Annotated in this window: 49 protein-coding genes (1 of these 49 running past the window's edge); 18 read left to right on the top strand and 31 right to left on the bottom strand. The window is 67.0% G+C overall.

Going from position 1 to position 57,671, the window contains the following annotated elements:
* The 4 genes from AWB94_RS18895 to AWB94_RS18885 form a co-directional block, all read right to left on the bottom strand.
* Nucleotides 1-525, bottom strand: partial view of an ATPase gene (locus AWB94_RS18895; RefSeq protein ID WP_201029542.1) — the 5' portion only. 120 nt of this gene lie to the left of the window's left edge; the window shows 525 of its 645 coding nt (coding positions 1-525); its start codon is at nucleotides 523-525; the stop codon falls past the left edge of the window.
* Between the two features lie 9 nt (nucleotides 526-534).
* Nucleotides 535-855, bottom strand: a complete 321-nt coding sequence (locus AWB94_RS18890) for a hypothetical protein (RefSeq protein ID WP_062656743.1) — start codon at nucleotides 853-855, stop codon at nucleotides 535-537.
* Between the two features lie 8 nt (nucleotides 856-863).
* Nucleotides 864-1,001 carry a hypothetical protein gene (locus tag AWB94_RS35175; RefSeq protein ID WP_165605317.1) on the bottom strand — a complete coding sequence of 46 codons (138 nt, stop codon included), beginning with the start codon at nucleotides 999-1,001 and terminating at the stop codon, nucleotides 864-866.
* 151 nt (nucleotides 1,002-1,152) lie between these two features.
* On the bottom strand, nucleotides 1,153-1,527 hold the full coding sequence (locus AWB94_RS18885; protein ID WP_062656742.1) for a DUF1622 domain-containing protein: 375 nt from the start codon (nucleotides 1,525-1,527) through the stop codon (nucleotides 1,153-1,155).
* A 177-nt stretch (nucleotides 1,528-1,704) separates the two neighbouring features.
* On the opposite strand from AWB94_RS18885, the gene AWB94_RS18880 reads away from it, so the two are divergent.
* Complete coding sequence (locus AWB94_RS18880; RefSeq protein ID WP_062656741.1) at nucleotides 1,705-2,103, top strand: ester cyclase; 399 nt, start codon at nucleotides 1,705-1,707, stop codon at nucleotides 2,101-2,103.
* 74 nt (nucleotides 2,104-2,177) lie between these two features.
* Complete coding sequence (locus AWB94_RS18875) at nucleotides 2,178-2,666, top strand: GNAT family N-acetyltransferase (protein WP_062656740.1); 489 nt, start codon at nucleotides 2,178-2,180, stop codon at nucleotides 2,664-2,666.
* A gap of 58 nt (nucleotides 2,667-2,724) precedes the next feature.
* Here AWB94_RS18875 and AWB94_RS18870 read toward each other — a convergent pair whose 3' ends face one another.
* The 6 genes from AWB94_RS18870 to AWB94_RS18845 all read right to left on the bottom strand — a co-directional run bounded on the left by AWB94_RS18870 (nucleotide 2,725) and on the right by AWB94_RS18845 (nucleotide 8,604).
* The gene (locus AWB94_RS18870; RefSeq protein WP_062656739.1) at nucleotides 2,725-3,282 is read right to left on the bottom strand and encodes a P-loop NTPase family protein; all 558 of its coding nucleotides are present in this window, start codon (nucleotides 3,280-3,282) and stop codon (nucleotides 2,725-2,727) included.
* Between the two features lie 78 nt (nucleotides 3,283-3,360).
* Nucleotides 3,361-4,425, bottom strand: coding sequence for an ABC transporter ATP-binding protein (locus tag AWB94_RS18865; RefSeq protein WP_062656738.1), 1,065 nt, complete (start codon nucleotides 4,423-4,425; stop codon nucleotides 3,361-3,363).
* 45 nt (nucleotides 4,426-4,470) lie between these two features.
* Entirely contained in the window at nucleotides 4,471-5,295 is an 825-nt protein-coding gene (locus AWB94_RS18860) for a carbohydrate ABC transporter permease (RefSeq protein WP_062656737.1), read from the bottom strand.
* Nucleotides 5,292-6,260: a carbohydrate ABC transporter permease gene (locus tag AWB94_RS18855; protein WP_234811792.1), complete on the bottom strand. Its 969-nt coding sequence runs from the start codon at nucleotides 6,258-6,260 to the stop codon at nucleotides 5,292-5,294. Before AWB94_RS18855 ends, AWB94_RS18860 begins: the two co-directional genes overlap by 4 nt.
* On the bottom strand, nucleotides 6,257-7,618 hold the full coding sequence (locus AWB94_RS18850) for an extracellular solute-binding protein (RefSeq protein WP_062656736.1): 1,362 nt from the start codon (nucleotides 7,616-7,618) through the stop codon (nucleotides 6,257-6,259). Before AWB94_RS18850 ends, AWB94_RS18855 begins: the two co-directional genes overlap by 4 nt.
* The gene (locus AWB94_RS18845) at nucleotides 7,615-8,604 is read right to left on the bottom strand and encodes a carbohydrate kinase family protein (RefSeq protein ID WP_062656735.1); all 990 of its coding nucleotides are present in this window, start codon (nucleotides 8,602-8,604) and stop codon (nucleotides 7,615-7,617) included. The genes AWB94_RS18850 and AWB94_RS18845 overlap by 4 nt, the downstream gene beginning before the upstream one ends.
* Before the next feature lie 67 nt (nucleotides 8,605-8,671).
* Here AWB94_RS18845 and AWB94_RS18840 point away from each other — a divergent pair, with 67 nt between their 5' ends.
* From AWB94_RS18840 to AWB94_RS18830, 3 genes are read left to right on the top strand one after another with little or no spacing between them, the layout of a single operon-like run.
* Nucleotides 8,672-9,556 carry a DeoR/GlpR family DNA-binding transcription regulator gene (locus tag AWB94_RS18840; RefSeq protein ID WP_234811791.1) on the top strand — a complete coding sequence of 295 codons (885 nt, stop codon included), beginning with the start codon at nucleotides 8,672-8,674 and terminating at the stop codon, nucleotides 9,554-9,556.
* On the top strand, nucleotides 9,553-10,929 hold the full coding sequence (locus AWB94_RS18835; protein ID WP_062656733.1) for a 6-phospho-beta-glucosidase: 1,377 nt from the start codon (nucleotides 9,553-9,555) through the stop codon (nucleotides 10,927-10,929). Before AWB94_RS18840 ends, AWB94_RS18835 begins: the two co-directional genes overlap by 4 nt.
* The gene (locus AWB94_RS18830; RefSeq protein ID WP_062656732.1) at nucleotides 10,926-11,678 is read left to right on the top strand and encodes a glucosamine-6-phosphate deaminase; all 753 of its coding nucleotides are present in this window, start codon (nucleotides 10,926-10,928) and stop codon (nucleotides 11,676-11,678) included. Before AWB94_RS18835 ends, AWB94_RS18830 begins: the two co-directional genes overlap by 4 nt.
* 54 nt (nucleotides 11,679-11,732) lie before the next feature.
* Here the strand turns inward: AWB94_RS18830 and AWB94_RS18825 are convergent, their stop codons facing one another.
* Nucleotides 11,733-12,482, bottom strand: a complete 750-nt coding sequence (locus AWB94_RS18825) for an SDR family oxidoreductase (RefSeq protein ID WP_062656731.1) — start codon at nucleotides 12,480-12,482, stop codon at nucleotides 11,733-11,735.
* 73 nt (nucleotides 12,483-12,555) lie between these two features.
* On the opposite strand from AWB94_RS18825, the gene AWB94_RS18820 reads away from it, so the two are divergent.
* Nucleotides 12,556-13,440 (top strand): LysR family transcriptional regulator, encoded by an 885-nt coding sequence (locus AWB94_RS18820; protein ID WP_062656730.1) that lies wholly within the window; start codon nucleotides 12,556-12,558, stop codon nucleotides 13,438-13,440.
* 153 nt (nucleotides 13,441-13,593) lie between these two features.
* Entirely contained in the window at nucleotides 13,594-14,586 is a 993-nt protein-coding gene (locus tag AWB94_RS18815) for an esterase family protein (RefSeq protein ID WP_062656729.1), read from the top strand.
* On the opposite strand, the gene car is transcribed toward AWB94_RS18815, so the two are convergent.
* From car to AWB94_RS18790, 5 genes are all read right to left on the bottom strand, one after another.
* A complete protein-coding gene (car, locus tag AWB94_RS18810) occupies nucleotides 14,587-18,087 on the bottom strand; it encodes a carboxylic acid reductase (protein ID WP_062656728.1) in 3,501 nt (1,166 codons plus the stop codon).
* A gap of 70 nt (nucleotides 18,088-18,157) precedes the next feature.
* Nucleotides 18,158-20,977, bottom strand: coding sequence for an MMPL/RND family transporter (locus AWB94_RS18805; RefSeq protein ID WP_084395143.1), 2,820 nt, complete (start codon nucleotides 20,975-20,977; stop codon nucleotides 18,158-18,160).
* 61 nt (nucleotides 20,978-21,038) lie between these two features.
* The gene (locus tag AWB94_RS18800; protein WP_084395135.1) at nucleotides 21,039-21,437 is read right to left on the bottom strand and encodes an MmpS family transport accessory protein; all 399 of its coding nucleotides are present in this window, start codon (nucleotides 21,435-21,437) and stop codon (nucleotides 21,039-21,041) included.
* Between the two features lie 175 nt (nucleotides 21,438-21,612).
* Nucleotides 21,613-22,047, bottom strand: a complete 435-nt coding sequence (locus tag AWB94_RS18795; protein ID WP_234811790.1) for a hypothetical protein — start codon at nucleotides 22,045-22,047, stop codon at nucleotides 21,613-21,615.
* A 180-nt stretch (nucleotides 22,048-22,227) separates the two neighbouring features.
* Entirely contained in the window at nucleotides 22,228-22,881 is a 654-nt protein-coding gene (locus AWB94_RS18790) for a TetR/AcrR family transcriptional regulator (RefSeq protein WP_062656725.1), read from the bottom strand.
* A gap of 280 nt (nucleotides 22,882-23,161) precedes the next feature.
* On the opposite strand from AWB94_RS18790, the gene AWB94_RS18785 reads away from it, so the two are divergent.
* A complete protein-coding gene (locus tag AWB94_RS18785) occupies nucleotides 23,162-24,379 on the top strand; it encodes a CaiB/BaiF CoA transferase family protein (protein WP_062656724.1) in 1,218 nt (405 codons plus the stop codon).
* Between the two features lie 60 nt (nucleotides 24,380-24,439).
* Nucleotides 24,440-25,585 carry a thiolase family protein gene (locus AWB94_RS18780; protein ID WP_062656723.1) on the top strand — a complete coding sequence of 382 codons (1,146 nt, stop codon included), beginning with the start codon at nucleotides 24,440-24,442 and terminating at the stop codon, nucleotides 25,583-25,585.
* 185 nt (nucleotides 25,586-25,770) lie between these two features.
* Here the strand turns inward: AWB94_RS18780 and AWB94_RS18775 are convergent, their stop codons facing one another.
* From AWB94_RS18775 to AWB94_RS18755, 5 genes are all read right to left on the bottom strand, one after another.
* Nucleotides 25,771-27,015 (bottom strand): NAD(P)/FAD-dependent oxidoreductase, encoded by a 1,245-nt coding sequence (locus AWB94_RS18775; RefSeq protein ID WP_062656722.1) that lies wholly within the window; start codon nucleotides 27,013-27,015, stop codon nucleotides 25,771-25,773.
* Nucleotides 27,012-28,433: an NAD(P)/FAD-dependent oxidoreductase gene (locus AWB94_RS18770; protein WP_062656721.1), complete on the bottom strand. Its 1,422-nt coding sequence runs from the start codon at nucleotides 28,431-28,433 to the stop codon at nucleotides 27,012-27,014. The genes AWB94_RS18775 and AWB94_RS18770 overlap by 4 nt, the downstream gene beginning before the upstream one ends.
* Nucleotides 28,430-29,857, bottom strand: coding sequence for an FGGY family carbohydrate kinase (locus tag AWB94_RS18765; RefSeq protein ID WP_062656720.1), 1,428 nt, complete (start codon nucleotides 29,855-29,857; stop codon nucleotides 28,430-28,432). The genes AWB94_RS18770 and AWB94_RS18765 overlap by 4 nt, the downstream gene beginning before the upstream one ends.
* Nucleotides 29,854-31,356: an amino acid permease gene (locus AWB94_RS18760; RefSeq protein WP_062656719.1), complete on the bottom strand. Its 1,503-nt coding sequence runs from the start codon at nucleotides 31,354-31,356 to the stop codon at nucleotides 29,854-29,856. Before AWB94_RS18760 ends, AWB94_RS18765 begins: the two co-directional genes overlap by 4 nt.
* Before the next feature lie 77 nt (nucleotides 31,357-31,433).
* A complete protein-coding gene (locus tag AWB94_RS18755) occupies nucleotides 31,434-32,195 on the bottom strand; it encodes a DeoR/GlpR family DNA-binding transcription regulator (protein WP_062656718.1) in 762 nt (253 codons plus the stop codon).
* Nucleotides 32,196-32,363: 168 nt separating this feature from the next.
* On the opposite strand from AWB94_RS18755, the gene AWB94_RS18750 reads away from it, so the two are divergent.
* The gene (locus tag AWB94_RS18750; RefSeq protein WP_062656717.1) at nucleotides 32,364-33,350 is read left to right on the top strand and encodes a GGDEF domain-containing protein; all 987 of its coding nucleotides are present in this window, start codon (nucleotides 32,364-32,366) and stop codon (nucleotides 33,348-33,350) included.
* Nucleotides 33,351-33,442: 92 nt separating this feature from the next.
* On the opposite strand, the gene AWB94_RS18745 is transcribed toward AWB94_RS18750, so the two are convergent.
* Nucleotides 33,443-33,781: a hemophore-related protein gene (locus AWB94_RS18745; protein WP_062656716.1), complete on the bottom strand. Its 339-nt coding sequence runs from the start codon at nucleotides 33,779-33,781 to the stop codon at nucleotides 33,443-33,445.
* 257 nt (nucleotides 33,782-34,038) lie between these two features.
* The gene (locus tag AWB94_RS18740) at nucleotides 34,039-34,638 is read right to left on the bottom strand and encodes a TetR/AcrR family transcriptional regulator (RefSeq protein ID WP_165605316.1); all 600 of its coding nucleotides are present in this window, start codon (nucleotides 34,636-34,638) and stop codon (nucleotides 34,039-34,041) included.
* Nucleotides 34,639-34,727: 89 nt separating this feature from the next.
* Here AWB94_RS18740 and AWB94_RS18735 point away from each other — a divergent pair, with 89 nt between their 5' ends.
* Together AWB94_RS18735 and AWB94_RS18730 are read left to right on the top strand one after the other, a co-directional pair.
* Nucleotides 34,728-35,747, top strand: coding sequence for a patatin-like phospholipase family protein (locus AWB94_RS18735; RefSeq protein WP_062656714.1), 1,020 nt, complete (start codon nucleotides 34,728-34,730; stop codon nucleotides 35,745-35,747).
* A 90-nt stretch (nucleotides 35,748-35,837) separates the two neighbouring features.
* Nucleotides 35,838-37,046 (top strand): low temperature requirement protein A, encoded by a 1,209-nt coding sequence (locus AWB94_RS18730; RefSeq protein WP_062656713.1) that lies wholly within the window; start codon nucleotides 35,838-35,840, stop codon nucleotides 37,044-37,046.
* Here AWB94_RS18730 and AWB94_RS18725 read toward each other — a convergent pair.
* On the bottom strand, nucleotides 37,043-38,314 hold the full coding sequence (locus AWB94_RS18725) for an MFS transporter (protein WP_062656712.1): 1,272 nt from the start codon (nucleotides 38,312-38,314) through the stop codon (nucleotides 37,043-37,045). The two genes, AWB94_RS18730 and AWB94_RS18725, sit on opposite strands and share 4 nt — an antisense overlap.
* A gap of 345 nt (nucleotides 38,315-38,659) precedes the next feature.
* On the opposite strand from AWB94_RS18725, the gene AWB94_RS18720 reads away from it, so the two are divergent.
* Nucleotides 38,660-39,214, top strand: coding sequence for a MerR family transcriptional regulator (locus tag AWB94_RS18720; protein WP_234811789.1), 555 nt, complete (start codon nucleotides 38,660-38,662; stop codon nucleotides 39,212-39,214).
* Nucleotides 39,215-39,229: 15 nt separating this feature from the next.
* On the opposite strand, the gene AWB94_RS18715 is transcribed toward AWB94_RS18720, so the two are convergent.
* From AWB94_RS18715 to AWB94_RS18700, 4 genes are all read right to left on the bottom strand, one after another.
* Nucleotides 39,230-40,030, bottom strand: a complete 801-nt coding sequence (locus AWB94_RS18715) for an ABC transporter permease (RefSeq protein ID WP_062656711.1) — start codon at nucleotides 40,028-40,030, stop codon at nucleotides 39,230-39,232.
* Nucleotides 40,030-40,809, bottom strand: a complete 780-nt coding sequence (locus AWB94_RS18710; RefSeq protein WP_084395133.1) for an ABC transporter permease — start codon at nucleotides 40,807-40,809, stop codon at nucleotides 40,030-40,032. Before AWB94_RS18710 ends, AWB94_RS18715 begins: the two co-directional genes overlap by 1 nt.
* Nucleotides 40,810-40,913: 104 nt before the next feature.
* Nucleotides 40,914-42,104: an ABC transporter substrate-binding protein gene (locus AWB94_RS18705; protein ID WP_062656710.1), complete on the bottom strand. Its 1,191-nt coding sequence runs from the start codon at nucleotides 42,102-42,104 to the stop codon at nucleotides 40,914-40,916.
* Nucleotides 42,105-42,115: 11 nt separating this feature from the next.
* The gene (locus AWB94_RS18700; RefSeq protein WP_062656709.1) at nucleotides 42,116-43,201 is read right to left on the bottom strand and encodes an ABC transporter ATP-binding protein; all 1,086 of its coding nucleotides are present in this window, start codon (nucleotides 43,199-43,201) and stop codon (nucleotides 42,116-42,118) included.
* Nucleotides 43,202-43,363: 162 nt separating this feature from the next.
* On the opposite strand from AWB94_RS18700, the gene AWB94_RS18695 reads away from it, so the two are divergent.
* From AWB94_RS18695 to AWB94_RS18680, 4 genes are all read left to right on the top strand, one after another.
* A complete protein-coding gene (locus tag AWB94_RS18695) occupies nucleotides 43,364-44,083 on the top strand; it encodes a DUF1906 domain-containing protein (RefSeq protein WP_234811788.1) in 720 nt (239 codons plus the stop codon).
* 561 nt (nucleotides 44,084-44,644) lie between these two features.
* Nucleotides 44,645-53,878 carry a type I polyketide synthase gene (locus AWB94_RS18690; RefSeq protein ID WP_062656708.1) on the top strand — a complete coding sequence of 3,078 codons (9,234 nt, stop codon included), beginning with the start codon at nucleotides 44,645-44,647 and terminating at the stop codon, nucleotides 53,876-53,878.
* A gap of 29 nt (nucleotides 53,879-53,907) precedes the next feature.
* Nucleotides 53,908-54,297, top strand: coding sequence for a holo-ACP synthase AcpS (acpS, locus tag AWB94_RS18685; RefSeq protein ID WP_024451064.1), 390 nt, complete (start codon nucleotides 53,908-53,910; stop codon nucleotides 54,295-54,297).
* 99 nt (nucleotides 54,298-54,396) lie between these two features.
* The gene (locus tag AWB94_RS18680) at nucleotides 54,397-55,728 is read left to right on the top strand and encodes a dipeptidase (RefSeq protein ID WP_062656707.1); all 1,332 of its coding nucleotides are present in this window, start codon (nucleotides 54,397-54,399) and stop codon (nucleotides 55,726-55,728) included.
* A 52-nt stretch (nucleotides 55,729-55,780) separates the two neighbouring features.
* On the opposite strand, the gene bcp is transcribed toward AWB94_RS18680, so the two are convergent.
* Nucleotides 55,781-56,254 carry a thioredoxin-dependent thiol peroxidase gene (gene bcp / locus AWB94_RS18675; protein WP_062656706.1) on the bottom strand — a complete coding sequence of 158 codons (474 nt, stop codon included), beginning with the start codon at nucleotides 56,252-56,254 and terminating at the stop codon, nucleotides 55,781-55,783.
* Between the two features lie 106 nt (nucleotides 56,255-56,360).
* Here bcp and AWB94_RS18670 point away from each other — a divergent pair, with 106 nt between their 5' ends.
* On the top strand, nucleotides 56,361-56,582 hold the full coding sequence (locus AWB94_RS18670) for a DUF3618 domain-containing protein (RefSeq protein ID WP_062656705.1): 222 nt from the start codon (nucleotides 56,361-56,363) through the stop codon (nucleotides 56,580-56,582).
* 131 nt (nucleotides 56,583-56,713) lie between these two features.
* Here the strand turns inward: AWB94_RS18670 and AWB94_RS35170 are convergent, their stop codons facing one another.
* Both AWB94_RS35170 and AWB94_RS18665 read right to left on the bottom strand, forming a co-directional pair.
* Nucleotides 56,714-56,878: a hypothetical protein gene (locus tag AWB94_RS35170; protein ID WP_165605315.1), complete on the bottom strand. Its 165-nt coding sequence runs from the start codon at nucleotides 56,876-56,878 to the stop codon at nucleotides 56,714-56,716.
* A gap of 384 nt (nucleotides 56,879-57,262) precedes the next feature.
* Entirely contained in the window at nucleotides 57,263-57,544 is a 282-nt protein-coding gene (locus tag AWB94_RS18665) for a hypothetical protein (protein WP_165605314.1), read from the bottom strand.
* Nucleotides 57,545-57,671 lie beyond the last annotated feature (127 nt).

The raw sequence follows: 57,671 nt of genomic DNA, 5'->3' as shown, positions 1-57,671 counted from the left end.
GGTCGCCATCTGCTGGCTCGACCCCCGGTGTCGGTTGAACCCCGTGCCGGTCTCGCGCTGGCGCAGCCGGTGGGTGGCGGTGGCGTCGGTACAGGTCAACAGAACCGGGACAACGCGCGGTCGATCACCCATCGCAGCAATGATTTTGGTCGATTCATCCGGGAGAACGCAGGCGGTTCCCACGAAGATGAGCCGGCGGAATCCGAGTGACCGGTAGTTGGCCCAGATCGCCGAGAGGTTGCGTTCGGCCAGACCATGCTCCCATGGGACGGGGTATGCGAGGTCCAGCATGTCGCCATCGATCACGGCATGGCTGATGTCCTCTGCGAGGAGGACCTCGTGGCATTCGAACGCGACGCTGCTCTTGCCCACCCCCGAACGCCCTCCGATCAACAGAACCTCGGCGCGGTCGTTCACACCAGAGTTGGCCGCCGCGTAACCTTCCACCGGCTGGAACCTAGAGGCTTGAACTGACGGTGGCCAACCATTTTCGGGCTCGAAGCCGAGCGTCTTGCTGCGCGGCACGGCGCTTTGTCAGATCACTCCCGAATTATGGAGTGTCGCAATGAAGTCGAGGATGTGTAGCAGCCCGAGAAGCAACAGCACCGTGCCTCCGACGATGAAACCGGTTCCTCCCGACCGCGGGCGCGGCAAGCGAAGGTCGTCGGTGGGTGCCGTCCTGTCGGGATGTAGCAGGCGACTGTCATCGGCCCGGTCCCAGCGCATGCGGTCGCTGCGGCGCACGACGCCGAGAACAGTCAGTGCCACGCCCGCGGCGGTGAATGCGACCGCGCGGGCTGCGGGGCCGATCCACGATGCGATAGCACCCTCGGCGAGCACCTGCTCGACTGACATCCGCTTCGCTAATCCGTCAGTTCAGGTTCGTCGTCGTCCTCAAGTGGCGGCCGCGGCTCCCGCATGACCAACACTGCCCAGACCACGCCGCCGACCAGCGCTGCCATGACCGCTAAGGCGGCCAGCTGCCCCGCCAGATAACTCATCGTCGTTCTCCTCAGATGTCACTCGATTGCTTCTTGCCAGGTTCGTCGGAAATCAGCTGCCAAACCGAACGTCATGAGGAGTGTGATCTACACCCGCAGCGGTATCGCCGTCGGATACGTTCGGCGCTGTCCGTCGACCAGCAGCGCTTGGCTACCGGTCCGGAGGCTTGGGCGGCTCGACGGCCGCCGGTCGCTTCTTCTGCCACGGCCAGCGACCGCTGATCTCCAACTCCAGCGACCAGCTCAGAAAGGTCCTGATCAGCACGATGCCGGCCAGCACGGCCACGCTCTGCGCGGTCGGTGTCACTGCGACCGTGCGGATGATGTCGGCCGCCACCAGCAGCTCAAGACCGAGCAGAATGGACCGGCCGAGTTGTTGGCGCAGCTTCTCGTAAGTGTCGCTCTCCTTGCGCCGTAGCCGACCGATGGCGAACCCCGCCGCCATCACCGCGCCGATCGCGATGATGGCCACTCCGGTTCCGTCGATAACCGTGCCGACGGTCTCCACGACCTCGATGAACGTCATGTGCCAAGAGGCTATGCGGTGCGGACCACCGCCCGCGGTCCAATGGTCTGGGAGGTGATCGATGCGCTCGGTTTTATCGCCTCGGGGCGCAGCCGAGCATGACGCCGGCTGCCGACACCTCGGCACCGTCTTGAGCGTGCTGTAATCGAGTACTGACGATCGAGAAGGGCAACGCCATTGGCCAGCACGCGCGCCGAGCTCGAAGACCTGTACCGCCGCTACCTCAACGCCTGTAACGACCACGACATCGATCGCATGTCGACCTTCTACAGTGGCGCGATCAGGGTCAACGACAGCCCGATGCCGCCCGGAGCGGTCGCCGAACAGTTCGCCCCGATCTTCGCGGCATTCCCGGATTGGCGCTGGGAGGTGCGAGGTCTGGCCATCGATGGCGACCTGATCTCGCTGCGGTTCGAGGTGGGCGGCACCCACCTCGGTACCTTCGCGGGCGTGCCCGGGACCAACCGGCGGGTGAGCATCCCCGAATTCACCATCTACCGCGTCGAAGACCAACTGTTCGCCGATGTGTGGGATCTGTCCGACATGACGTCACTGCTGGCTCAGATCAGCCACTGACTGCTCACGCGCGTCGCCTCGCCGTGAACCGGCGAATCGACGAATGTCGGTGGCCTGACTGAGAGAATGCCGCCATGACTGGGTTTCCGACGGTGCGATTGCGCGAGGCCACGAGCGCTGACGACGCCTTCGTCGTCGAGATGGCCCGCCACGCCTGCATCATCGAGGATTGGCCGCTTCCCGATCCGGATGACGACGAGGTGCTGAGCATGCTGCCCCCGGCAGGCGAGATACCTATCATCGCCGAAGATCGGCTGGGGGAGCCCGTTGGAGCGACCTGGACGTGGCACAACGATCCGCCGCTGCGGCTGGATGCCGACGGTGAATCGATTCCCGAGTTGTGTATTGCGGTCGCGCCGGGTCTGCGCGGCAGGGGTATCGGTGGCGTGCTGTTGGACGCGCTATTCGTGCGCTGCGCCCCGACCATGGACGTGATGTGCACCAATGTCCACGTTCGCAATCCGGCTCAACGCCTCTACCGACGCAAGGGCTTCACGGAGGTCGGTCAGGGCCGCGGCCCGCTCGGCGTGGCGATGCTCAAGGATCTGCGGGCGGTCCACTGAGTCTCCCTCGGCCGCAGGGCAGGCCCGACGGGCGTCGTGCGGTCCTCGCAGCCAGAAGTTACCCGCGCATGGCGGCTTGGCCGACCCAGCGTGCGCTGTCGCGCCGGGATGTCAGGCGAACGATGTGCAGATGTGGGTGGCGGGCTTCGATGGCCGGCAGCAGGTCTCGGTACTTGTTGCGGGTGCGGATGCCCCATCGCACGATGTGCTGCGGGTCGGTGAAGAACCTGTGCAGTGGCCCTTCGTAATTGCCGTTCCACAGTTCCACGCGACGCAACCGCCGGTGCAACGTGCGGCGGGTTAACTGATACAGCGTCAGGGGTGTGGGCAGGTCGAGCCACAGCATCGTGTCGGCGCGTTCGGCAATCTGGTCGCGTACCGCCGCGTACTGCCACTCGACGACCCACGATGCACCGGAGATGACGGTGTGTACGTCGTCGGCGAATTCGTCTCGGGGCTGCCAGTTCGGGCCATGGAACAGGCCGTCGATCTCGACATGGGGGATAGCGAGGCGGTCCGAAACATGTTTGGCCAACGTCGTTTTACCCGATCCGGATACTCCGGCGATCGCGATGCGGCGCGGCCGCCAGGTGATCGGATCGAATACGGACAACACTTGCCGAGCCTAAAGCAACTCCGGATCTCATCTCGTTGCCGGTATCGCGGCCTTGCCCGCCGTCGCGCGCCACCATGGTCACGGCATCCGGATGCCGGTGCCCTTGTCGAAGAGATGGATGGCGTCGGGGTCCGCCGTCACGTGCACGACATCGCCCATGCCGATCCGGTCGCGGCCACTGGTGCGGACGATGACATCCGAGCCGACACCGCCGACGGTCCCGTAAAGGTAGGCATCGGCCCCCAGCGTTTCGACCACCGCAACGGTGACCGGGATGCCGGCCCCCGGTTGTGTCAGCCGCCATCCCTCGGGCCGCACTCCGACGATGACGGGCCCGGTCGTGGCCTCCGAGCGCGCAACCGCCATGGTGTGTCCCGCGGCGGTGACCCCGGACTCGCCGAGTTCGCCGTCGAAGAACTTCATCGCGGGGGATCCGATGAACCCGGCGACGAACACGTTGGCCGGCCGGTCGTAGAGTTCCATGGGCACGCCGACCTGCTGTAGCTCACCGTCTTTCATGACGGCCACCCGATCACCCATCGTCATGGCTTCGGTCTGGTCGTGAGTGACATAGACGGTGGTGACGCCGAGTTCACGCTGCAGTTTGGCGATGTCGGTGCGGGTTTGCACCCGCATCTTGGCATCCAGGTTGGACAGCGGTTCGTCCATGCAGAACACTTGCGGATTGCGAACAATGGCCCGGCCCATGGCCACCCGTTGTCGCTGTCCACCCGACAGCGCCTTGGGTTTGCGGTCGAGGTAGTCGGTGAGACCGAGGGTCGCGGCGGCCGTGGCAACTCGACGCTCACGCTCATCTTTGGGCAGGCCGGCGTTCTTGAGACAGAATTCCATGTTCCCGGCCACCGTCATGTGTGGGTACAGGGCGTAGTTCTGGAACACCATGGCGATATCGCGGTCCTTGGGCGCGGTCGTGGTGATATCCCGCCCGCCCAGGCGAATGGAGCCGGCGGTGACCTCTTCCAGGCCCGCCAGCATGCGCAGCGTGGTGGATTTTCCGCAACCGGAAGGCCCGACGAGGACCATGAATTCGCCGTCGGCGATTTCCAGGTCGATACCGGCCACCGCGGGCGTCGGCGCCTTCGGGAACCACCGCTGGGCCTTCTCGAATTGGATGGTCGCCATGGGTTTGCTCCTTGTGTCGTGGGTGCTCGGGTGGGGGAGTCGGTATCAGCGGGAGGAGATTCCACCGACCATGCCGGTGATGAATCGCTTCTGTAATGCGAAGAACAGCACGGCGATCGGCAGCGCGACCATGACACCGGCGGCCGCCAGCAGTGAGTAATCCGTGAGGTGCTGCCCCTGGAACAGGGCCAAGCCCAGTGGGGCGGTACGCCGGTTGTCGGAGACCACCAGCACCAGCGGCAGCAGGAATTCGTTCCAGGTCCACATCGTCACGATGACGGCCATCGTCATCATCGGTGCCAGGCTCGGCGGGACGACGATGCGCCACAGCAGGCGCAGGTCGCTGGAACCGTCCAGCCGCGCGGCTTCGATGATCTCGCCGGGAAACCCGCGGAATTGATTTCGCATCCAGAACACCGCGAAGCCGAGTGACTGGGCGGTCTGCGGCAGGATCAGCGCCCAGTAGGTGTCGGTGAGACCGACGGTGCGCAGGTTGAAATACAGCGGAATGATGAAGGCTTCGGCGGGCAGGGTCAGGCCCAGCAGCAGGACGTAGAACAACACCGACGAACCGGGAAAACGCATCCGGGCGAACGCGTAGCCGGCGAATGTCGCCAGGACCACCGTCAGCAGTACCACGGCGGCGGTCACCACCACGCTGGACAACAGGTAGCTGCTGAAATTGCCGCGGTCCCATGCCGCGCCATAGTTGTGCAGATCGATGCTCGTCGGAATGGCGAACCCACCCGAGTTTTCCTTGCTGGGTGTGATCGAGGACATCAGCACACCGAACAGCGGCACCAGGGCGAAGACCGCGAACAGAGCGAGAATGACTTGGTTGACGGTCTTTTCGGTACGGCTGGGGTTCATTCGGCCTCCCGCGGACTGATCCGGCTGATCATGAAGGTCAGGGCGACGATCGCGATGGTCAGAACCACGGCGATGGCTGAGGCCAGGCCCACCTGCCCGGTGTTGAAGGCCCGGTTGTATGCCTCGAAGGCGGGCACGGTGGTGGCGGTTCCGGGTCCGCCGCGGGTGGTGATGTAGACCAGGTCGAAGGTCTTCAAAGCCGACACCACGGTGAGGGTCAACGCCACCGCGATCTGGCCGCGCAGGGACGGCAGCGTGATGGCGACGAATTCACGTACCCTTCCGGCCCCGTCGAGGCGAGCGGCTTCGAACAGTTCCGGCGCGATGTTGCCGATTCCGGACAGGAAGAGCACCACGCACAACCCGATGTTGAGCCAGGTCCCGATCAGGCCGATGGCGATCAGCGCGAAGGTGTGATCGCCCAACCACACCTGGGTCAGGGTGTCCAGTCCCACTGCCCGCAGCGTCTGGTTCAGCAGGCCGTTCTGCGAGTAGATGGAGATCCAGATCGTGCCGATGACGACCGTGGCGATCACCTGCGGCAGGAAAAGAACGGTGCGGAAGAACGACATCGATCGCATCGCATGCGCCCGTGAGATGACGGCACTGAGCACCAGCGCGATCACGACGGGCACCGCCGCGTAGAACAGGATCAGGACGCCGGCATGCAGGAAGGATGCTCGCAACTGGTCATCGTCGAAGACGTTGAGGTAGTTGGAGATTCCGGCGACGGTGGCAGTCCCGAGACCGTCCCAGTTGTAGAACGAGTACTGGACGGTCTGCACCAGCGGAGCGCCGAGGAACACCACGAACACCAGGAATGCCGGTACCACATAGAGATAACCACGGATCGCCGCGCGGGCCCCCACCCTGGTTGCCGGTGCAGTCGGGCGGCGGCTACCCGGAACGGTGGTCGGCGTGTCGGGCGCGGCCCGTCGTCGTGGTGGGCGCAGCGTCACGGTCATTTCTGGTTCTTCAGGAAGGCGGCGTAATCCTTCTGTAGCGAATCGACGAACTGTTGCGGATCGACCTGGCCGCCGAGCAGTTCCTGCATGCCCGTGGTGATGGTGTCGTAGAAGGTCGGCGTGCTGTAGTCGAGATAGGGCACCACGCCATCGGCCTTCTGCGTCTCGCGATACCGCGTCGCGATGTCGGCGGCCAATGTGTTCGCCTTCGGTTCGTAGCCCGTCGGCAGAACCGTGGGCAGATTGCCCGAATCGAGCAGCACCTGAGCGGCTTTGGCGTTGGTGACGAAGTCGATGTAGGCGGCGGCGACGTCGGGATGAGCGGACTTGGACGTGATGGCCCACGCCAGGCCCTGCCCGCCGGTGGTGGCAGGCTTGCCGTCATCGGAAGTCAGGGTGGTGAAACCGACATTGTCGCCCAAGGCATCCTGCAAGGGCTGCTGCAACCAGGTTCCGGTGAGGGTGAACAGCGCTCCGCCCTTGCCGAAGGTGGCGACGGCGTCGTCACGCGAGACACCGTTGGTTCCCGGCGTCAGATAGCCCTCGGCAGACCACGCGGCGACCTGTTGGGCGGCTTTCAGCGATGCCGGATCGGTCCAGGCACCCTCGCGGCCGCTGACCAGATTCTTCACCGCCGGCGCACCGGCTACTGCGGCCTGGACGACACCGAACATGTGGATACCGGGCGACTTGTCGAGATTGCCGAAAGCCATCGGCAGCATGCCCTTGGCCTTGGCGGCGGCCATCGCGGCGTCCAACTCACCGAGTGTGGTCGGTGCGGACAGGCCGAGTGAAGCCAGCTTCTCACGGTTGTAATAAATGCCCACGACCTCGCCGGTTTGCGAGACACCGAAGAGGGTGTCGCCCTGCCAGGTCTTGCCGTCACTGCTGAAACTGTTCTGCTTGAGCAGGCTTTCGGGATAGTAGGTGTCCCAGCCGTAGAGCTTGGCGTAGTCGTTCATCGGACGCAGCATCCCGGCCGCGACGAATGCACCCATGTCCGGGTACCCCTGGTTGGCCTGCACCACGTCGGGCGGAGTGTTGCTGGAGAGCGCCAGTTTCAGGGTGGACTTCAAGTCGCTGAACGACTCGACGGTCCGCTTGATCGTGACGTTCGGGTACATCTTCTGGAACTCGGTGTTGAGCTGTTCCTGGGCCTTCACCATGCCGCCGTCGGTGTTCTGGTCCCACACCGACAGTGTGACCGGGCCTGCCGAGGAGATGTCCTTGGAGACCTCGTTGGTGGGGGCGGCGGGGGTACCGCCACCGGATGGGCCGGGCGCACACGCGGTCGCGATCAGCAACGTGGCGGCCGTGGCAACGGCGGCCCCGAGTCGATAGAGGCGGGTTCTGGTCATAGCGAGAGCGCTCCTGGTGTCGCAGGGATGGGGGAATTGCGGTGCTGTTCGGCCCAATCGCGGACCGGTGCCCAGTGCGGGTCGTGGTGTTGCTCGGCGAGCAGATCGGCGATGTCGGCGGGACGGGGTGCGCTGCGGGCACCGCCGGCGCCGCGTACCGAGCAGGTGGCGCTGACGCTGGCCAATCGCAGGCGTTGATCCAGCTGCCAGTCCCATGCCGTGGCAGCCATGAACGCCGCGGTGAAGGCGTCGCCGGCTCCTGTTGGGTCCACCGCCCGGACGGTGATCGCCGGGACCTGCAGCCGGTCCGCTCCCTCGGCGGCCAGCGCACCGCCCGGCCCCAACGTGATGACGGCCAGGCCCACCCGCTCGGCGAGGATGTCGAGCGCGGCATCGGCGGTCTGCGCGCGGGTGTAGGCGAGGGCTTCGACCTCGTTGACGATGAGGATGTCGATGGCGTCGAGTTGGTCGAGCAAGGCCTCCGACCACTGGCCCGACGGGTCCCAACCCACGCCGCCCACGAGTGTGGTGCCCTTGGCGCGTAGCCGCGCCGCATCGGTGTCGATGGGGCCACGGCCCATGCCGACATGGGCGACGCGTACGGGAGTCGAATCGGGCCAGGACGGCAGATGCGGGGGCTGCTGCTCGAAGGTCACGAAGGATCGGTCGTGCCCGTCGGTGATGGCCACCGTGATGGGGTTCTGGTATTCGGCGTGCTGGACGGCGAAGCGTAGATCGAGATTCGGTTCGCCGCGCAGGGTGCGCTCGATGATGCAACCGATCGGGTCATCGCCGAGTTCGGTCACCAACGCGGTGTATGCCCCCAACCGGGCCGCCGCGACCGCCCGGTTGGCGGCACCGCCGGGCGATATGGCGAAGTCCCGCGCGTACACCTCTGCTCCCGGTGCCGGCGCCTCGACGCCGGTGAACACCAGATCGCTGAACACCCGGCCCGAGACCAGTACGTCGATCTCACGATCGGTCACTCGTGGGTACCTCCACCTGTTTTGAAAGAGTTTGGTGGTCTTTGCGCGGTCAGCGTGACCGGCTTGCATGACGATTATGTTTCTTGATCGTCTCTCGTGGGTTATTTTGCGAAAAGTTTTCCAGAAGTCCTCCAAAGTTGTGCAAAGTCAATCATTCTCTGGGTACGATCCGGGCATGTTTCTTGCCCAGCGTCACGAACGCATCCTGGCCGCGCTCGCCGGTGGCGGCCAGTCCGTGGTGCAGCTCGCCGCGGCGCTGGGGGTGAGCGAGTCGACCATCCGCCGCGATCTGGACATCCTCGCCAAGGGTGGCCAGCTCGAGCGTCTCTACGGCGGGGCCATGCTGACGCAGGGAAGCCGGGCCAACATCACCGACTCGGGCAGCGTCGAGGACCCGTTCACCTCCGACACCCGCGGCGATCTGGAGCTGCGTCGCAAGATGGCGACCGAGGCGGCGCAACTGGTCTCCGACGGCGACGTCGTGGTGCTCGACATCGGCTCGACGACCCAGTTGGTGGCACGTGAACTGCGGGGGCGCCCGGTCACCATCATCACCTCGAACCTGGCGGTCCTCGACGAGGTTCGCGACGACGACGTCGTCGAAGTGGTGCTGCTGGGCGGGGTGCTGCGGCGCAATCAACAGTCACTGGTCGGCCCGCTGGCCGAACAGGTCATCGGCCAACTCAGCGCCGACATGATGTTCTTGAGCTGCACCGGAGTTCGTGGCGGCCACGTGCTGGACAACATGGCCGTCGAAGCGCCGATCAAACAGGCCCTCATCGCGGCGTCGCAGCGCATCGTGCTGCTGGCCAGTGAACTGAAATTTCCAGGCTCGGGCGCGCTGCGCCTGTGTTCTCTCGATGAAGTCGATGTGCTCATCACCACGGCGGGCACGCCCCACGACGAACTCGCGCATCGCCGGGAGGCCGGCAGAAAGGTCATCGTCGCATGAAACTCACGATCCTCGGCGGAGGCGGATTCCGCACTCCCTACGTCTGGCAGGCCCTGATCCGCGATCAGGGCTCGCCCCGGGTGACCGAGGTCGCGCTCTACGACGTCGACGAGGGCCGGCTGGCCACCATCACCACGATCCTCGAGCAGCTTGCCGCCGGGTTCGCCGACCCGCCGACCCTGCGGACCTACACCCAACTGGAACCGGCACTGGAGGGCGCCGATTTCATCTTCGCGGCCGTACGCGTCGGTGGCGTCGAGCAGCGCTGCTGCGACGAACACGTTGCGTTGGACCTCAACGTGATCGGGCAGGAGACAACCGGACCCGGAGGCATCGCCTACGCGCTGCGCACCGTACCGGTGATGCTCGACATCGCCGAGACGATCCGTCGAGTCGCCCCCGACGCCTACTTCCTCAATTTCACCAATCCCGCCGGGATCATCACCGAGGCGCTACAGAGCGTCCTGGGCGACAGGGCCCTCGGCATCTGTGACACGCCATCGGGTTTGGGTCGACGGGTGGCAGGGGTTCTCGGCCATGACCACACCCGCATCGACATGGACTACGTCGGCCTGAACCACCTCGGCTGGATGCGCCGGGTGCTGGTCGACGGCCGCGACGTGCTGCCGGATCTGCTGGCCGACGAGTCGCGGCTGAAGCGGTTGGAGGAGGCGCAGGTCTTCGGGGTCGACTGGATCCGGACGCTCGACGTCATCCCCAACGAGTATCTGTACTACTACTACTTCCACCGTGACGCCGTCCGGCGCATCCTCGAATCCCCGCAGACCCGTGGTGATTTCCTGCTGGAGACCCAGGGGCGGTTCTTCACCGACGCCGCCGCCCAACCGGAGATCGCGGCCAAACTGTGGACCGCCGCGGTCGACGAGCGTGGTGCGAGCTATATGGCCGAGGCCAAGGGCGGAGTGCAGGGCGCCCCGGTCATCGAGCGGGAGCGTGAGACCGACCCGGCGCACCTGGGCTACGCCGGTGTGGCCCTCGGGGTGATGGCCGCGATCAGCCGCAACGAGAAGCGGACGATGATCCTCAACGTCCGCAACCGCGGCACCATCCACGGACTACCCGCCGACGCGGTGGTCGAGGTGTCGACGATGGTGGATGCCAACGGTGTCCATCCGCTGACCCTGGAAACGCAGCCGGATCTGCATCAGCTCGGTTTGATGCAGCAGGTGAAAGCCGTTGAGCGGCATACCATCACCGCGGCAACCACCGGATCGAGCACCGAGGCGCTCAAGGCGTTCGCCCTGCACCCGCTGGTCGACTCGGTGGGCGTGGCACGTGAACTGCTGGCGCGTTACGTCGATGCCAACCCCGATATCGCCCGGGTGCTGGCCAAGCGTTCGAAGGTAGCGTGACGCCCGTCGTCGAGATCAGCGCCGATGCCGACGCCACCGGATCCCGAGTGGCGGAGCGGATAGCGGCGCTGATCCGCGCCAAACCCGACGCGGTCGTCGGTGTGGCGACCGGGTCGTCACCGGAGCCGGTCTATCGCGCCCTGGCGCGCCACATCGACGACGGCCTCGACGCATCGGGGGTCAGCTGGTTCGCCCTGGACGAGTACATCGGTCTGCCGCACGGCGATCCACAGTCCTATCGGGCGGTGCTCGAGCGTGTGCTCATCGAACCGCTGGGTCTGGACACGGCCTCGCTGCATGTCCCTGACGGTGCCGCCGCGGATCCTGACGCGGCCGCCGCGGCCTATGAGATGGCGCTCGCCGGCACCACGGTGGATCTGCAGATCCTGGGCATCGGCGAGAACGGCCACATCGGTTTCAACGAGCCGGGCACACCGTTCACCGCCACCACCCATCGAGCCAGCCTCACCCGATCCACTCGGATGGCCAACGCCCGGTTCTTCCCCTCGCTGGACGCGGTTCCCCAGGAATGCCTGACCCAAGGTCTGGCGACCATCATGCGCGCCCGCCGCATCGAGCTGGTCGCGTTCGGGGAGCGCAAGGCCGGCGCGGTGGCCGCGGCGTTGTACGGTCCGATCACCGACCGATGCCCGGCGAGCCTCCTACGGCGTCATCCGGACGTCCGGGTCAGCGTGGACGCCGAGGCCGCGACGGAACTGCGCGCAACGTCGTGCGCTGTGCAGCAATAGTCCCCGGCGGTCAATGCGGTCGAGCGGTGAGCGTGGCGATCCCGCGGCACACCCTCAACGCGTGGTGTATCCGCCGTTGGCGAAGATCGTCTGCCCGGTGATCCAATGCCCTTCGCCGGCAAGGAAGACCGCCAGCGGAGCGATGTCGGTGATGTCGGTCAACCGGTTGCCCATGGCCTGGCTGGCATGAAACTCGGCGCGCTCCGGGGTCTCCTGCGGATAGAAGAACGGGGTGTCCATCGGCCCGGGTGCGATGTTGTTGACGTTGATCAGGCGGGGCGCGAATTCCTTGGAGGCGGCCCGGACGAAGTGCTCCACCGGTGACTTGGCACCGGCGTACGTGGAGTAGCCGTCGGTGTAGGCGGCCAGCAGTGAGGTCACGATGGTGGTCAGGCTGCCCTGGTCGTTGAGTCGCCGACCGGCTTCCTGGATGAAGAAGTACGCGGCCTTGGCGTTGATGTCGAACATCGAATCGTATTCGGCTTCAGTGGTTTCCAGAATCGGCTTCCGCAGTACCTTGCCGACGGTGTTCACGGCGATGTCCACACTGCCGAATGCCCCGACCGCTGCGTCGAACAGCGCGGTGATGTTGGCAGGAACGGTGAGGTCACCCTGGACCTTGATGGCTTGCGCTCCGGCGGCGGTCACTTCGGCCACCGTTCGATCCGCATCCGCCTCACTGGCCGCGCTGTTGTAGTGCACCGCGACGTTGACGCCGTGCTGTGCCAGCGTCTTGCTGATGAGGCCGCCGAGATTCTTGGCTCCCGCGGCGACGACTGCCGATTTCCCTTCGAGTGTGCTCATGTCACGACCGTAGCCAGAGTCTGCACAATTGAAAAACAGTAAATACCGGTGAAGCTACAAGTAGAATTTGTGGATGCTTCGTGACCTGCGCCGAGTGGAACAGTTTGTGACCGTCGCCGAGGCGGGCAGCTTCACCAGCGCCGCCGGCCGGTTACACCTCAGCCAGCAGGCGCTGAGCAGTTCGGTCCGCCAGCTCGAAATCGATCTCGGTGTTGCACTGTTCACCAGGACCGGACGCCGTATCGCCCTCACCGCCGCAGGGGCGGCATTGCTTGCCGAGTCGCGCCCCCTGTTGGCGGCCGCGCGAACCGTGCACGCCCACGTGCGCACCGCCGCGTCCGGTGAACACGCCTGGGTGGTCGGCCACAGCCCGGCGCTGAGCGGAGCCGAGGTCTACGCGCTGATGGAACCGGCCATCGACGCGTTCCCCGATCTGTCTTTCACATTTCGTCAGCTCTATCCCGACGTGCTGTCGGCGAGTGCGCGGGACGGATCGGTGCAGCTGGGCTTGCGGCGGGGGATCGCGCCCACCGGCGAATTGTCCGGCGCGGTCATCGGCTACCACCGGGTGCGCGTCGCGATGCCCAGCGCGCACCGACTCGCCGGTGCCGACTGCGTCGACATCGTCGACCTGGCCGGTGAGCGGCTGGCGTTGTGGGCGCCACCCGGGTCCTCTTACTTCAGCGACTTTCTCATGAGTGCCTGCCGCCGTGCGGGTTTCGAACCGGATTACGTCGTCAGCAGGGTGCAGGGTGCGGCGATGGTGGCCGCACCGGTGACCACCGGCGCCATCGCCATGGTGACCACCGAGCCCGGCGTCACCATGGGCGGCCGCGTCCGGGTGATCGACCTGGAACCCACGCTGATGGTGCCGGTGCAGGCGGTATGGCAACGCCACACCGTGTCGGCAGTGCGCGACGCCGTGCTGGCGGGACCTTCAGGGCACGGGGAGCGGTAGGTCCGAGATGATTCGAATGTGCTCCGCACGCTGCAGGCAGTCGGCTCCCAGTGGCCCCCGACGCATGTCGCTGCCGATGTGAGAAGCGGCACGGGTGCCCTCCCCGAGGTTTGGGTGGGGCGGCCAATAGGGTAGAAGGGCTAATCGAAGAGGATGGACCGACGCGGGGTGAGGCCATTGAGAAAGCGACTGTTGCGCTGGACTGCAAGTGTTTTGGCGGTGGCGCTGCTGCCCGCACTTGGTGCGACATTTGCCGGGGTTGGAGTCGCGGCCGCGCACTCCAGGCCGGGCCTTCCGGTGGAATACCTGCTGGTGCCGTCCGCGGCGATGGGGCGAGACATCCGGGTGCAGTTCCAGCCGGGCGGGCCGCACGCTCTGTATCTGCTCGATGGGCTGCGCGCGCAGGACGACTACAACGGCTGGGATATCAACACCCCGGCGTTCGAGTGGTACTACCGGTCCGGGTTGTCGGTGGTGATGCCCGTCGGCGGGCAGTCCAGTTTCTACACCGACTGGTATCAGCCGGCCGTCGGCAACGGTGGCACGCAGACCTACAAGTGGGAGACGTTCCTCAACCAAGAATTGCCTGCCTGGCTGTCGGCCAACAAGGGTGTCGAACCGAGTGGTAATGCGGTGGTGGGACTTTCGATGGGTGGCGCACCGGCGCTCACCTACGCGATCTACCATCCGGACCGGTTCGTGTTCGCCGGCTCGCTGTCGGGTTTCCTCAATCTGTCCCAAGGTTGGTGGCCGACGCTGGTGGGGCTGGCGATGAACGACGCCGGAGGCTTCCGGGCCAACGACATGTGGGGACCGCCGATCGACCCGGCGTGGACCCGGAACGACCCGACCCTGCACATCCCAGAACTGGTCGCCAACGGCACCCGGATCTGGATCTACTGCGGTAACGGCACGCCGGGTGATCTGGCGCCGGCGGCAACCCAGGCCAACCCGGGTGCCGGCATCCTCGAGGGCCTCACCCTGCAGAGCAACCAGAACTTCCAGCAGGCCTACCTCGCGGCGGGTGGCAAGAATGCCACCTTCAATCTGCCGCCCAACGGTCTGCACGCGTGGGAGTACTGGGGGCAGCAGTTGCAGCAGATGAAGCCGGACATCCAGCGCACGCTGGGCGTCAAGTCCACATAGTCAGAGCACGCCCAGCCGGGTCAGGTCGGTGAGGTATTTGCGGATCAAGTCCTCGGTGATGTGCGGAATATCGTGTGCTGGGCCGATTTTCGCCGATCGCACGGCTTCGCGGAACACCTCCGTGGGTGCCACCGCACCACGCAGTGGCCGCTCCGGGTGCCGATAGGCATCCAACAGCGCCAAGGCCGAGCGTTGCCGCTGCTGCTCCGGGAGGGCGCGCAGCGCTCCCTCGAAGCGGCGAACCCACTCGCTGTGATCGTCCACTCGGGTGATCGGGATGCCGGCGTCAATCAACCAATCCACGATCACATCGAGCGAAATGCCGTCGTCGTGCGGGTTCATCACGTCATACGAGCGGAAGCCGTCCAGGCTGTGGCCACCGAGGGTGGTGATGGCGTCAGCCACGAAATCGGCCGGCAGCCCGTCGTAGTGGGAGCGCGGGCGCTCGCCGGAGCCGTCCTCGGTGTAGAAGGTGCGCGGTGCCAGCCCCGTTGCCACCACACTGATCAGCAGCCTGGTGAACGCGTCCGGAATGTTGACCTGTCCGCTGAACCGGCTGTGCGCCAGGATCAGATCCGAACGGAAGACACTGACCGGCAGACCGCACAGGTCATGGGCCTCACGTAACAGAACCTCACCGGCCCACTTGCTGTTCGCGTAACCGTTGGCGTACCCGTCGTCCAGCGACCGCTGCGAGCTCACCACCCGGATGTCACCATCCTCGACGAAGTCGGGCACCGTCATGGCGACCGCCACGGTGGACAGGTACGTCACCGGCTTGATCCGGTGGCTGATCGCCAGCCGGATCACCTCGGCGGTGCCGACGACGTTGGGGCCGAACAGCTGTCCGTACGGCAGCACATGGTTGACCAACGCCGCCGGATGGACCACCAGGTCGACCTCGTGTGCCAGCCGGTGCCACGTCGCATGGTCGAGCCCGAGGTTCGGCTCGCCGATATCGCCGGGTATCACTTCCAGATGGTCGGCGGCCAGTACCCGGAATTCCTGTGCCATCGCGGGGTCCGACTCGAACACCTGGGCCAGCCGGCGCCGCGCCGACTCGGCATCGTCCCCGCGCACCAGGGCGATCATCCGGCCACCGGTGGCCGCCAACCGCTGCAACCATTCCAGCGTCAGGAACCGGCCGAGATACCCGTTGGCGCCGGTCAGCAGCACGGTCTGGACGCGATCGGTGACCGGCAGCGCGGACGGTGCCGCAGCCAAGGTCGCGTCGTCGATGAACTTGTCCAACGTGAGGTCCGCGGCCGAGACGGAGCTGACGCCACTGCCGTGCACACTCGTTGCGGTGGGACGGGTACCGCCGGCCGCCCGCTCGGATTCGACGTAGGCCGCCACCGTCGCCAGATCTGCCGAGGGCCCGATGATCACTCCGACCGGAACCTCCACACCGAACACCTCGCCCAGGAGATTCGAGAAGTTCAACGCGGACAATGAGTCCCCGCCCAGATCGGTGAAGTGCTCGTCGGCCTTCGGCGCCGCCCCCGGTAACCCGAGCAGCGCCTGGGCCGCGCCGGCCACGGTGATCAGCACGGGTTGCGTGGCGGCGGCCTCCCGCAGCGCCCGCAGTTCGTCGCTGCGGGCGGCCGCCAACTCGGTGTACAGCCGCTCCAATCGCTCGCCGTAGTGTTCTTTGAGCTTGGGCCGCAGCAGCTTACCGACACCGGAGAGCAGACCGTTGGCGGTGGTGAACGGCTGCGTCTCGATCAGGAAGTCGACGGGCACCTCGTAGGACTGCAGGTCGGCGGCGCGCGCGGTGGCCCGTAGCGCGTCGTGCACCGCCACCTTCAGGTCATCGTGGTCGCGATGGCGGGCGAGCGCCTCCTCGGTGGGCACGACCACGGCCAACAGCGATGATCGTTCGCTGTTGCCGTAGACGAAGATCTGCCGCACCAGCGGCGCACCGGCGTAGACGGCCTCCAGATGGGAGACCGCGACGAATTCACCCTGGGCGAGTTTGAGGACGTTGTTGCGGCGGTCGACGTACACCAGGCGGTCGGGCGCGATCTCGGCCATGACGTCACCGGTGCGGTAGTACCCGTCGGCATCGAAGACCTCGGCCGTCACATCGGGCCGCTTGTAGTACCCCGGTGTCGCGGTGGCGGTCCGCACCAGCAGCTCACCACGCGGATACGGGCGGTCGGTGCCGAAATAGCCGAGTTCGGGCACGTCGACCAATTTGTAGTCGAGCACCGGCGGCCGGCTGACGACACCGTCACGGGTCACCCCACCCACCTCGGTGAGGCCGTACACGTCGAACAGCGGTGCCTCCAGCGTGCTTTCGAGAAATGCCCGCATCTCCGGCGCCAGGGGAGCGGTGCCGACGAATCCGTTGAGCACCCGGCCGCCCAGCAGGTGCTCACGCAGTTCGGTCTTGGCGTGGGCGGCCGCCTCGGCTGCGGTCTCACCGTCGCTGCGCAGCCGATCGACCCGGGTCTGGTAACGCTGGTAGAGCATGTCGACGACGCGGGGCACCACCGCGAGTTGGGTGGGACGCACCAGTTGCCAGTCCTCGAACAGGGTGGACAGATCCGGCTCGGGAACGAAGTAGCTTGTGCCGCCGGCCTGGAACGACGCGACCAAGGCGATTCGGCCACCGAGGTGGTTGAGGGGCATGAAGTTCACGTTGCGCACCGGCACCTCGCCGTCGGCGACGAATCCGCTGGTCCACATCATCGCGAGCATGCGTTCGGTCCACATCGCGCCCTTGGGCAGCCCGGTGCTGCCCGAGGTGTAGAGGATCATGGCCAATCGCTGATCGTCGGCCCCGTCGTAGCCGGGTGGCACCGGAAGTCCTTCGCCACGGGCGACGACGTCGGCCAGGATTTCGACGGTGACGGATCGATCGGCGAGGCGGGTGCGGGCCCGCTGCAGCGCTTCCCGTTGGTCGTCGATCGCCGGCTGGTAGTCGAAGACGGTGAGCCGGCGCACCGAGGGGCTCTGCACCGCACACTCGATGGCGAGGTCCAGGTAAGCGGCGCTCACGGCCAGTACTCGCGGCTCCGTCTCGGCCAAGATCGGCAGGAGCCGCGACGCCGGTGAATTGTGCTGTAGCGGAACGGCTACCAACCCCAGATAGTTGCTCACCAAGTCGACGGTCAGGTAATCGGCACTGGCGAAGCCGATGGTGGCCACGAAGTCGCCGGGACGCACCGGCTGCTCGTCGGCGCTCCAGGCCGCCGCGATGGCCGTCACGTTCGACCACAACCGCCGGTACGTGAGGGTGTCGAAATGTTGGAGCAGCCGCTGCTCGGTACGGCCGGTGCCAGGATTCCGGACCACCGAGCCGGCACGGGTACCCAGGGCGGGCCGGTCGGCATAACTCTGGGCGTAGATCCGCAGGATCTCGGCCAGCCGCGTGCCGGGGCGACGGGCGGCTTCGACGACGGCCGCGGAGGGGCGCGCCCCCTGCAGATCGGCATCGGTGGCGTACAGCCAGGCCAGTCGTTCGGTCCGGACATCCGGGCGGATTTCGGTGGTCATGGCGCACCTTTCGTCAACGTCACTCTAAGTATAGAACGCTATACTCAGAGCGACGGTGCGGCCACCCCGGTCACACGGGCGTGGTGACCGGGTCCACAGGTGTCGACCGTGCGCGCAGGCGCGGCGGCAGCGGACGCTGCCGGATGAACGTCGGCCACCAGAACCATGGGCCGAGCAGCCGCACCAGGCACGGGACGATGAAGGACCGCACGATCAAGGTGTCGAGTAGCAACCCGATGCACACCGTCGAACCGACCTGGCCGATGGTGCGCAGATCGCTGGACAGCATGGCCAGCATGGTGAACGCGAACACCAGCCCGGCCGAGGTCACCACGCCGCCGGTGCTGCCGAGCGCGCGGACCAGTCCGGTGTTGATGCCGGCGTGCACCTCCTCCTTCAGCCTGGCGATCAGCAACAGGTTGTAGTCGGAGCCGACCGCCACCAGGATGATGAACGTCAGCGGCAGGATCAGCCAGTGCAGTGGCAAGCCGATCAGGTGTTGCCAGATCAGCACCGACAACCCGAAAGCGCCGGCGAACGAGAACGCCACCGTGCCGGGAATCACCAAGGCGGCCACCAGGCTTCGCGTGATGAACATCATGATGAGGAAGATCAACACGAACGCGGCGATCGCCGCGATGAGCAGGTCGGACTTCGCGTACTCCTGGATGTCCCGGTTGTTGGACCCCGACCCGCCGATGTAGATCTTCGCGCCCGCCAGTGAGGTCTCCTTGAGCGCCACCTTGATGGCGTCGGGGAACTGCTCGACGTGGTCGATCCCTTCCTGCCCCATGGCATTTCCTTCATGGGTGACGATGAGGCGAGCCGCTTTTCCGTCCGGCGACATCATCAACTCCATGCCGGTCTTGATGTCCTCGTTGTCGAAGGCCTCCCGCGGAATGTAGAAGAAGTCGTCGCTGCGTGCGGTGTCGAAATCGTTGCCCACGTTGATCATGTCGTCGAAGGTCTGATCGGTGTTGTCGGCCTGGATGTTGGACGGCCCGTAGGTGTTGACGATCAGCGCCTGCAGACCCTGCATGTCGTCGGCCATGATCTTCAGTTGCGAGACCATCTGCGGCAGCAGTTTGTCGACCACCTCCAGTGAAGCGACCGCGTCCTTGATGTCACCGGCCAGACTGTCGACGCTGTCGAGCATGTCGAACAGTGAACGGAAAGCCCAGCATGCGGGGATGTCGAAACAGTGCGGCTCCCAATAGAAGTAGTTGCGTAGTGGCCGCATGAAGTCGTCGAGGTTGGCGACCTCGGAATTCATCTGGTCGGTGACCTGCTGCATATCCTCCATGGTGACGACGGTGTCGTGCATCTCGTCGGCCAGCTTCTGAGTCAGGGTGATCATCTTCTGTAGCACCGTGATGGTGTGCGCCATGATCTGCGCCTGCTGGTCGGTATTGCTGTTGGACTGCCGGACGAACGGCAGCTGCATCCCGTTGCCGCTGCCCTGGGTGGTGAAAAGATAAGGCAGGCTGGCATGCTCGAGCGCCCTGCCCATCGGCCGGGTGATGCTCTGCACCATCGCCACGCCGGGCAGGCGCATCAATGCCTTGGCGGCACGGTCCAGCGAGATGAAGTCCGCCGAGTTACGCATGTCGTGGTCGGATTCGATCATCAACATCTCGCTGAACAGCTTGCTCTGCGGGAAGTGCCGCTCGGCGGCTTGGAATCCTTGGTTGGCCGGCGCGTCGGTCGGCTGATAGGCGCGGTCGTCGTAACTCACCCGGTAGGTGGGCACGAAGACCGCTCCGAGGGAGACGATGGTAACGGCGGCGACCAGGATCGGCTTGGGCCACCGGACCACGCTGGTGCCGATGCGCCGGTACAGCCTGGCTTTGACGGTGCGTTTGGGATCGAACAGGCCGAACAGGCTGCCGAGGCTCAGCAGGGCGGGCACCAACGTGAGCGCGCCGGTGATGGTCAGCACCATGCTGATCGCCACCGCGGGCCCCATGGTGTGGAAGTAGTTCAGCCGGGCGAAGCTCAGGCAGAAGCAGGCCCCGGCGATCGTCAGCCCGGATCCGATGATGACGTGCGATACGCCTCGGTAGGCAGAGTAGTAGGCGTCCTCGCGGGTTTCGCCATTCAGGCGTGCCTCGTGGTAGCGGCCCAGCAGGAAGATGCCGTAATCGGTGCCCGCGCCCAGCGTCAGCGAGACGACCATGTTGACGGCGAAGGAGGACAGCTCGATGTACCCGAAATGCCCGAGGGTCGCGATCACGCCTTTGGCGGCCAGCATGAGCACCAGCACCCCGAACAACGGCACCAGCAGCGTCGTGATCGAACGGTAGACCAGCAGCAGCATGAAGATGATCAGGAAGATCGTGACGATGGTGATGTTGTTCAGGCTGGAATTCGCGATGTTCACGGTATCCGCCGCCAGTGGAGCCGCACCGCTGACATAGACCTTCAGGCCCTGCGGGGGACTGTCTTTCGCGACGATATCGCGCACCGCGTTGACCGAGTCGTTGGCCTGGATCTGCCCGATGTCGCCGGCCAGTCGCAGCAGCACGTAGGCGGACTTGCCGTCCAGGCTCTGGGCGCCGGCCGCCGTGATCGGCCGACCCCAGGTGTCCATCACATACTGCACGTGTGCGGTGTCGGCGCGCAGCCGGCGTACCAGGTCGTCGTAATACTGGTGGTCGGCTTCGGCCAGTGGATGGTCGGCCTCCAGCACCAGCATGGTCATGCTGGTGGAGGTCGACTCCTGGAACTTCTGCCCGATCTGCAGCATGGCGACCTGCGACGGTGCGTAGTGCGGCACCAGCGGACCGGCGAGCTCTTCGGCCACCCGTTCCACCTGTGGCACGAAGGTATTGGTACATACGGCCAGGATCGCCCAGAACACGATGATGGGGACCGCCAGGATGCGCACCATCCTGGCGAAGAAGGGCCGGCCCGCCCGGTGTGCGCTCATGCGGCCCCCTCGCAAGCGCCGCTCATGCCGACTTCACCCGACAGGTGACGTTGGCGTCCTGGCGGTCGTCGGAATGCTCGTCGCGCACAACATCGTTCACCAAGATGCGACATCCGACCTGGCCGCCTCGCACCTGTGCGGACAAGCTCCCGGAAACCACGGTCAGAGTGGTCGTCTCGTCGTGCGACCAGGGCAGATCGGTCAGGTCTTCCTGGTGCGGATGCCCTTCGATATCGACGTAGGAGACGATCCCGCCGCTGCCGGGGGAGCCGTACAACTCATAGGTCAATTTCTTCGGGGTGAATTCCGGCGGCGCCTGTGGCAGATTCACCGCGACGACCGGTCCGGGCGCGGACATCTCATGCACCTTCCACATGCACAGCGCGCCGATCCCGAGGGCGATGACGGTCACCAACGGCATCCACCCGCGCACGAGCATCGTCCGGCCAGACGGCTGAGGGCTCACCACAACACCTTTCGGCTTTCCCGGCGGGGCGGGCGACGCGGAGCTATATCAATAACATTGATATATGGACCGATGAACATTACCAGTGCTTTCACGATCGATCGGAGGTTCGAAACCTGTGAATCGGCTGTCAGGCCGGTTGGGGCGTTACCACCGGGACCCGGGGGATGCGGCGCTTGAGAGCCTTGTTCCGAAGGATCTGCATGGTGATGTTCAGCGACGAGAACATCGGGATCACCCCCAGGAAGGTCCGCTCCGACGGGGTGGCCCCGTGCAGGTGCTCGAGGCTGCCCAACACGTAGAAGCAGCCGAGACTGAATATGGCGGCGGGAATCGAGAAGGCCAGTAAAGAACTGCGATCGGCGATCGCTTGTTTGGCGAAGTCGAGCTCGTCCTGGGTCATCGGCTCCAGCTTTCGGACCTTGTTGAGCATCGCCTTGGTGCCACCGACTTCTTCACCGAACGCCGATACCGGCCGAAGTCGGATTCGGCGCGTGTGGACGAACATACCGGTCGCGAACATCAGAAGCCCCACGAAGGCGACCACCGCCAGGTCGCCGAACATCCTGGAATCCATACGCTGTTCCCTTGCCCCGCCGTCAGATTGGCGAGCATCCGCGCAGGCGCCCACTCGCCGATGACCTGCAGACGCTACCTCAAGTTGCTTGAGATGCCGACCGGCGGGGAGAAAGTCACAGATTCCGCGAACGGGAATAATTCCCACACGGCAGCAACGGCGGGTGACCTAACCGGACCCGACGAATCCGTGCGCGACGAAGTCCCAAACCTCCTGCGCGGAAGTGGGCTTGCCGGGGGTGACGTCGTTGCCACTGTATTGAGCGAGCAACATCACGGTCTTCATGGTCATCGCCGCCAGCCGCCGCGGTCGGATGCCCGGACGCAACCTCCCGGCGTCGGCGGCTTGCTCCATCAATTCGGTAAGGAGGGTCAGCAACGGGGTGTGGGCCGCCATCACCTCCGACGGGTGCGACACCGACAGGCGCGGCGCGAAGTCGGTGAACAGCGGTCGTTTGGCGGTTGGGTCGGGACATGTCGACTCGAACAACAACTCGACGGCGACCTCGAGGCGCTCGAGCGGGTCGGTTCGGTCGGCGACGGCGGCCCTGATCTGGTCGGCCGAGCGGGTTATCGCATCTTCGAACAGGGCGAGGAGCAGCTCGTGCTTGCCGTCGAACTGCAGGTAGAAGCTGCGCAGTGACTGGCGGGAGCGGTCGACGACTTCTTGCACGGTGAAGTCGGTGCTGCCCTTTTCGATGATGATCGCCTGCGCGGCGTCAAGAAAGCGCTGAGAGCGCTGAGCTGCGCGAAGCTTGGCCGTCCTGACGGACCGCTCGACAGCGCGCTGCTTCCACGCCGGTTCCTCGCTTGTGTTGGTCACTCGCCACTCCGCTGTATAGCGCTTCGGAGGAGCATGTCTGGACTGTACCGGAGAAGGTATGACATGTCCCGCGTCCAACCTCCGAGCTTCCCCGATTCGGAGATCGTAACTCTCCTCGATGAGATGATTGTTCTCGTGCTTGCTTTGGCCGAGAATATGGGTGACGGCTGCTCCCGGGCCGCTCGTTGTGCACCCTGGGGCCTGCTGCCCTGCCGGGCCGGTGTTGCCGGCGGGTGCCGACATGGTTATGTGAATCCGTGAGCGAGTTCACGAGCGAACCATGAGATCGACCAGTACCGCGCCACTTGCCGGCATCACCGTCATCGCCATGGAACAGGCGGTGTCGGCACCGATGTGCACCCGGGTGCTGGCCGATTTCGGGGCCAGGGTGATCAAGATCGAAAACCCGGTGGGCGGCGATTTCGCGCGCAGCTACGACGATGTCGTGCTGGGGCAGGCCGCGCACTTCGTCTGGGCCAACCGGGGCAAGGAATCACTGACCCTGAACCTGAAGTCCGCGGCCGGAATGGAGGTGCTGCACCGCTTGCTCGACAGTGCCGACGCCTTCGTCTCCAACCTGGCGCCCGGCGCGACGGCCCGGCTCGGACTCTCGCCGGCCGATCTGAAAGTGCTGCACCCGCAAGTTATCCCGCTGGAGATCGACGGCTACGGCCCGGGTGGCCCGATGTCGCACAAGCGGGCCTACGACCTGCTGGTACAGGCCGAGTCGGGTTCGTGTGCGGCCACCGGTCACGCCGGGATGCCGGCCAAGCCGGGCGCCGCCGTCGCCGACATCACCACGGGTCTGTACTCGGCGCTGTCCATCATGGCCCTGCTGCTGGGCCGGGCCCGCCACGGCGACACCGGACCGGCGCCATCGGTGGCGGTGAGCCTGTTCGACACCATGACCGACATCCTGGGTTACCAGCTGACGTTCACCCAGCACTCCGGGGTCGACCAGATCCCCTTGGGCATGAGCTCACCGGCCGTGGCACCTTACGGCTCCTTCGCCACCAGAGACGGGCAGACGGTGGTACTGGGTACCACCAACGACCGTGAATGGCAGCGACTGGCCCGGGACATCATCGACCGCCCCGACCTGGCCGACGACCCGCGGTTCGCCACCAACTCCGACCGTTGTGCGCACCGCGACGAGCTGAACGCCGCCATCGGAACCTGGTGCGCCCAGCATGATCTGGCGTACATCCAGCGGACCGCCGACCGGGCCGGGATCGGCAATTCGCGCTACAACCTGCCCAGTGAGGTCATCGCCCATCCGCACCTGCGTGCCAGGGACCGCTGGCGGGAGGTCGACACCCCCAACGGGAAGATCGAGGCGCTGCTACCGCCGCCGGTGATCAGCGATTTCGAGATGGGTATGGGTGCCGTGCCGGGACTGGGGGAGCACACCGACGCGCTGCTGCATGAACTCGGGTACTCGGCCGACGACATCGCCACCATGCGGACCGACGGTGCCATCGGGCCGACCTACCCATGAGCCGCCTGCGGCATCAATCCGGCGGAACCTGGGCTGGCGGACCTGCAAAGGAGAATCCAGATGCGTGAAACCGTGATCGTCGGGGCCGTGCGCACCCCGGTGGGAAAGCGCAACGGCGGATTGTCCGACCAACACGCCGCAGACCTGTCCGCCGTAGTGCTCAAGGAACTCGTCGAACGCACCGGAGTGGACCCCGACGTCATCGACGATGTGGTGTGGGGCTGCGTCTCCCAGGTGGGTGATCAGTCCAGCAATATCGGGCGTTACTCGGTGCTGGCCGCGGGCTGGCCCGAGCACATTCCGGGAACGACCGTCAACCGGGCGTGCGGATCCAGCCAGCAGGCACTGGATTTCGCCGTGCAGGCGGTGATGTCCGGACAGCAGGACATCGTGGTCGCCGGCGGGGTGGAGGTGATGAGCCGGGTACCGCTGGGCGCGGCACGCCAGACCGGCCAACCGTACGGCCCGAAAGTGCTTGCCCGGTACGACAACTTCTCGTTCAACCAGGGCATCTCGGCCGAGCTGATCTGCCAGAAATGGAACCTGTCCCGCACCCGCTGTGACGAATACTCCGCACGCTCACATGAACGGGCCGCCGCCGCACAGGATGCGCACGCCTTCGTCGAACAGATCGTCCCGGTGTTCACCGACGGCGACGTCGTCGCCGCCGACGAGGGCATCCGGCGCGGCACCACCGTCGACAAACTCGCCGGGCTCAAGCCGGCGTTCACCGAAGACGGCATCATCCACGCGGGCAACTCGTCACAGATCTCCGACGGGGCGGCTGCGCTGCTGGTGATGACGGCCGAGCACGCGGTGCAGCTCGGCTTGGCCCCGCTGGTCCGGTACCGGGCCGGTGTGGTCACCGGGGCCGATCCGGTGCTCATGCTCACCGGCCCGATCCCCGCCACCGAGAAGGTACTGCGCAAGGCCGGCGTCGGCATCGACGAGGTCGGCGTGTTCGAGGTCAACGAGGCGTTCGCCCCGGTGCCGCTGGCCTGGCTGGCCGAGACGGGCGCCGACGAGGCCAAGCTGAATCCGCTGGGTGGGGCCATCGCCCTCGGGCACCCGCTGGGCGCCTCGGGCGCGGTGCTGATGACCAGGATGATCCATCACATGCGCGACAACGGAATCCGCTATGGCCTGCAGACCATGTGTGAAGGCGGCGGCACCGCCAATGCCACGCTGGTCGAGCTCGTCGCCTGACAGCAGCGGACGTCGGGGAAGACCTCGGCCTGTGGCGGTTTCGGATCACCGCGGCGATGAACGATCCGTCACCACGGCGACGCGCTGCCGGGTCGCCCGGTCATCGACTCGGCGGCTGCGGCGCGAAAGTTCGAGTGATGTGCGCCGTGAGCGCCAAATGGATGCGTCAGAGCGGCCTGCCGCATTCAGCCGGTGACCGAGACGGTCACCGGTCCGCCGCTGGGGTCCGCACCGCCGAGTAGGCGGGACGGCACCCGGAACACCCGCCCGGGCGATGCGGGCCAGGGCAACGTCTTTCGGGCGATGACCCGGCCGTCCTGGCGGATCGTGACCGTGGGAACGCGGACCAGGCGATCGGTCCACAACAGCAGCCGTCCACGCGCCGGCGCATCGTCACCCGGGCGCACGATACCCGGGGTGATCCACCGCAGCGGCGCCAAGGCGTGCAGCCGCAACCCGTCCTCGGTAGCTGTCGCACCGCGCAGGAAAGCCCGCACCGGGTCGGCGACGTGCTGACCGTCGAGCGCTGCGATATCGGCGGTGTCCACCGGGTGCAGGAGATTGCCGACCGCGAAAACGCCGGGGCGGCTGGTCCGCAACGCGGTATCGGTCAGTGGGCCGAGTGTCTTCGGGTCCATCGCCAGACCGGCGCTGCGGGCCAGCTCGTGGTCGGGAATCCAGTCGCCGGTCAGCACCAGCGTGTCGCACTCCACGATGCGGCGCCGACCGGTGTCGAGGTTCTCGACCTCCACCGCCTGCAGCGCCGGTTTTCCGATGACGCGGACCACTCGGCTGCGCGTGGCCACGTTCAGGCCCAACAACGGCGAGCGGCCGGCGAGGTTGAACACCGCGTAGGACTCCGGCGACGCGTGCGTGGTGGTCATCAGCACGGTCTCACATCCGGCATGCCGGAGAGTGAGAACCGCGGAGTAGCTGACCAGTTCGGCGCCCACCACGACCGCACGCCGGCCAACGGAACGGTGCTTGAGATGCACCAGGTTCTGCAGGAGGCCGGTGGTGTAGATACCGGACGGGCGGTCGCCCGGGATCATCCGGGCCGGCCTCGGCCGCTCGCGGGCGCCGGTGGCCAGAATGACGGCGCCGGCGTCCAGGCGGTAACGCCCCTGTGGTGAGGTGATTTCCAGCGCACGGTCGCCGGCCCAGCCGGTCACCATGGTGTCGGTGCGAATGGTGGCCCCGGCGCGGGTCGCCCGGCGGACCAGCCGGCGGGCGTACTCAGGGCCGCTGAGAAACCGTTTGAGATCGCGGATGCCGTATCCCGGGTGGTCGCTGTGCCGGGGAATGCCACCGGCCGCCGACTCGCGTTCCAGCACGACCACATCGAGGCCGGGGGCGAGTTCGGCCGCGGCGGTGAGACCGGCCGGTCCGCCGCCGACGATCACGACGTCGACGGACTTGCTGGTGCTCACAGTGCGATCTCCTGGGGATGGGTGGTGCGTGCGGGCACCGGGCCGGCCGGTGCGGCGTCGAGGAACTCCTGCACTTCGGCGCCGCAGTAGAAGCCCTGGCAACGTCCGTTCATGACGCGGGTGCGCCTGCGCAGGCCGTCCAGGTCCGCCGGGGGGATCGCGGATCGGCAGGCGTCGCGCAGCTCACCCGCGGTGACCCGTTCGCAGAAGCAGACGATCTTGCCGTACGCGGGGTCGGCGGCGATCCGGTCGGCGTCCTGGTACGGGCGGGTGAACGCCTCACCCAGGTTCGGCATTCGCGGCGGGGCGGGCAGCTCGTGCTTGGGCACGAGAACCAGTCCTGCCGAACGCAATTCGGATACGGCGTGCTCACCGATCGCCATACCCGCGGTCAGGCCCGTGGACCGGATGCCACCCACCAGCAGGTACCGCTGACCCGCGTCGGGGGCGATGAGGTAGTCGCCGTAGTCGATGGCGGCGCGCAAGCCGGAGTACGTCGCGGTCACCTCCTCGGCGAGCAGATCGGGCATCAGCTTGTGGCCCTTGTCCAGCAGGAACTCGAATCCTGTTTCCGTCGTGCCCGTCGCGGTGCGGTCCTGGAGGTCTTCGGAGGTGGGCCCCAGCATGACGTTGCCGTAGATGGTCGGGCTCACCAGCACACCCTTGCCGCGGGCGGTGGGGACCGGCAACACGATCTTGTCGACCAGCCGGCGCGCCAGCTTGTCGTACACGATCAACTCACCACGCCGCGGTGTCACGGCGAACCGCTGGAATCCGAACCGGGCGTCGACGACGTCGGCGCCCAGCGCGGCCGCGTTGACCACCCAGCGGCTGGTGACCGGCCCGGCGGTGGTGTGCAGCGTGGTGAATTCCGGTCCCACGTCGACTCTTTCGACCCGGTGGCCACGCAGCAGGGTGGCGCCCCGGTTCACGGCGTCGGTGGCCAGTGCCAGGTTGACCGTCCACGTACAGATGATCGACTCGTCGGGTACGGTCAACCCGCCCAGGGCGCCGGGCCCGAGGTGGGGAATCTGCCGGTACACCTCTGCCGCATCGATGATCTCGCAGTGCCGGTAGCCGTTGGCGACGGCCTTGTCGCGCAGGCCGGGGAGGGCGTCGAGCTGTTCGTCGTCCCAGGCGACCAGGATGGCGCCGGTGTGCTCGATCGGGATGCCGGTGTGGCGGGCGTATTCGGACAGCAGCGCGTAGCCGCGGCTGACCATGGCGGATTCCAAGGTGCCGGGCTTGGCGTCGAATCCGGTGTGCAGGATCGCGGTGTTGGCCTTACTGGTGCCGTCCCCGACATCGTCTCGGGCGTCGAGCAGCGCCACCGAGAGTTGGTGGCCGGACAGTTCGCGGGCGATGGCCGCGCCGACGATCCCGGCGCCGATCACGACGACGTCATGGATGGTGTTCACTCGGGGTTCCTAGGGTGCGGGTAGGTGGTGGAGGCCAATGCTCGCCAAACCGAACGGAATTCGGTGGAGCGCTCGGGACTCCAGGCCGGCTCGTAACTGGCCGAGGCCGACCAGTGTGGGATGACACCGGACAGCTCGCGGTCGGGATGCAGACTCAGCTGGGCCAGCGCCGCGGCGCCCAGTGCCGTGGCGTGTGGTGACGGGTAGACGTCGACGGGGACCTGCAACATGTCGGCGACCGCCTGCATGAGCACTGTGGACCGGGTCAGGCCGCCGTCGGCGCGCAGCCGGGTCAGCGTGGTCTGCGGTCCGATGGCCGCCACCAGTTCCGCGATCTGGGCGGCGATGCCCTGCAGCAGCGCCAGCACCAGGTGGCCCCGTTCGCTGGACAGCGTCATCCCGGAAAACGTTGCGGTGGCACCCGACTGCCACCACGGCGCGGCCAGGCCGGCCAGGGCGGGGACGCACAGCACACCGGCGTTGTCCGCCGCGGCGACGGCGTCCAGGTCGGCAGCACCGCTGATGATGCCCAGCGAGGCCAGCCACCGCACCGCTGACGCAGCGGTGTAGACCTGCCCGTCGACGCAGAAAGTGTCGCGCCCGGCCACCCGCCAGGCCACCGAGGAGGTCAGCCCGGTGTTGGAGAGCACCGGCGTGCTGCCGGTGTTCGCCAACAGGAAGGCACCGGTACCGAAGGTGCATTTCGCGGTGCCCGCCGTCAGACAGCCTTCGGCCAGCAGTGCCGCCTGCTGGTCGACGACGATACCGCCGACGGGCACATCGCCTCCGAATGACGAAGTGCTACCGATCATCTCGTCGTTCCCGGCGATTCTGGGCATCGACTCGGCGGAGAGCCCGAAGATCTCCAGGAGATCGGGGCTCCAGCCGTCGCCACCCAGGTCGGTGAGCAGCGAGCGGCTGGCGGTGGTGGCGTCGGTGACGAACTCGCCGGTCAGCTGGTGCAGCAGCCAGGTGTCCGAGGTCGTCACCACGCCGGCGGCCTCGACGTTGCGGCGCAGCCACGCCATCTTGGGGGCGGAGAAGTAGGGATCGAGCACCAGACCGGTTCGTGTCGTGAGGGTTTCGCTGTGACCGGACAGCTCCGAGCACAGCGATTCGGCTCTGCGGTCCTGCCAGACGATGGCCTGGGTCAGCGGTCGCCCGGTGACCGGGTCCCAGGCCAACACCGTCTCGCCTTGATTGGCCAGCGACACCGCCGCGATGGGCCGGCGTGCCTCGGCGACCGCCGCACGCCCGGCCGTCAAGACCGACTCCAGCAGCTCGCCGGGGTCTTGCTCCACCCCGCCGCCGTCCAGATAGCGTGGGTGCACGGGCACCTCGGCGACCCCGCAGACGCCGTCGGCGGGGTCCACCACGATGGCCTTGGTGCCCGAGGTGCCTTGGTCGATGGCCAGCACCGTCATGGAGTGCCGACTTCGTCGAGTTCGGCGTCGATGGAGCGCATCTCGGGCATCCGCAGACCGTGGGTACCGCGGGTGATCAGCAGGTAGCCGAGGTAGACGGCGCCGAGCACGACCATCACCAGGACGTAGAGCCAGGGGTCACGGAAGGACGCGTCGCGGAACAACGACAGTTCGAACACCAGCCACACCACCGCGACGACGATGATCGGCAGTTCGAATCGGCCCAGGCTGAAGCCGGCGCTGCGGGGAAGCCGACGCCGTTTTGCGATGTAGAGCGCCACGGTGATCGCGTAGATGATCGCGGGCAGAAGCGTTGCGGCCGAGAACAGTTTGAACAGGGCGTCGGTGCTGGTGGAGAACAGCCCGAGGATGGCCGCCGCGACGACGGTCATGAACACCGTGGCGTTCAGCGGCGTCTTGAAACGCGGTGAGACGGTGCGCAGCACCTGCCAGCCGGGGAAACGCTCGTCGCGCGACATGGCCCACACCAGTCGCACCCCGGTCATCAGGATGACCAGACCGCACGCGAAGATCGCGATGGCGACCAGCACCAGCAGCGCGGTGCCGACGAACGAGCCGAGGATGTCCTGGATGACGTCGGCGATCGGGGTGCCGGACCCGGCCAGCTCACCGGGGTTGCTCACCGCCGCCGTCACCACGAGCAGGAACAGGAAGCCGAGCACACCGGACGCCAGCACCGCTTGCCACATGGCCCGGGGGACAACCACTTCGGGCCGTTTGGTCTCCTCGGCGAGATTGGCGGCGGATTCGAATCCGACGATGGTGAAGGCGCCCAGCAGGAAGCCGAGCATCCACGGGCCGGCCGAGGTCGCGGTACCGAAGCTCCAGTAGTTCTCCGGCGACACATCCCCGGTGGAGAACAGGTTGCCCACGTGCAGCTTGTGTGCGACGACGCCGACGATGAGCAGCAACGCCACCAGCGCGACCATGCCGATGAGTTCGGCGGTCACCGCGAAGTTGTTGACCCGCTCGGTCCATTTCGTCGACAGCCCCACCAGGACAGCCTGCAGCACCAGGACCGTCGCGGTGATCAGAAATGCGGTGGCTGGGGTGCCCTGGAAGCCGAACAGGGCGGGCAGCACCGTGGCGGCCACCGTGTAGTCGACGGCGCTGACCACGATGGCCAGGAAGGTGAACGACACCCACCCGGTGATCCAGCCGAGCACGGGATTGGCCAGCCGCGACACCCATTGGTAGGCGTAGCCGGTGACGGGGATACGCGCGGCGAGTGCCCCGATGAGCAGGGCGACGGCGAGCTGGCCGATGACCACAATGGGCCATGTCCAGATGCCCAGCGGTCCTGAGGAATTGAGGACGCTGCCGTAGGTGGTGAAGATGCCGGTGGCGATCGAGACGAAGGCGAAGGCCACCGCAAACGACGCGAACCGGCCGGTGGTGCGCTCGAAGGATTCGCGATAGCCGAAGCGGGCGACGCCGGACGCGTCTGCCGCGTCCGGGGATGTGGGATCATGTGTCACGGATCGTGCTTTCTGACTGGTTTTGAATGTTCGGTCCGGCGGGCGGCGCTGCAACGCCGCCCGCACCCTTTTGGCCGTCACGCTGACAGCACGACACCTCCCGCCTCGCGGATGGCCGCGGTGACCGCCGGCGCGGAATCCCGCTCGGTGATCAGTCCGCTGACCGCAGCCAACCCGCACACCCGATGTGGTGCGATCTGGCCGAGCTTGGACGAGTCGGCGAGGATGAACGATCGGGCGCTGTTGGCGATGATGGTGCGCCGGGCATCGACCTCTGCGAGGTGGTAGTCGGTCAGCCCGGCGGTGGCGTCCACGCCGCCGGATCCGATGAACGCGATATCGGCGTAGAGGTCGGCAAACATCGCCTTGGCGTGCGCGTTCGAGCAAGCCAGATCGCCGCCCCGGACGTGTCCGCCGGAGACCAGGACGTCGATGCCGGGCCGGCCTGCCAGTTCGACCGCGACCAGCAGTGAGGGCGTGGCGACGGTGCCGCGCCAGCCGTGCGGGATGGCCCTGGCCACCTCCACGGCCGTGGTACCGATGTCGATGGTGATGGTCTGCCCCGACTCCAGCAGGCCGGCCGCCAGCCGGGCCATCTCGGACTTGGCCGGTCGATTGATGCCGGCGCGTTCGGTGAAGGACGGCTCCTCACCACGTGGTGCGACGGTGGCGGCGCCGCCGTGCACCCGGCGAATCGCCCCACGTTCCTCCAGAAGGGCCAGGTCACGGCGGACCGTCTCGGCAGACACGCCGAGCATCCGGACGAGCTCGTCGGTGCTGATCGTCGAGGCGGTGTTGACCGCGTCGACGATGGTGTCGTGCCGAACGACCGGAAGCATGCGCACCCACCTATGTGGAAACCTGACTGAAGATGCCTGTAAGTGTGGATTGCTGACCGAATACCGTCAAGCCGAACGGTGAGTTGCACCACCGCCCTCGGCTGGTCTGTTGCTCGGTTTCAGGTTTCTCGGTTGACGAGCGCCGATCGCGAAGGCAGGTTAACGCTCATGTACCGCCTGAGCTGGCTCGCCGGGGCCGGCGCCAACGCCGGGCGCAGACAGCAGGTGCGGTTACTGCGAATCTATCTGGGCGCAACCACGTTTCTCTATGCCTACGGCGTGGTGTTCACCCTGTTCCCGGTGCGCACCGACATCGTCTACGGCAACCCGGCCGGCGGAATCGTCGCCATCTTCCTCGGGGTTACCGCGTTGGGGTACTTGGCTTTTCGGCCGCAGCGTGTCGGGGCGGCCACCGCTGCGGCCATCGCGGCGACGCCCGTCGTGATGGCTTTCCACGTGACGATGACCGCCGAATACGTCTGCCTGATCGCCCCGATGTTCCTCGCCATGTACCTGCGCGCATTTCACCCACCTCGCCGGGCGTGGACGTTGATCGCCGTGCTCATCGTGGCGTGTGTCGTTGCGGTCGCCGTCGCACCGGCGCCACACGTCGGGATGATCACCTTTCTCATCATCGCCGTGGCCATCGCCGCCGCCGCCGAGTCGTTCGGCCTGCTGATCCGGGCGATGTTCAGCGCCGCGTGTACCGACCCGCTGACCGGCCTGCTCAATCGGGCGGGCTGGGAGATCGCGACCGCGACACTGTTGAGCCGTTGCCGGACGACGGTACCGGTCACCGTTGTCGCCCTGGATATCGATGGGCTCAAGGGCCTCAACGACACCTACGGGCATCAGGCGGGGGACCGCCGGATGATCGAGTACGCCCTGCAATGGCGACGGGCGCTGTCTCGGCGTGCGGCGCTGGCCCGGTTGGGTGGCGACGAGTTCGCCGTCTGCATCATCGACGGGGTCCCCGAGGTCGTCGACGCATTTCTGCGCACCGTCCGGAACAAGACACCCGCGGTCAGCTTCGGCACCGCCACGGCGGCCTCGCCGGACGCCGATATCGCCGCCCTGTACGGGCGCGCCGATGCCGCGCTGTACCGCAGCCGCGGCCGGCCCCTCGAGGACGACCCCGGCATCACGACCGCATGATCGGTCTCGTTGCGGTGGCCTCGTCGGCGAGCGGGTCGAAACGGATTCGGCGCGTCCCGGCAATGCCGGGACGCGCCGAATCCGATGCTGAATCAGTAGTTGTTGCAGGTGGTGATGATCTGCGCGATTCCGTCGAAGTACTTCGAGGCCCCCGGCGCGTTGGCGATCTGCGTGGCGGTGCGCTGCCGCTCCGCCGGGCCGGACGCCAGGAAGTTGCGCAGCATCGCCTGACCGACCGGCTGTGCGTTGAACTCGGCGGCGAGGTCCGGCCGCTCGGCGTTCATCGCCCCGACCACCTGGTCGTACGTACAGGTGGTGTTGACCACCGGCGTCAAATCAGGAGTCGCCGACGCGATACCTGTGGTCAGCGGCAGTGACGCCGCAAGCCCGACCAGGGTGAACACCAATTTCTTTCCCGACACCTTCACCATTGCCTAGATACCTTTCCCCGCCCGACCTGTTTCCGGCGACACTGAACTTTTCGCTGCTCGCGCCGGTTGTGTTACACGTTCCTTTTGACAGGCTAACAGCATGAGCTGACCAACCGGCGGCTCAACGGTGGCGGTGCCTCTGAGCTGCGGTTTTGTCGAGGATACAGCGCTCGTTCGGACACTGCAGCTGTTTCGATGCGGCAGCCGACCCGCTCGTGGATGCCACGATCGGCGGCGCGGCGGTCCTTTCTGGCCGTTCACTGAACAGCGCCGGCGCTCAGCCCGTGGCGGACCGGCAGTAAGAACCGCCGGGCGTACTCCTCGGGTCCGTCGGCGGACTCGAGTCCCAGCACGCCGCCAGGGATGAGGATGAATGAATGTATGGTCCGCGCAACGTGTTCGGCGAACTGGGCGCGAAGCTCATCGGGTAGGTCACCAGGCCGGATGGTCGAATAGACGAAGCCGCGGGCCAGATCCAGGGCCCGCGAGTTCTCGGCGATCAGGTAAGGCCTCAGGAGTTCCGGATTCACGCGTAACACGGTGGAGAACGCGGGATGGTTGCTCAGCAGCCGATACGCCGCCGCGAATCCGTGCACCAGTCGGTCGTCGGCCGACTCGTAGCCGTCGATGACGGACTGTATACCGGCGAAATACCGCGCCAGCTCGGTTTCGACCAGCGCGGCAATCAGCGCATCCTTGCCGTTGAAGTACAGATACAGCGTCGCCCGGCCGATTTTGGCCGTCCGCGCGATCTGCTCCATCGAGTACTTGCGCAGCCCGGTGGTCGAGGCCAGCTCGAGGGCGGCGTCCAGGATCCGGCGCCGGGTTGCGCCGGATTCGTCGCCGGGAGACGTCACGCCGCTCATTATCCCCAACGGGTGAACGCCGAAACGGCGGGCCGAATCAGCCGCTTCGCGGTCCGCGCCCCCGCGGTATCGTCTCCGATGTGCCGTCCCTGTCCGCCGACCTGGTGCTCTCCGGCGGGGGAGTCAAGGGTGTCGGACTGGTCGGTGCCGTGGTGGCTCTGCTGGACGCCGGTTATGCCGTGCAGCGGGTGTCGGGGACATCGGCCGGATCGATAGTCGGGGCCATCGTCGCGGCGGGGTCCCGGCCGGGCGCCGAACTCACCGGCGCCGAGGTCAAAGACCTTGCACTGCAATTGGATTACCACAAATTCCGTGACCCGGTGCCGGCGCAGCGGCTACCCCTCCTCGGCAGCCCGGTGGCCGTGCTCCTGGGCGACGGGATGTACAAGGGTGACTACGCCCGCGACTGGGTGCGTGGTCAGCTGCGCGACCTGGGCGTCGAGACCTTCGGTGACCTGGCCATCGACGATGACGAGCTGCCACCCGAACAGCGGTACAAACTCGTGGTGACCGTCGCCGATGTCACCACGGGACAGCTGGTGCGACTGCCCTGGGACTACCGACGGGTGTACGGATTGGACCCCGACGAGCAGAGTGTGGCCGACGCGGTGCGCGCTTCGATGTCCATTCCGTTCTATTTCCGTCCGGTCAAGCTGACCGGTGCCGCCGGACGCACCTCGACGCTGCTCGACGGCGGCCTGCTGTCCAACTTTCCGGTCGATTCGCTGGACCGCACCGACGGCAGGGCGCCGCGCTGGCCGAGCTTCGGCATCACCTTGCTGCCCAACCTGCCCGACGGTATCGACAAGGTATTGCCGGACTGGGGTTTGTTGCGCCGACTGGGGCCGCCGCGGTTGCTCGACGATGTCATCACGACGGTGCTGGTCGGCCGCGATCAGGCCTACCTCAACCAGCCGTGGGTATGTGCGCGGACCATCCGGGTCGATTCGACCGAGGTCGGTTTCCTCGATTTCGACATCACCGATGCGCAGGTCGAGGCGCTGTATGCCACGGGGTACGACGCCGCTCGGGCGTTCCTCGCCGACTGGGATTGGCACGCCTACCTGCGCCGGTTCCGCGCTGCACATCCCCTAGGGTGACGGGGACGGGCATCCGCCCATGTCGGTGCGCGGTACGAGGGACTACGAAAGGATGGTGTCGTGAGCCAGTCGGCACATCGGCTTCGGGTGATGTCGGGACGTGATCCCCACGAACAGCATCGCGTCGCGACCCCACTGGAACTACTCTTCGACCTCACTTTCGTCGTCGGCTTCGGCACCGCGGCTTCGCAATTCGCGCACGCGCTGACGGCCGACCACATATTTCCCGGACTGATCTCCTTCTTGTTCGCGACATTCGCCATCTGCTGGGCGTGGATCAACTTCACCTGGTTCGCCTCGGCCTATGACACCGACGACTGGGTGTACCGGGTGACCACCATGGTGCAGATGGTCGGGGTGGTGATCCTGACGCTCGGCATCCCCGATGTGTTCGCGTCCATCGAGCACGGTGAGCACGTCGACAACGCGGTGCTGGTGGCCGGGTACGTGGTCATGCGGATCGGCCTGATCGCGCAGTGGTTACGTGCGGCGGCCCAGGACGCCCCGCGGCGACGGGCCTGTCTGACTTACGCCGTATTGCTGGGTGTCGTGCAAATCGGTTGGATCGCACAGATTTTCACCCATACCTCGCTCGCGGTGACGGCCGCGTGGGTGGGCCTGTTGTTGGTGCTGGAGATGACGGTGCCCGTGGTGGCCGAACGGTGGGGCGGAGGAACGCCGTGGCATGCCCACCACATCTCCGAGCGTTACGGACTGATGGCGATCATCGCGCTCGGCGAGGGGGTGGTCGGCACGGTGGCCACACTGTCGGCGGTGGTGCAGGAACAGGGCTGGACCGTCGATGCCATCCTCGTCACGGTCGCCGGAATCGGTCTGACGTTCGGCATGTGGTGGGTGTTCTTCACGGTGCCGACCGGGGACCTGTTGCACGCGCACCGCGAGCAGTCCTTCTGGTTCGGTTATCTGCCCATCTTCCTGTTCGGGTCGATCGTGGCCACCGGCGCCGGTCTCCACGTGGCCGCCTACTACCTGGAGGGCAACTCGAAACTGGGGTCCGTGGGCACGGTGTTCTCGGTGGTGATCCCGGTCGGACTGTTCGTATGCCTGGTGTTCCTCATCTACTCGATCCTGGTGCAGCAGATCGACGTGTTCCACCTGCTGCTGCTCGTGCTCACCGCGGCGGTGTTGGTGGGATCGGTCCTGCTGGCACTGAGCGGGGTGTCGATGGCACTGTGCCTGCTGGTCGCCACCGCCGCGCCGATGGTCACGGTGCTCGGATACGAACTCGTCGGCCACCGGCATATGGCCGAGGCGATGGAGCGCCGGCTGGTGGCTTAACGCGCCGCCGGATGAGCGTCGAACGTTTCCAGCAGTGAGCGTTCCTGCTCTTCGCGCATCATCCTGCGGGCCTTCTTGCGGGTGATCAGGATGCCGATGACGGCCAGCACCCACACGGCGTATTGCAGTGTCCATGCCAGGTGGAACGAGTCGAACGAGTAGCCGCCGGCGGCATCGAGGATCCAGCCCATTCCCTGCATGAGCAGCAGCGAAGCCAGGAACCCGCCCATGTTCACCATGCCTTGGGCGGTGCCCAACGTGGCGCTCGGATTGAAGGTGCGGGCGAAATCGAAGCCCACCATCGAACCCGGCCCCCCGACCGAGATGATCACGATGAGCACGACCAGCAGCCACAGCGGCGCGGGCCCGGGAAGCGCCAGCACCACGGTCCAGATGGCGGCGTTGCTGCCGATGATGCCGAGCACCATCCAGGAGCGGCGGTGCGGATACCGCCCGGTGAAGATGCCCAGGACGACGCCCGCGGCGATGGCGGTGACGACGGAGATGGTCAACAGGGTGCCGGCAACCGCACGGGACTGATGCTGAGCCACCGTCACATATGGCACCCCCCACATCAGGGCGAAGATGGTCACCGAGAATTGGGTGCCCATGTGGGTGAAGAACCCGAGTCTGGTGCCGGGACGCATCCACACCGTGCGCACGCTGGCCAGCGTGTCGCGCACGCTCATGGTTTCCGTGGTGGCCAGTGGGCCGTCCGGTGTGTTCTGCACGAGGACCACCGTGAGCACCAACGCCAGCACGCTGAGGGCGGTCACCGACAGATAGGCCGATGTCCAACCGGCCACCCCGAGCAACGAGAGGAACGGCATGGCCGAGAGCACCTGGCCGAGCTGGCCGGAGATGCCGGTGAGTTGGCCGAGCAACGGGATCTGCCGGGCCGGGAACCAGTGCGGCACCAGGCGCAGCACCGAGATGAAGGTGATGGCATCCCCGAGCCCGACCACCGCACGGGCCGCCAACGCCAGCGGCAGCGATTCGGTGAGCGCAATGGCAAGCTGACCAGCGGCCATCACCGCCGCGCCGGAGGCGATCAGGACCTTCGAACCGAACCGATCCAGCAGCACACCGGCCGGAACCTGTGCTCCCGCATATACGATGACCTGCAGTACGACGAAGGCCGACAGCACGCTGGGGCTGGCGTGGAAGCGATCGGCCGCCTCCAGCCCGGACACCCCCAGGGTGGTGCGATTGAGCACCGCGACGATATAGGCGAGTAACCCGGTGGCCCAGACGATCCAGGGACGCACGTGGGCAGCCTCTCTTCGGGAGTGTCGGGACATGATTTGTCCTGTCATATTCTCGCAAATTGATAGGACGAATTGCCAATGCATTTCCGCGTGAATTTGCTCACCGCAGTCATTGCGCGTTTGCTGCGCCCAGGCTGATATCGGCAAAATTGTCCCGCTGGTAACATCCGTAACCGAATACACGCAGTTGAACTGCGTGATGCGGACACATGACCGGTGAAACCGAAGGGCGCGAGAATATTCGCTCGCAACCGCAAAACCCGCGCTAAAGTGTGGCCATGAACGGTTGCACCAGTGCGCGGGTGCACGACTTTGCCTGACTACCGTTTGGGCGACCTCGCCCGCATGTCCGGAGTGACCGCTCGCAACATCCGCGCCTACCGCGAGCGTGGGTTGCTGGATGCCCCGCGCCGGGACGGCCGGGCCGCCATCTACGACGACCATCATCTGGGGCAGTTGCAGACGATCAACCAACTGCTGCGGCGGGGCTTCACCTCCGCACACATCGCCGAGTTCTTCGAGGTGGTGCGGGCCGGCGGTGACCTCGCCGGGTCCCTCGGCCTGCGGAACCAGACCGTCGCCGGCGACCTGGCCGCCGACGATGCCGCGGCACTGCTGCGGGTGGGGCTGCTGCACAGATCCGCCGACACCCTGGCGTGGGTGAACCCGACGATCGGAGCCATCGTCGCGCGCGCCGGGGACCGGCGGGGCCGGGTGCGGTTCATCATGCAGTTGATCGACGCGGTCGACGGCGATCTGCGGCACGCGGCCGGTGAGGCGGCGGCCCTGGTCGACGAGGCGGAGGGCAGCGGCGGCCGCGACGAGGATCGTCGGCAACTGGTTCGTCTGGTGGTCACCGGTCGGCTCGACGACATCGTCGGTGAGCGAATCGGCCCCTGAACGTCATACCGCGTTCTACAGCCTGGTGTTGGCCGGGTCGCCGCCGAAACGCTGCGCCAGCCATACCGGCACGATGGCGAGCACCGTCAGCGCCGCCGCGACCACGTTGATCACCGGCGCCTGGTTGGGTCGGAACAGATTCGCGAAAATCCAGATCGGCAGCGTCTGCACCGCGGGACCGGCGGTGAAGGTGGTCACCACGATCTCGTCGAAGCTCAGCGCGAACGCCAGAATGGCGCCGGCCACCAGCGCGCCACGCATCATCGGCAAGGTGACGTACCGGAACGTCTGCCATGACGAGGCACCCAGATCCGCCGACGCGTCCTCCAGGTGTGTGCCCAGTCGCCGCAGCCGCGCCTGGGTGTTGTTGAAGACGAGGACGATGCAGAACGTGGCGTGCCCGATGATCACCGTCGCCATGCCGAGGGTGACACCGAGCGCCGAGGTGAAGGTCGCGTTCAGTGCGATACCGGTGACGATTCCGGGCAGCGTGATGGGCAGCACGACAAGGAAACTCACCACCTGCCTGCCGAAGAACCGGTGGCGCTGCACGGCGAATGCGGCCATGCTGCCCAGCAGCAGCGCGATGGCGGTGGCAGCCAGCCCGACCACCACCGAGTTGGCCAGCGCCTGCCACATGCCCGCGCTGTTGGCGGCGTCGGCCCACCAGCGCAGGGTGAAACCGGTGGGCGGGAAGGCGAAGGTGCGTGATGCGTTGAAGGCGTTGACCACCACCAGAAGCAGTGGTGCGTAGAGGAAGCTCAGCACCACTGCCGCCCAGCACCGCAGCGCCCACCGCGTCCGTTGTGAGCGCATCAGACGTTCTCCAATGCGCCGGTACGCCGCATCGCCAGCAGATAGGCCACGATGGCCGCGAGCGGTATCAGCGACAGGGCGGCGGCCAGCGGCTGGTTGTTCGCGGTGACCAGCTGTCCGTAGATCAGGTTGCCCAGCATCTGCGTCTTCCCGCCGACGATCGTCACCGCGATGTAATCACCCAGCGACAGCGAGAAGGTGAAGATCGACCCCGCGGCGATGCCGGGAAACACCAACGGCGCCATCACCGTTCGCAGTGTCGTCGCATCGGAGGCGCCCAGGTCCGCGCTCGCGTCGACGAGTGCGTCGGGCACCCGCTCGAATGCCGCGAACACCGGAATCACCATGTAGGGCAACCACAGATAGCTCAGCGTGATCACCGTGGCGATCAGCCCGTAGCCCGGGGTGCCGCCGGCCGCCCAGGCCAGCGGCCCCTCCGGGGACAGCAGCATGCGCCAGGCATAGGCCTTGACCAGATAGCTCGCCCACAGCGGCGTCGTCACCGCGACCAGCAGCATCAGCCGGACCCGGGGCGAGGCGACTTTGGCCATGAACAATGCCAGCGGCACCGCCAACACGATGCAGATCACCGTCACCGCCAGGGCGATGCCCAGCGTGCGCACGGTGACCACCCGGAACACCGCATCGGTGAGCACCCGCACCAGGTTGTCGGTGGTGACCGTACGGGTGACCGCACCGGTGAAACTGTCCGTACTCCACAGCGCCGAGACCAGCAGCACCGCAAGCGATCCCAGGTAAGCGATGACCAGCCATGCCATGGGCGGGACGAGCAGTACCGCCAGCCATAACCCCCGTCGGTTCGCCCGCCCTGGTCCCAATCCCCGTCGCTTCGCTCGCCCTGGGATCCGAGTGGGGCGCGCCGTCACCCCTTGATCTGCTGCCACTTGTCGACCCACTGATCGTAGGTCGTGCAGTTGTCCCCGCTGCCGTCGACGCACTTTTTCTGCGGTGTCGTCCAATAGTGGATCTGGTCGGCGTATTTCGCGTCCGTGGCATGGAAGATGCTGCAGAAGTCGCGCTGCGTCGTGTGCTCACACGCCTTGGTCTGCGCCGGCGCCTCACCGAAATACTCGGCGACCTGAGCGTTGACCTCGGGCGAGGTGATCCAGTTCATCCACTTGTACATGCAGTTCGGATGCGCCGCCTTGGCCGACACCATCCAGGTATCCGACCAACCGGTGGCCCCCTCCTTGGGCAGGATGGTGTTCACCTGCACCTTGTTGTCGGCCCCGATGGTGTTCGCGATGACCTGCCAGGTGGTGCCGATCACCGAGGTGCCGGACTCGAATGCCTGCACCTCCTTGGTGTAGTCCGACCAGTACTCGCCGATGTTGTCGTGCTGGGCCTTCAACAGATCCGTGGCGGCATCCAACTGCTCGGCCGTCAGCGCGTACGGGTTCTTGATGCCCAGTTCGGGTTTCGTCTTCGACAGGTACAGCGCCGCGTCGGCGATGTAGATGGGGGAGTCGTAGGCCGTCACCCGGCCCTTGTACTTGGCGGCGTCGGTGAACACCGCGGCCCAAGAGTCCGGGGCGTCCTTGACGACGGCGATGTTGTACATCAACAGGTTGGCGCCCCAACCGTGCGGGATGCCATACATCTTGCCGTCCACCGAATTCCACGGCTTGTCCTTCAAGAACGGGGAGATGGTCGCGTAGTTGGGCACCAGGTCCGTGTTGACCGGCGCCACGTCCCCGCCGTAGATCAGGCGCAGCGACGCATCACCGGACGCCGACACGCCGTCGTACTGGCCGGTGCGCATCAACTGCACCATCTCGTCGGAGGTGTTACCCACCTTGACGTTGGTCTTACAACCGGTCTCCTTTTCGAACGGGGTGACCCAGTCCACCGCCTTGTCGTTGGAGCCGTTCTCGGCGTAGCCGGCCCAGGCGATCAGGTTGAGCTGACCTTCCCCGTCACCGACGGCGGTCGGGGCCTCGAGTTTCGGCGGTGTCTGCCCGGTGGGACCGCCGCCGGAACCACTCGAGCACGCGGCTATCAGGGCGACGGTTGCGGCGAGCACCAACCCGGTGCGGAAGGCGGTGCGTGACATCTTCGGTCTCCTCAGGATTTCAGGTGGTGGACGGCGGACTCCGGGAACGACAGCACGACGGGCGAGCCGTGAGCCAAGCCGGCGGGAAGGGAGCTTGCGGCGGTGAGCACGGTCGCGGTGATGGCCACCCCCTGGGCGGCGGTGGAGGTCACCCTGGTCAGTGGGCCGGCGTAGATGATCTCGGCCACGGTGGCCTCGACAGTCCGGCCGGCGGCAGGGGGCGCCTCGCCCGGGGCGTGCACCGCGATGCGCTCGGGTCGCACGGCAAACATGCCGGTGCGGCCCACCAACGCCTGTGCCGCGTCGCCGTCGAAGACGTTGGCGGTGCCGACGAAATCGGCGACGAAGCGGTTGGCCGGGGACTCGTACACCTCGCGGGCGGCACCGACCTGTTCGATCCGGCCGGCGTTGAACACCGCCAGCCGGTCGCAGAGGGTCAGGGCCTCGTCCTGGTCGTGGGTGACGATGACGAAGGTGATCCCGACGTCGCGCTGGATGGCCTTCAATTCCACCTGCATCTGCTCGCGCAGTTTGAGGTCGAGCGCCCCCAGCGGCTCGTCGAGCAACAGCACGCGGGGACGACCGACGAGGGCGCGTGCCAGCGCGACGCGTTGGCGCTGGCCGCCGGACAGCTGCGCGGGCCGCCGCGTGGCGTGCTCGGCGAGCCGCACCATGTCCAGCGCGTCGGCCGTGCGCCGGCGCCGCTGTACCTTGTCGACACCGCGCACCTTCAACCCGTACTCGACGTTCTGCGCGACGGTCATGTGGGGGAACAGGGCATAGTCCTGGAACACGGTGTTGACGTCCCGGCGCTGGGCGGGAACGCCGGTGACATCGGTGCCACCCAGCCGGATGTGGCCCGCGGTCGGTTGTTCGAAGCCCGCGATCATCCGCAGCACCGTGGTCTTGCCGGATCCGGACGGTCCGAGGATGGCGAAGAGTTCGCCGTCGGCGACCGCGAGATCGGCGCCTTCGACGGCGACGACGTCGTGCTGCCGGCCCGGGAACACTTTGCGGACACCGATCAGCTCGATGCGCGGCTCGCCCGCGCTACTGACCCCGGAGTGCTCGGCGAGTCCGGATTGCGGTGCGGGCATGGTCGCGATCGTATGGATTCACCGGTCTAAGCGCAGCGTAAGTGCGGATTTCGTGTCGGGACCGGGTGCTCGGCGCGGTTTTCACCGGCCGGGGACGGTTGATGCCAATGTGGCCTGTGGTGTTGACGATGTTGTCGAGACGCCCGTCATATTCTGAGGTTCGTGCCGATGTCACGCCGTGATCTGCTCACGTACGCGGCCGCGGCGCCCGCCGTTCTCGGGTTGGCGGCCGCTGCAATCACCGGGGCCCCGACGGTCGCCGCCGCGCCGCTGGGCGTGCTGCTGGACTACGCGGCCGGGGTGATACCGGCCGACGATATCCGGGCGTCCGGGGCGATGGGGGCCATCCGCTACGTCTCGGATCGGCGCCCCGGCGGCCAGTGGATGCTGGGCAAGCCGATCCAGCTGGCCGAGGCCCGCGATCTGTACCGGGGCGGACTGAAGATCGTCTCCTGTTATCAGTACGGCAAAGCGGATACTGCCGACTGGCTGGGCGGGCAGAGCGCCGGTGTCGCGCATGCCAAACGCGGCTGGGAACTGCACACCGCGGCCGGCGGCCCGGTCGGCGCGCCGGTGTACGCGTCGATCGACGACAACCCCAGCTACCAGCAGTACAAACAGCAGGTCGCGCCGTATCTGCGCGGCTGGGAGGCGGTGCTGGGCCACCACCGCACCGGCGTCTACGCCAATTCCAAGACCATCGAGTGGGCGGTGCAGGACGGCCTGGGCTCCTATTTCTGGCAGCACAATTGGGGCTCGCCGGGCCGGGTGGCGCACCCCGCCGCGCATCTGCATCAGGTGGAGATAGACGCGCGTTCGGTGGGCGGGGTGGGGGTGGACATCAATCACGTCCTGAAGCCGTCGTATGGGCAGTGGGACTAAAACCTTACCGATCAGTAATAAAAGCTAGCAAACTTTTTATGTTCGCGAGCGGTGGTTCCTAGACACTTTTGGCCAAACTGTCGATGTCGCCCACGGTGGTGCGAGGCGCCCGAAATTTGCATAACGATTTGATAACAATGCTGCCTTGATCTGGGAAGTTGTGGCTACTCGACCGTAACCACCTGCCAACAGGACATTTGTCCCGTAAGGCTTTGGCGACCGCGATGAGCGGCGTTATCGCAACCGTTGTTACTCGAGCGTAGAACTCGCTAGTAACCATTTGAGGGCGGAAAATCACCCTAGCTCTTATGACACTCTTAGTACGGCTGGACTGCACTGCTGGACCGTGCCCGGGGGTCGCACCACGGTGATTCGTCATCGGGGCGTGACCCCTGACCATGCCAGCGGGAACGGCACCGGCCGGAGAGCTTGTGGAGATTCAGTGCCGAATCGCCGGGCCCGCAGCCCGCGGGCACATCCGGATCCGCCGCGACGGCGCGGCGTCACCGGCACCATCAGCCAGACGCGTGAACACATCAGTACCGAGGGAGATGGCAAGACGTGACGATCAACGAACACGACAGGGTGGCGGCCAACGGTAAGAGTGGCCTCGGGGGAGCTCCACTGTCGGGTGCGCACGCGCTCGTCGACCTGCTGAACGCCGGCGAGCCCTATGCCGTCGCATTCGGCGGCCAGGGGGCGTCCTGGCTGGAGAGCCTGGAAGAACTGGTCAGCTCGGCCGGCATCGAATCGGAGCTGAGCGAACTGGTCACCGAGGCGGCCATGATGCTGGAGCCGGTGGCCCGCGAACTCGTGGTGGTCCGCCCGATCGGTTTCGAGCCGCTGCAGTGGGTGCGCGCGTTGGCCGCCGAGGAGCCGCTGCCCGCCGCCAAACAGCTCACCACCGCCGCGATCTCCGGACCGGGCATCCTGCTCACCCAGATCGCCGCCATCCGCGCGCTGACCCGGCAGGGGCTCGATCTCTACGGCACCCCGCCGGTCGCCATGGCCGGCCACTCCCAGGGCATCCTCGGCGTCGAGTCGCTGAAGGCCAAGGGCACCCGCGACGCCGAACTGCTCGCCCTGCTGCAGCTGATCGGTGCCGCCGGTTCGCTGATGTCGCGCCGGCGCGGCATGGTGGGCCGCGGCGACAAGTCGCCGATGGTCTCGGTGACCAACGTCGACCCCGACCGCATCGCCGAACTGCTCGAAGAGTTCTCCCAGGACGTGCGCACCGTGCTGCCGCCGGTCCTGTCCATCCGCAACGGCCGCCGCGCCGTCGTCATCACCGGCACCCCCGAGCAGCTGGGCCGGTTCGAGCTGTACTGCTCCAAGATCACCGAGAAAGAAGAAGCCGAGCGCAAGAACAAGCTGCGCGGCGGTGCGGTGTTCTCACCCGTGTTCAACCCGGTGCAGGTCGAGGTGGGCTTCCACACACCGCGGCTGGCCGACGGTGTCGCGCTCGTCGACAACTGGGCCGCCAAGGTCGGCATCGACGCCGAACTGGCCCACAAGATGACCGAATCCATCTTCGTCGAGCCCATCGACTGGGTCAGCGACGTCGAGGGCCTGGCGCAGGCCGGCGCCCGCTGGATCATCGACCTCGGCCCGGCCGACACCGTCACCCGCCTCACCGCTCCCGTGATCCGCGGTCTGGGCATCGGCATCGTCCCGGCTGCCACCCGCGCCGGGCAGCGCAGCCTGTTCACCGTCGGCGCGGTGCCCGAGGTGCCGGCCCCGTGGACCAGCTACGCCCCGTCGACCGTCACGCTGCCCGACGGCTCGGTCAAGCTGTCCACCAAGTTCACCCGCCTCACCGGCCGCTCGCCGATCCTGCTGGCCGGGATGACCCCGACCACGGTCGACGCCAAGATCGTCGCCGCGGCGGCCAACGCCGGCCACTGGGCCGAGCTCGCCGGCGGTGGTCAGGTCACCGAGGAGATCTTCGAGAACCGGATCGCCGAGCTGACCCAGCTGCTGGAGCCGGGCCGCGCCATCCAGTTCAACTCGCTGTTCCTGGATCCCTACCTGTGGAAGCTGCAGCTGGGCGGCCGCCGCCTGGTGCAGCGCGCCCGCCAGGCAGGCGCGCCGATCGACGGTGTGATCGTCACCGCCGGCATCCCCGAGCTGGACGAGGCCGTCGCGTTGATCGATGAACTCAACGGCATCGGGATCACCCATGTGGTGTTCAAGCCCGGCACCGTCGACCAGATCAAGTCGGTCATCAAGATCGCGGCCGAGGTGCCCGGCAAGGACGTCATCGCCCATATCGAGGGCGGCCGCGCCGGCGGTCACCACTCGTGGGAGGACCTCGACGACCTGCTGCTGTCGACGTACGCCGATCTGCGCAAGCTGTCCAACATCACCATCTGTGTCGGTGGCGGTATCGGCACCCCGGAGCGGGCCGCGGAGTACCTGTCCGGCCGGTGGTCGCAGACCTACGGCTTCCCGCTGATGCCGGTGGACGGCATCCTGGTGGGCACCGCCGCGATGGCCACCCTGGAGGCCACCACCTCACCTGCGGTCAAGCAGCTGCTGGTGGACACCAACGGCACCGACATCTGGGTGGGTGCCGGAAAAGCCCAGGGCGGCATGGCATCCGGGCGCAGCCAGCTGGGTGCCGACATCCACGAGATCGACAACACCGCCTCCCGCTGCGGCCGCTTGCTCGACGAGGTCGCCGGTGACGCCGACGCGGTCGCCGAGCGGCGCGACGAGATCATCGCCGCGATGGCCGACACCGCCAAGCCCTACTTCGGCGACGTATCGGACATGACCTACCTGCAGTGGCTGGACCGCTACGTCGAATTGGCGATCGGTGATGGCAATTCCACCGCCGACACCAAGCGCGACGATTCGCCGTGGCTGGACATCACCTGGCGGGACCGCTTCGAAGGCATGCTCAAGCGCGCCGAGGCCCGCCTGCACCCGCAGGATTCCGGCCCGATCGAGACCCTGTTCGATTCGGGCTCGGAAAGTGTTGCGCTGCTGGAGGATCCGGCCGCCGCGCGGGCGGCGCTGCTGTCGCGCTACCCGGACGCCGAGACCATCAAGCTGCACCCGGCCGACGTGCCGTTCTTCATCACGCTGTGCAAGACGCCGGGCAAGCCGGTCAACTTCGTGCCCGTCATCGACAAGGATGTGCGGCGCTGGTGGCGCAGCGACTCGCTGTGGCAGGCGCACGACGCCCGATACAGCGCCGACCAGGTGTGCATCATCCCGGGCACCCAGGCCGTCGCCGGGATCACCCGGGCGGACGAGCCGGTCGGTGAGCTGCTGGACCGCTTCGAACAGGCCGCCATCGACGAGGTGCTGGCCGCCGGTGCCGAGTCGGTGCCGGTGGTGTCCCGCCGCCAGGCCCGGGCCGATGTCGTTGGCCCGATCGCCGTGGTGCTGGATTCGCCCGACGTGCTGTGGGCCGGGCGCACCGCCATCAACCCGGTGCACCGGATCGGTGCCCCGAGCGAATGGCAGGTCAACGAAAACCGTTCCGCGGTACACCCGTCCACCGGCTCGCGCCTGGAGCTCACCGAGGACGGCGTCACGCTGAGCGTGCCGCTCTCGGACATCTGGATCGAGATCAAGCTGACGCTGCCGGCCGCCACGGTCAACGGCGGTATGCCGGTGGTCACCACCGAGGATGCCTCGGCTGCCATGCGCGCCGTGCTGGCCATCGCCGCCGGCGTCGACGGAGCGGAATCGCTTCCGCCGGTTCAGGACAACACGGCGACGCTGACCGTCGACTGGGACCCCGAAGAGGTCGCCGACCACACCGGCGTGACCGCCACCTTCGGCGCGCCGCTGGCCCCGGGCCTGACCCTGGTGCCCGACGCGCTGGTGGGCCGCACCTGGCCCGCGGTGTTCGCCACCATCGGAGCGGCCGTCACCGCCGACGGATTCCCCGTCGTCGAGGGGCTGCTCAGCCTGGTGCACCTGGACCATGCCGCGCACCTGCTGGCCCCGATGCCCAAGACGGCGGCCGAATTGACCGTCACCGCAACGGCTTCGCCGGCCAGCGACACCGAGTACGGCCGCGTCGTGCCGGTAACGGTCACCATCGCCGATGCCGACGGCACCGTGCTGGCCACGCTCGAGGAGCGGTTCGCCATCCGCGGGCGCAACGGTTCGGCCGAGCTGGCAGACCCGCCGCGCGCCGGCGGTGCGATCACCGACAACGCCACCGACACCCCGCGTCGTCGTCGGCGCGATGTCACCGTCACCGCGCCGACCGACATGAGCGCTTTCGCGGTGGTCTCCGGTGACCACAACCCGATCCACACCGACCGGGCGGCCGCCCTGCTGGCCGGGCTGAAAGGCCCGATCGTGCACGGCATGTGGCTCTCGGCCGCCGCGCAGCACGTGGTCACCGCCACCGACGGCCGGGCCACCCCGCCGGCCCGGCTGGTCGGCTGGACCTCGCGCTTCCTGGGCATGGTGCTGCCCGGTGACGAGATCGACTTCCGGGTCGACCGCGTCGGCATCGACCGTGGTGCCGAGATCATCGAGGTCACCGCGAAGGTCGGTGGCGATCTGGTGATGTCGGCGACCGCGCAGCTGGCCGCACCGAAGACGGTGTATGCCTTCCCCGGTCAGGGCATCCAGCACAAGGGCATGGGCATGGAGGTGCGGGCCCGGTCCAAGGCCGCCCGCAAGATCTGGGATTCCGCGGACAAGTTCACCCGCGACACCCTGGGCTTCTCGGTTCTGCACGTGGTGCGGGACAACCCGACCAGCCTGATCGCCTCCGGTGTGCACTACCACCACCCCGAGGGCGTGCTGTACCTGACGCAGTTCACCCAAGTCGCCATGGCCACGGTGGCCGCGGCCCAGGTGGCCGAGATGCGGGAGCAGGGTGCCTTCGTCGAGGGTGCCATCGCCTGCGGCCATTCCGTCGGTGAATACACCGCGCTGGCCTGCGTTTCCGGTGTCTACAAGCTGGAGGCGCTGCTGGAGGTGGTATTCCACCGCGGCAGCAAGATGCACGACATCGTGCCGCGCGACGAGAAGGGCCGGTCCAACTACCGGCTGGCGGCCATCCGGCCCTCGCAGATCGACCTCGACGATGACGACGTCACCGACTTCGTCGCCGAAATCGCCGAGCGCACAGGTGAATTCCTGCAGATCGTGAACTTCAACCTGCGCGGTTCGCAGTACGCGATCGCCGGTACCGTGCGCGGCCTGGAGGCGCTGGAGGAGGAGATCGAGCGGCGCCGCGAGATCAGCGGCGGCAAGCGCTCGTTCATCCTGGTGCCCGGTATCGACGTACCGTTCCACTCCGAGGTGCTGCGGGTCGGTGTCGCCGACTTCCGCCGTGCGCTGGAGCGGGTCATGCCCGAGGGACAGGACCCCGCGGTGATCGTCGGCCGCTACATCCCCAACCTGGTGCCCCGGCCGTTCACCCTGGACCGCGACTTCATCCAGGAGATCCGCGATCTGGTGCCCGCCGAACCGCTCGACGAGGTGCTCGCCGATTACGACACCTGGCGCAACGAGCGGCCCGAGGAACTGTGCCGCAAGATCGTCATCGAGTTGCTGGCCTGGCAGTTCGCCAGTCCGGTGCGCTGGATCGAGACCCAGGACCTGCTGTTCATCGAAGAAGCAGCGGGAGGCCTCGGCGTCGAGCGGTTCGTCGAGATCGGCGTGAAGACCGCGCCGACGGTCGCCGGCCTGGCCACCAACACGCTGAAGCTGCCGGAGTACTCGCACAACACCACCGAGGTGCTCAACGCCGAGCGCGACGCCGCGGTGCTGTTCGCGACGGACACCGACCCGGAGCCCGAGCCCGAGGTGGAAGAGGCTCCCGCCGCGCCGTCGGCCGAAGCCGCTCCGGCCGCTGCCGCCCCCGCCGCTCCGGCGCCGGCCGCCGCGCCGTCGGGTGGGCCCCGCCCAGAGGACATCTCCTATGACGCCGCGGACGCGACGCTGTCGCTGATCGCGTTGTCGGCCAAGATGCGGGTAGACCAGATCGAGCCGCTGGACTCCATCGAGTCGATCACCGACGGTGCCTCCTCACGGCGTAACCAGCTGCTGGTGGACCTCGGTTCCGAGCTGAACCTGGGTGCCATCGACGGCGCCGCCGAAGCGGACCTGTCCGGTCTGAAGTCTCAGGTGACCAAGCTGGCCCGCACCTACAAGCCGTTCGGCCCGGTGCTCTCGGATGCCATCAACGATCAGCTGCGCACGGTGTTCGGCCCGTCGGGCAAGCGCCCGGCCTACATCACCGAGCGGGTCACCAAGACCTGGGAGCTGGGGCCGGGCTGGGCCAAGCACGTCACCGCCGAGGTGGCGCTGGGCACCCGTGAGGGCTCCAGTGTCCGCGGTGGCAGCCTGGGCGGCCTGCACGACGGTGCGTTGTCCGATGCCGCCTCGGTGGACAGGGTGATCGACGCCGCGGTCTCGGCAGTCGGTGCGCGCAAGGGCATTTCGGTGTCGATGCCGTCCTCCGGTGCCGCCGGCGGCGGTGTGGTGGACTCCGCCGCGCTGACCGAGTTCGCCGAGCAGGTCACCGGACCCAACGGTGTGCTGGCCTCGGCCGCCCGGCTGGTGCTCTCCGAGCTGGGCCTGAACAGCCCTGTCGCCCAGGAGACGGTCAGCGATTCCGAGCTGATCGACCTGGTGACCGCCGAACTCGGTTCGGATTGGCCGCGTCTGGTGGCGCCGGTGTTCGACGCCCGCAAGGCCGTGGTCTTCGACGACCGGTGGGCCAGTGCCCGTGAGGATCTGGCCAAGCTGTGGCTGCTCGACGAGAGCGAGATCGACGCGGACTGGGAGCGGCTGTCGCAGCGCTTCGAGGGTGCGGGCAACGTGGTGGGCACGCAGGCCACCTGGTGGCAGGGCAAGGCCCTGGCGGCCGGGCGCAACATCCACGCCGCGCTGTACGGCCGCGCCGCCGCCGGCGCCGAGAACCCCGAGAAGGGCTGCTACGCCAACGAAGTCGCCGTGGTGACGGGTGCCTCGAAGGGCTCCATCGCCGCCTCGGTGGTCGCGCAGCTGCTCGAAGGCGGGTCGACCGTCGTGGCGACGACGTCCAAGCTCGACGACGACCGGCTGGCGTTCTACCGCACGCTGTACCGCGACCATGCCCGCTTCGGCGCCACGTTGTGGGTCGTCCCGGCGAACATGGCCTCCTACAGCGATATCGACGCCCTCGTCGAGTGGGTCGGTAACGAGCAGACCGAGAACCTCGGCCCCAAGGCGATCCACCTCAAGGACGCGCAGACCCCGACGCTGCTGTTCCCGTTCGCCGCGCCGCGCGTGGCCGGGGACCTGTCCGAGGCCGGTGCCCGCTCCGAGATGGAGATGAAGGTGCTGCTGTGGGCCGTGCAGCGGCTCATCGGTGGGCTTTCGCACCTGGGTGCGGAGCGCGACATCGCCTCGCGGCTGCACGTCGTGCTGCCGGGCTCGCCCAACCGCGGCATGTTCGGCGGTGACGGCGCCTACGGCGAGTCGAAGTCGGCGCTCGACGCCGTCGTCGCCCGCTGGAAGGCCGAATCATCGTGGTCGCAACGGGTTTCGCTGGCGCACGCGCTGATCGGGTGGACCAAGGGCACCGGCCTGATGGGCCACAACGACGCCATCGTCGGGGCCGTCGAGGAAGCCGGTGTCACCACCTACACCACCGCCGAGATGGCGTCGATGCTGCTGGCACTGTGCGATATCGAGTCCAAGGTGGCCGCGGCGCGTGAGCCGATCAAGGTCGACCTGACCGGCGGGCTGGGCGATGTCCAGCTGGACATGGCCGAGCTGGCCGCCAAGGCCCGCGAGGAGATGCTCTCCGAGTCCGCCGAGGACCACGCCGACGAGGACGCATCCGGCACCATCGCCGCGCTGCCGTCGCCGCCGCGTGGTTACCAGGCGGCCCCGCCGCCGGAGTGGGCCGACCTCGACATCGAACCGGCCGACATGGTGGTCATCGTCGGTGGCGCCGAACTCGGGCCCTACGGTTCCTCGCGCACCCGTTTCGAGATGGAGGTCTCCGGGCAGCTGTCCGCCGCGGGCGTGCTGGAGCTGGCCTGGACCACCGGCCTGGTGAAGTGGGAGGACGACCCGAAGCCGGGTTGGTACGACACCGCCAGCGGTGACCTGGTCGACGAGGGCGAACTCGTCGAGCGCTACCACGACGCCGTGGTGGAGCGGGTCGGCATCCGCGAGTGGGTGGACGACGGCGCGATCGACCCCGATCACGCTTCGCCGCTGCTGGTTTCGGTGTTCCTGGACAAGGACTTCACCTTCGTGGTGTCGTCGGAGGCCGACGCCCGGGCGTTCGTCGAGTTCGACCCCGAGCACACCGTCATCGCCCCGGTGGCCGACAGCTCCGACTGGCAGGTCACCCGCAAGGCCGGCACCGAGATCCGGGTGCCGCGCAAGGTGAAGCTGTCCCGGACCGTCGGCGCGCAGATCCCGACCGGATTCGATCCGCAGGTCTACGGCGTCTCGCCGGACATGGCCAGCTCGATCGACCGGTTGGCGCTGTGGAACCTGGTGACCACCGTCGATGCGTTCCTGTCGGCCGGCTTCAGCCCGGCCGAGCTGATGCGCTGGGTGCATCCCAGCCAGGTGGCCAGCACGCAGGGCACCGGCATGGGCGGCATGACCTCGATGCAGACGATGTACCACGGCAACCTGCTCGGCAGGAGCAAGCCGAACGACATCCTGCAGGAGGTGCTGCCGAACGTCTTCGCCGGGCACGTCGTGCAGAGCTACATCGGTAGCTACGGCTCGATGATCCACCCGGTCGCCGCCTGCGCGACGGCCGCGGTGTCGGTCGAAGAGGGCGTCGACAAGATCAAGCTCGGCAAGGCCGACTTCGTGGTCGCCGGCGGTTATGACGACCTGACGCTGGAGGCCATCATCGGCTTCGGCGACATGTCGGCCACCGCGGACACCGAGATGATGCGGGCCAAGGGCATCAGCGATGCGAAGTTCTCCCGGGCCAACGACCGTCGACGGCTGGGCTTCGTCGAATCACAGGGCGGCGGAACGATTCTGCTGACCCGCGGTGATCTCGCGGTCCAGATGGGTCTGCCGGTGCTGGCCGTCGTCGCCTACGCGTCGTCGTTCGGTGACGGTGTGCACACCTCGATCCCGGCCCCAGGTTTGGGTGCGCTCAGCGCCGGCCGGGGCGGGCGCGAGTCGCGGCTGGCCCGCGAGCTGGGCAAGCTCGGCGTCGGACCCGACGACATCGCGGTGGTGTCCAAGCACGACACCTCCACGCTGGCCAACGATCCCAACGAGACCGAGTTGCACGAGCGGCTCGCCGCCTCGATGGGCCGTTCCAAGGGTGCGCCGCTGTTCGTGGTCAGCCAGAAGAGCCTGACCGGGCACAGCAAGGGTGGTGCGGCGGCCTTCCAGATGATGGGGCTGTGCCAGATCCTGCGTGACGGCGTCATTCCGCCGAACCGCAGCCTGGACTGCGTCGACGACGAACTGGACCACGCCCAGCACTTCGTCTGGCTGCGCGAGCCGCTGCACTTCGGCGACAAGTTCCCGCTCAAGGCCGGTCTGGTGACCAGCCTCGGGTTCGGGCACGTGTCCGGTCTGGTGGCGCTGGTGCATCCGCAGGCACTGATCGCGGCCCTGCCCGCCGATCAGCGCGCCGACTACCAGGCGCGGGCCAACGCCCGGGTGCTGGCCGGTCAGCGCAAGCTGGCCTCGGCGATCGCCGGTGGTCCCGCGCTGTACGAGAAGCCGGCCGACCGCCGGTTCGGTGGCGACACCGCCGAGAAGCCTCAGGAAGCGGCGATGCTGCTGGATCCGACGGCTCGCCTCGGCGTGGACGGCCACTACTCGAAATGAGCGAAAGCGAGTCGGATAGCGTGCCGGGTATGGGCATCGTTGGGGTAGGCATCGACCTGGTTTCCATTCCGGATTTTGCGGAGCAGGTCGACCAGCCGGGCACCGTGTTCGCCGAAACCTTCACGCCGGGGGAACGGCGCGACGCCGCGGACAAGAGTTCGTCGGCGGCGCGCCACCTCGCGGCGCGGTGGGCGGCCAAGGAAGCCGTGATCAAGGCCTGGTCGGGATCACGGTTCTCCAAGCGGCCGATGCTGCCGGAGGGTATTCACCGCGATATCGAGGTGATCACCGATATGTGGGGTCGGCCGAAGGTCCGGCTGACCGGTGCCATCGCCGAGCATCTCAAGGATGTGACCATCCACCTGTCGCTCACCCACGAGGCCGACACCGCCGCGGCGGTCGCGGTGTTGGAGGCCTGATTCCCTTCCGCGAGCGGCCGTGTCTGCACAGGACACGCCGCTCGCGGTTGGCATTTCGGGGGCGCTCGCAGGATCGGTCGTGGCGATAGGCTCGTCGTCATGACTGATCTCGTCGCGCGTGTGCGTGAACTGTTGCCCTCGGTTCGCAGCGATCTGGAAGAACTGGTGCGCATCGAATCGGTGTGGGCCGACCCGGCCCGCCGCGACCAGGTGCACCGCAGTGCCGAGCTGACGGCAAAACTGTTGTCGGAGGCCGGTTTCGGCGATGTCCGGATTGTGGAGGCCGGCGGAGCGCCCGCGGTGATCGCCCGCCATCCCGCACCCGAGGGTGCGCCCACGGTGTTGTTGTACGCCCACCACGATGTGCAGCCCGAAGGCGACGCCGCCCAGTGGAGTTCTGCGCCGTTCGAACCCACCGAACGCGACGGCCGGCTCTACGGGCGTGGCACGGCCGACGACAAGGCCGGGATCGCAACGCATCTGGCGGCGTTCCGGGCGCACGACGGCAACCCGCCGGTCGGCGTCACGGTGTTCGTCGAGGGCGAGGAGGAGTCCGGCTCGCCGTCACTGGGCGCGCTGCTGGACGCGCATCGTGACCTGCTGGCCGCCGACGTCATCATCATCGCCGACTCGGACAACTGGAGCACCGACATCCCGGCGCTGACGGTGTCGCTGCGTGGCCTGGCCGACTGTGTGGTCGAGGTGGCCACGCTGGACCATGGCTTGCACTCGGGGTTGTGGGGTGGGGTGGTGCCCGACGCGCTGTCGGTGCTGGTGCGGCTGTTGGCCAGCCTGCACGACGACGACGGGAACGTGGCCGTCGCCGGCCTGCACGAGGCCACCGCCGCCGAGGTCGAGTTCTCCGATGCGCGGGTGCGCGCCGAGTCCGGTGTACTAGACGGGGTATCGCAGATCGGCTCCGGTGCTGTGGTGCAACGACTTTGGGCCAAACCTGCGATCACCGTCATCGGGATCGACACCACTCCCATCGCCAAGGCGTCCAACACCCTGATCCCGCGGGCGCGGGCCAAGGTCAGCATGCGAGTGGCGCCCGGCGGCGATGCGCGAGCGCACCTGCAGGCGCTCACCCGGCACCTCGAGGAGCACGCACCGTGGGGCGCCAAGGTCACCGTCACGCCGGGTGACGTCGGCCAGCCGTACGCCATCGATGCCACCGGCCCGGTGTACGACGCGGCCCGTGCGGCATTCACGACGGCGTGGGGCCGGGAACCTGTCGACATGGGCATGGGTGGGTCCATCCCGTTCATCGCCGAGTTCGCCACCGCGTTCCCGGACGCCAAGATCCTGGTGACCGGTGTGGAAGATCCCGGCACGCAAGCGCACAGCATCAACGAGAGCCTGCACCTGGGCGTGCTGGCACGGGCGGCAACGGCCGAGGCGCTGTTGCTCGGCGCGCTGGGTACGCCTTAAGCGCGTTTCCGACGTTCTGGTCGCCGCATTCGCGCTGTGATGACCAGAGGGGCTACACCGAGATGTCGCGGCGCAGCTTGGCGACGTGGCCGGTGGCCTTGACGTTGTACTGGGCCACCTCGATATTGCCCTTCTCGTCGACGACGAACGTGGACCGGATGACGCCCTGCACCGTCTTGCCGTACATCGTCTTCTCGCCGTAGGCGCCGTAGGCGGTGAGCACCTTGCGTTCGGGGTCGGACAGCAGCGGGAAGGTCAGTCCCTCGTTGTCGCGGAACTTGGCCAGCTTCTCCGGCTTGTCGGGGGAGATGCCGACGACGTCCAGGCCCCCTTCGTTGAGTTCGGCGAGGCTGTCCCGGAAATCGCAAGCCTGCTTGGTGCAGCCCGGCGTGGACGCGGCCGGGTAGAAGTACACGATGACCTTGCGGCCCTTGAAGTCGGAGAGCTTCACCGTCTTGCCATCGGCATCGGGGAGGCTGAATGCGGGGGCTTTGTCGCCGACGGCGAGGCGCGGGGTCTGGGGCATACCTGTTACACGTCTTTCTGATCGACCGGTGCAGCGCGGTGGGCTGCGGCTGCTCTAGGGTAAGTCGGCAATGGTTGTGAGATGAAGGCGCACATGGAGGGGCACAGTGGCCGACCGGGATCCAGACAGCATCAAGCGCGATATCGACCAGGCGCGCGATCAGCTTGCGTCGACGGTCGATCTGCTGGCCGAGCGGGCCAACCCGCAGCGCCTGGCCGATGATGCGAAAGCCCGCGTGCTGGCATTCGTGAAGAAGCCCGCCGTGGTGGGATCGGTGGTCGGCACCGTGGTGCTGGTGCTGGTGATTCGCCGGGTGCGGCGCCGCTGAGCCTTATCGGCCTGCCGGTCGAGCCGGCAATTCAATGCGCCGGCCGAGCCGGCAGTTCAACGCGCCGGCCGAGCCGGCAGTTCAATGCGCCGGCCGAGCCGGCAGTTCAACGCGCCGGCCGAGCCGGCAATTCAACGCCGACGGCGGGGGCGGAACCAGTCGGCCAGGGTGAGCCGGGGCGGATTGGCGGTCATGCCGATACGGCTACAGCTGATGACGGCTACCGTGGCGTCGCTGGGCGTCGCGCCACCATCACCGATGGCACCCGATGCCGGCGACGCACTTCCGCTTCGCATCAGCTATCCCTACCTTCGTCCCCCGTCGATTTGCCTCGGCGAATGCGCCTCGGCGTACAGCTAACATGAGCGTAGCACGGCACGGGCGGCCGCAGCACGCGGTCGGAGAGCCGATTACCTGCTATTTTGAGTCATCCGGCTAAGCGGACAAGCGCGGCATGGGTGGATCCAGCACATTCCGGTAGGTAGTGCACAGATGAACCCTCGATATTGACGCCAGCGTCGACCGCAACGATAACACCGCGCCGCTGGGCGAGCGCGCGTTCCGGCTAACCGCCTGTCGCGGAGGACGGTCGCCGCGGACTTTGCGATCGGAAGGATCGTCGTCCGGATCGGCGAAGCGGTAGCGATGGCCGCAAGGCTCGACACCGCGCCCGCATGAGGTCAGGTGAGGCCGGTTCCGACGTGGTAGCCGAAGTCGCCGATACCGGTCAGCACCGCCACCATCACCTCATCGGTCACCAGATTCGTCGAAAGCGGTGGTCCGGGGACCGGCGGGGCCGGTGGCGCGGCGGGCGCCGGGGGAGCGGGATGGGGCCGGCCGACCGGCGCCGGCAGGTTGATGTTCAGCTGTGGTCCGGCATCGAGCGGGAAGGCGCAATCCGGGCCGTAGAACGCTTTGCCGAGAATCGTTCCGCTATATGCGGACGCCACGATGGTGCGCATCTGCTCGATGGTCAGGACGCAGGGTGCCGACGCACCGGGTGGGGGTGCCACGAGGGCTGCGGGAAGCGGTGATGGTGGGGGTGCCGGCGGAGGCGGCGGCACGGGTGCCGGGCGCGGGGGCGGCGGG

The sequence above is a fragment of the Mycolicibacterium canariasense genome (assembly GCF_002101555.1).
GTDB classification, from domain to species: Bacteria; Actinomycetota; Actinomycetes; order Mycobacteriales; family Mycobacteriaceae; genus Mycobacterium; species Mycobacterium canariasense.
This window is presented reverse-complemented; position numbering and strand designations above follow the sequence as displayed.

Excerpts from the sequence above, each read along its gene's own strand:
- AWB94_RS18730 (WP_062656713.1), top strand. The coding sequence starts at position 35,838 with ATGTCGGGACGTGATCCCCACGAACAGCATCGCGTCGCGACCCCACTG.
- AWB94_RS18890 (WP_062656743.1), bottom strand. The coding sequence starts at position 855 with ATGTCAGTCGAGCAGGTGCTCGCCGAGGGTGCTATCGCATCGTGGATC.
- AWB94_RS18865 (WP_062656738.1), bottom strand. The coding sequence starts at position 4,425 with ATGGCGACCATCCAATTCGAGAAGGCCCAGCGGTGGTTCCCGAAGGCG.
- bcp (WP_062656706.1), bottom strand. The coding sequence starts at position 56,254 with ATGCCCCAGACCCCGCGCCTCGCCGTCGGCGACAAAGCCCCCGCATTC.
- AWB94_RS18715 (WP_062656711.1), bottom strand. The coding sequence starts at position 40,030 with ATGCGCTCACAACGGACGCGGTGGGCGCTGCGGTGCTGGGCGGCAGTG.
- AWB94_RS18665 (WP_165605314.1), bottom strand. The coding sequence starts at position 57,544 with ATGCGCACCATCGTGGCGTCCGCATATAGCGGAACGATTCTCGGCAAA.
- AWB94_RS18875 (WP_062656740.1), top strand. The coding sequence starts at position 2,178 with ATGACTGGGTTTCCGACGGTGCGATTGCGCGAGGCCACGAGCGCTGAC.
- AWB94_RS18800 (WP_084395135.1), bottom strand. The coding sequence starts at position 21,437 with ATGCCGTTGGTGACCGTCATCGCCCTCGGGATCGGCGCGCTGTGCATG.
- AWB94_RS35175 (WP_165605317.1), bottom strand. The coding sequence starts at position 1,001 with ATGAGTTATCTGGCGGGGCAGCTGGCCGCCTTAGCGGTCATGGCAGCG.
- AWB94_RS18755 (WP_062656718.1), bottom strand. The coding sequence starts at position 32,195 with ATGCTTCCGGTCGTTCGGCACGACACCATCGTCGACGCGGTCAACACC.
- AWB94_RS18860 (WP_062656737.1), bottom strand. The coding sequence starts at position 5,295 with ATGAACCCCAGCCGTACCGAAAAGACCGTCAACCAAGTCATTCTCGCT.
- AWB94_RS18795 (WP_234811790.1), bottom strand. The coding sequence starts at position 22,047 with ATGTTCGGCGACCTGGCGGTGGTCGCCTTCGTGGGGCTTCTGATGTTC.
- AWB94_RS18780 (WP_062656723.1), top strand. The coding sequence starts at position 24,440 with ATGCGTGAAACCGTGATCGTCGGGGCCGTGCGCACCCCGGTGGGAAAG.
- AWB94_RS18745 (WP_062656716.1), bottom strand. The coding sequence starts at position 33,781 with ATGGTGAAGGTGTCGGGAAAGAAATTGGTGTTCACCCTGGTCGGGCTT.
- AWB94_RS18700 (WP_062656709.1), bottom strand. The coding sequence starts at position 43,201 with ATGCCCGCACCGCAATCCGGACTCGCCGAGCACTCCGGGGTCAGTAGC.
- AWB94_RS18710 (WP_084395133.1), bottom strand. The coding sequence starts at position 40,809 with ATGGCATGGCTGGTCATCGCTTACCTGGGATCGCTTGCGGTGCTGCTG.
- AWB94_RS35170 (WP_165605315.1), bottom strand. The coding sequence starts at position 56,878 with ATGCGAAGCGGAAGTGCGTCGCCGGCATCGGGTGCCATCGGTGATGGT.
- AWB94_RS18750 (WP_062656717.1), top strand. The coding sequence starts at position 32,364 with ATGTACCGCCTGAGCTGGCTCGCCGGGGCCGGCGCCAACGCCGGGCGC.
- AWB94_RS18855 (WP_234811792.1), bottom strand. The coding sequence starts at position 6,260 with ATGACCGTGACGCTGCGCCCACCACGACGACGGGCCGCGCCCGACACG.
- acpS (WP_024451064.1), top strand. The coding sequence starts at position 53,908 with ATGGGCATCGTTGGGGTAGGCATCGACCTGGTTTCCATTCCGGATTTT.
- AWB94_RS18885 (WP_062656742.1), bottom strand. The coding sequence starts at position 1,527 with ATGACGTTCATCGAGGTCGTGGAGACCGTCGGCACGGTTATCGACGGA.
- AWB94_RS18680 (WP_062656707.1), top strand. The coding sequence starts at position 54,397 with ATGACTGATCTCGTCGCGCGTGTGCGTGAACTGTTGCCCTCGGTTCGC.
- AWB94_RS18805 (WP_084395143.1), bottom strand. The coding sequence starts at position 20,977 with ATGGTGCGCATCCTGGCGGTCCCCATCATCGTGTTCTGGGCGATCCTG.
- AWB94_RS18850 (WP_062656736.1), bottom strand. The coding sequence starts at position 7,618 with ATGACCAGAACCCGCCTCTATCGACTCGGGGCCGCCGTTGCCACGGCC.
- AWB94_RS18825 (WP_062656731.1), bottom strand. The coding sequence starts at position 12,482 with ATGAGCACACTCGAAGGGAAATCGGCAGTCGTCGCCGCGGGAGCCAAG.
- AWB94_RS18705 (WP_062656710.1), bottom strand. The coding sequence starts at position 42,104 with ATGTCACGCACCGCCTTCCGCACCGGGTTGGTGCTCGCCGCAACCGTC.
- AWB94_RS18840 (WP_234811791.1), top strand. The coding sequence starts at position 8,672 with ATGACGATTATGTTTCTTGATCGTCTCTCGTGGGTTATTTTGCGAAAA.
- AWB94_RS18765 (WP_062656720.1), bottom strand. The coding sequence starts at position 29,857 with ATGACGGTGCTGGCCATCGACCAAGGCACCTCGGGCACCAAGGCCATC.
- car (WP_062656728.1), bottom strand. The coding sequence starts at position 18,087 with ATGACCACCGAAATCCGCCCGGATGTCCGGACCGAACGACTGGCCTGG.
- AWB94_RS18835 (WP_062656733.1), top strand. The coding sequence starts at position 9,553 with ATGAAACTCACGATCCTCGGCGGAGGCGGATTCCGCACTCCCTACGTC.
- AWB94_RS18815 (WP_062656729.1), top strand. The coding sequence starts at position 13,594 with ATGGACCGACGCGGGGTGAGGCCATTGAGAAAGCGACTGTTGCGCTGG.
- AWB94_RS18820 (WP_062656730.1), top strand. The coding sequence starts at position 12,556 with ATGCTTCGTGACCTGCGCCGAGTGGAACAGTTTGTGACCGTCGCCGAG.
- AWB94_RS18720 (WP_234811789.1), top strand. The coding sequence starts at position 38,660 with ATGTCCGGAGTGACCGCTCGCAACATCCGCGCCTACCGCGAGCGTGGG.
- AWB94_RS18785 (WP_062656724.1), top strand. The coding sequence starts at position 23,162 with ATGAGATCGACCAGTACCGCGCCACTTGCCGGCATCACCGTCATCGCC.